The organism is Actinomadura livida (assembly GCF_014648675.1).
Lineage (GTDB): Bacteria > Actinomycetota > Actinomycetes > Streptosporangiales > Streptosporangiaceae > Spirillospora > Spirillospora livida.
Genome location: NZ_BMRO01000002.1, coordinates 157,053 through 214,079, shown reverse-complemented (window position 1 = coordinate 214,079; position 57,027 = coordinate 157,053). Strand labels below are relative to the sequence as shown.

General features: G+C 75.4%; 47 protein-coding genes and 1 pseudogene (1 of these 48 cut by a window edge). 14 read left to right on the top strand and 34 right to left on the bottom strand.

Going from position 1 to position 57,027, the window contains the following annotated elements; translation table 11 throughout:
* Nucleotides 1–11: the 5' portion of an SRPBCC family protein gene (locus IEZ03_RS04245; protein WP_184884250.1), read on the bottom strand. It extends 475 nt beyond the left edge of the window; 11 of the gene's 486 nt are visible here — the first part of the coding sequence; its start codon is at nt 9–11; the stop codon falls past the left edge of the window.
* A 214-nt stretch (nt 12–225) separates the two neighbouring features.
* On the opposite strand from IEZ03_RS04245, the gene IEZ03_RS04240 reads away from it, so the two are divergent.
* Entirely contained in the window at nt 226–1,014 is a 789-nt protein-coding gene (locus tag IEZ03_RS04240) for a SigB/SigF/SigG family RNA polymerase sigma factor (protein ID WP_184884248.1), read from the top strand.
* 59 nt (nt 1,015–1,073) lie between these two features.
* Here IEZ03_RS04240 and IEZ03_RS04235 read toward each other — a convergent pair whose 3' ends face one another.
* The 5 genes from IEZ03_RS04235 to IEZ03_RS04215 form a co-directional block, all read right to left on the bottom strand.
* Nucleotides 1,074–1,925: a S1 family peptidase gene (locus IEZ03_RS04235; RefSeq protein ID WP_184884246.1), complete on the bottom strand. Its 852-nt coding sequence runs from the start codon at nt 1,923–1,925 to the stop codon at nt 1,074–1,076.
* 144 nt (nt 1,926–2,069) lie between these two features.
* On the bottom strand, nt 2,070–3,587 hold the full coding sequence (gene glpK / locus IEZ03_RS04230) for a glycerol kinase GlpK (RefSeq protein WP_184884244.1): 1,518 nt from the start codon (nt 3,585–3,587) through the stop codon (nt 2,070–2,072).
* 55 nt (nt 3,588–3,642) lie between these two features.
* Nucleotides 3,643–4,488 carry an MIP/aquaporin family protein gene (locus IEZ03_RS04225; protein WP_184884242.1) on the bottom strand — a complete coding sequence of 282 codons (846 nt, stop codon included), beginning with the start codon at nt 4,486–4,488 and terminating at the stop codon, nt 3,643–3,645.
* A gap of 201 nt (nt 4,489–4,689) precedes the next feature.
* A complete protein-coding gene (locus IEZ03_RS04220; RefSeq protein WP_184884240.1) occupies nt 4,690–6,372 on the bottom strand; it encodes a thiamine pyrophosphate-binding protein in 1,683 nt (560 codons plus the stop codon).
* Complete coding sequence (locus IEZ03_RS04215; RefSeq protein ID WP_184884238.1) at nt 6,369–7,142, bottom strand: cyclase family protein; 774 nt, start codon at nt 7,140–7,142, stop codon at nt 6,369–6,371. The genes IEZ03_RS04220 and IEZ03_RS04215 overlap by 4 nt, the downstream gene beginning before the upstream one ends.
* A 241-nt stretch (nt 7,143–7,383) precedes the next feature.
* Between IEZ03_RS04215 and IEZ03_RS04210 the strand changes: the two genes are divergently transcribed.
* Entirely contained in the window at nt 7,384–8,517 is a 1,134-nt protein-coding gene (locus tag IEZ03_RS04210; protein WP_184884236.1) for a serine hydrolase domain-containing protein, read from the top strand.
* Between the two features lie 73 nt (nt 8,518–8,590).
* Nucleotides 8,591–9,436 (top strand): siderophore-interacting protein, encoded by an 846-nt coding sequence (locus IEZ03_RS04205; RefSeq protein ID WP_184884235.1) that lies wholly within the window; start codon nt 8,591–8,593, stop codon nt 9,434–9,436.
* Nucleotides 9,437–9,480: 44 nt separating this feature from the next.
* On the opposite strand, the gene IEZ03_RS04200 is transcribed toward IEZ03_RS04205, so the two are convergent.
* Together IEZ03_RS04200 and IEZ03_RS04195 are read right to left on the bottom strand one after the other, a co-directional pair.
* A complete protein-coding gene (locus IEZ03_RS04200; RefSeq protein ID WP_184884233.1) occupies nt 9,481–10,836 on the bottom strand; it encodes an ABC1 kinase family protein in 1,356 nt (451 codons plus the stop codon).
* Between the two features lie 96 nt (nt 10,837–10,932).
* Entirely contained in the window at nt 10,933–11,595 is a 663-nt protein-coding gene (locus tag IEZ03_RS04195) for a TetR/AcrR family transcriptional regulator (RefSeq protein ID WP_184884231.1), read from the bottom strand.
* Nucleotides 11,596–11,716: 121 nt separating this feature from the next.
* On the opposite strand from IEZ03_RS04195, the gene IEZ03_RS04190 reads away from it, so the two are divergent.
* Together IEZ03_RS04190 and cphA are read left to right on the top strand one after the other, a co-directional pair.
* Complete coding sequence (locus IEZ03_RS04190; protein WP_184884229.1) at nt 11,717–12,553, top strand: cyanophycinase; 837 nt, start codon at nt 11,717–11,719, stop codon at nt 12,551–12,553.
* 2 nt (nt 12,554–12,555) lie between these two features.
* Nucleotides 12,556–15,273, top strand: a complete 2,718-nt coding sequence (gene cphA, locus IEZ03_RS04185) for a cyanophycin synthetase (RefSeq protein ID WP_184884227.1) — start codon at nt 12,556–12,558, stop codon at nt 15,271–15,273.
* Here cphA and IEZ03_RS04180 read toward each other — a convergent pair.
* From IEZ03_RS04180 to IEZ03_RS04145, 9 genes are all read right to left on the bottom strand, one after another.
* A complete protein-coding gene (locus tag IEZ03_RS04180) occupies nt 15,234–16,406 on the bottom strand; it encodes a 4-hydroxybenzoate 3-monooxygenase (RefSeq protein WP_184884225.1) in 1,173 nt (390 codons plus the stop codon). The genes cphA and IEZ03_RS04180 overlap by 40 nt on opposite strands.
* Nucleotides 16,407–16,458: 52 nt before the next feature.
* Nucleotides 16,459–17,322, bottom strand: coding sequence for an IclR family transcriptional regulator (locus tag IEZ03_RS04175; protein ID WP_229808002.1), 864 nt, complete (start codon nt 17,320–17,322; stop codon nt 16,459–16,461).
* 26 nt (nt 17,323–17,348) lie between these two features.
* The gene (gene pcaC, locus IEZ03_RS38690; protein ID WP_308427948.1) at nt 17,349–17,744 is read right to left on the bottom strand and encodes a 4-carboxymuconolactone decarboxylase; all 396 of its coding nucleotides are present in this window, start codon (nt 17,742–17,744) and stop codon (nt 17,349–17,351) included.
* Nucleotides 17,741–18,535, bottom strand: a complete 795-nt coding sequence (gene pcaD / locus IEZ03_RS04170; protein WP_308427947.1) for a 3-oxoadipate enol-lactonase — start codon at nt 18,533–18,535, stop codon at nt 17,741–17,743. Before pcaD ends, pcaC begins: the two co-directional genes overlap by 4 nt.
* Nucleotides 18,532–19,734 (bottom strand): 3-carboxy-cis,cis-muconate cycloisomerase, encoded by a 1,203-nt coding sequence (gene pcaB / locus IEZ03_RS04165; RefSeq protein WP_184884223.1) that lies wholly within the window; start codon nt 19,732–19,734, stop codon nt 18,532–18,534. The genes pcaD and pcaB overlap by 4 nt, the downstream gene beginning before the upstream one ends.
* Nucleotides 19,724–20,290 carry a protocatechuate 3,4-dioxygenase subunit alpha gene (gene pcaG, locus IEZ03_RS04160; protein ID WP_184884221.1) on the bottom strand — a complete coding sequence of 189 codons (567 nt, stop codon included), beginning with the start codon at nt 20,288–20,290 and terminating at the stop codon, nt 19,724–19,726. Before pcaG ends, pcaB begins: the two co-directional genes overlap by 11 nt.
* Nucleotides 20,290–20,955: a protocatechuate 3,4-dioxygenase subunit beta gene (pcaH, locus tag IEZ03_RS04155; protein WP_184884219.1), complete on the bottom strand. Its 666-nt coding sequence runs from the start codon at nt 20,953–20,955 to the stop codon at nt 20,290–20,292. The genes pcaG and pcaH overlap by 1 nt, the downstream gene beginning before the upstream one ends.
* A gap of 169 nt (nt 20,956–21,124) precedes the next feature.
* Complete coding sequence (locus IEZ03_RS04150; RefSeq protein ID WP_184884217.1) at nt 21,125–22,096, bottom strand: sigma-70 family RNA polymerase sigma factor; 972 nt, start codon at nt 22,094–22,096, stop codon at nt 21,125–21,127.
* Nucleotides 22,097–22,274: 178 nt separating this feature from the next.
* Nucleotides 22,275–26,759: a tetratricopeptide repeat protein gene (locus tag IEZ03_RS04145; protein ID WP_184884214.1), complete on the bottom strand. Its 4,485-nt coding sequence runs from the start codon at nt 26,757–26,759 to the stop codon at nt 22,275–22,277.
* 271 nt (nt 26,760–27,030) lie between these two features.
* On the opposite strand from IEZ03_RS04145, the gene IEZ03_RS04140 reads away from it, so the two are divergent.
* Complete coding sequence (locus tag IEZ03_RS04140) at nt 27,031–30,783, top strand: nSTAND1 domain-containing NTPase (protein ID WP_184884211.1); 3,753 nt, start codon at nt 27,031–27,033, stop codon at nt 30,781–30,783.
* On the opposite strand, the gene IEZ03_RS04135 is transcribed toward IEZ03_RS04140, so the two are convergent.
* Together IEZ03_RS04135 and IEZ03_RS04130 are read right to left on the bottom strand one after the other, a co-directional pair.
* A complete protein-coding gene (locus IEZ03_RS04135) occupies nt 30,744–31,811 on the bottom strand; it encodes an alcohol dehydrogenase catalytic domain-containing protein (RefSeq protein ID WP_184884210.1) in 1,068 nt (355 codons plus the stop codon). The genes IEZ03_RS04140 and IEZ03_RS04135 overlap by 40 nt on opposite strands.
* Before the next feature lie 14 nt (nt 31,812–31,825).
* On the bottom strand, nt 31,826–32,323 hold the full coding sequence (locus IEZ03_RS04130) for an XdhC family protein (RefSeq protein WP_184884208.1): 498 nt from the start codon (nt 32,321–32,323) through the stop codon (nt 31,826–31,828).
* Between the two features lie 145 nt (nt 32,324–32,468).
* On the opposite strand from IEZ03_RS04130, the gene IEZ03_RS37545 reads away from it, so the two are divergent.
* Together IEZ03_RS37545 and IEZ03_RS04125 are read left to right on the top strand one after the other, a co-directional pair.
* A complete protein-coding gene (locus IEZ03_RS37545) occupies nt 32,469–33,023 on the top strand; it encodes a universal stress protein (RefSeq protein WP_221480715.1) in 555 nt (184 codons plus the stop codon).
* Nucleotides 33,020–33,859, top strand: a complete 840-nt coding sequence (locus IEZ03_RS04125; RefSeq protein ID WP_229808001.1) for a 1-aminocyclopropane-1-carboxylate deaminase/D-cysteine desulfhydrase — start codon at nt 33,020–33,022, stop codon at nt 33,857–33,859. Before IEZ03_RS37545 ends, IEZ03_RS04125 begins: the two co-directional genes overlap by 4 nt.
* 72 nt (nt 33,860–33,931) lie before the next feature.
* Here IEZ03_RS04125 and IEZ03_RS04120 read toward each other — a convergent pair whose 3' ends face one another.
* From IEZ03_RS04120 to IEZ03_RS04105, 4 genes are all read right to left on the bottom strand, one after another.
* The gene (locus IEZ03_RS04120) at nt 33,932–35,053 is read right to left on the bottom strand and encodes an acyl-CoA dehydrogenase family protein (protein ID WP_184884206.1); all 1,122 of its coding nucleotides are present in this window, start codon (nt 35,051–35,053) and stop codon (nt 33,932–33,934) included.
* On the bottom strand, nt 35,050–36,243 hold the full coding sequence (locus tag IEZ03_RS04115) for an acyl-CoA dehydrogenase family protein (protein ID WP_184884204.1): 1,194 nt from the start codon (nt 36,241–36,243) through the stop codon (nt 35,050–35,052). Before IEZ03_RS04115 ends, IEZ03_RS04120 begins: the two co-directional genes overlap by 4 nt.
* A 104-nt stretch (nt 36,244–36,347) precedes the next feature.
* Nucleotides 36,348–36,758, bottom strand: a complete 411-nt coding sequence (locus IEZ03_RS04110) for a nuclear transport factor 2 family protein (RefSeq protein WP_132046319.1) — start codon at nt 36,756–36,758, stop codon at nt 36,348–36,350.
* Between the two features lie 94 nt (nt 36,759–36,852).
* Complete coding sequence (locus IEZ03_RS04105) at nt 36,853–38,871, bottom strand: HelD family protein (protein ID WP_184884202.1); 2,019 nt, start codon at nt 38,869–38,871, stop codon at nt 36,853–36,855.
* Between the two features lie 250 nt (nt 38,872–39,121).
* Between IEZ03_RS04105 and IEZ03_RS04100 the strand changes: the two genes are divergently transcribed.
* Nucleotides 39,122–39,916: an SDR family NAD(P)-dependent oxidoreductase gene (locus IEZ03_RS04100; RefSeq protein WP_184884200.1), complete on the top strand. Its 795-nt coding sequence runs from the start codon at nt 39,122–39,124 to the stop codon at nt 39,914–39,916.
* A gap of 27 nt (nt 39,917–39,943) precedes the next feature.
* Here the strand turns inward: IEZ03_RS04100 and IEZ03_RS04095 are convergent, their stop codons facing one another.
* The gene (locus tag IEZ03_RS04095; RefSeq protein WP_184884198.1) at nt 39,944–43,159 is read right to left on the bottom strand and encodes an acetyl-CoA carboxylase family protein; all 3,216 of its coding nucleotides are present in this window, start codon (nt 43,157–43,159) and stop codon (nt 39,944–39,946) included.
* A 168-nt stretch (nt 43,160–43,327) separates the two neighbouring features.
* Between IEZ03_RS04095 and IEZ03_RS04090 the strand changes: the two genes are divergently transcribed.
* The gene (locus IEZ03_RS04090) at nt 43,328–43,897 is read left to right on the top strand and encodes a TetR/AcrR family transcriptional regulator (RefSeq protein ID WP_132046315.1); all 570 of its coding nucleotides are present in this window, start codon (nt 43,328–43,330) and stop codon (nt 43,895–43,897) included.
* A gap of 6 nt (nt 43,898–43,903) precedes the next feature.
* Here IEZ03_RS04090 and IEZ03_RS04085 read toward each other — a convergent pair whose 3' ends face one another.
* Nucleotides 43,904–45,337 (bottom strand): aldehyde dehydrogenase family protein, encoded by a 1,434-nt coding sequence (locus tag IEZ03_RS04085; RefSeq protein ID WP_221480714.1) that lies wholly within the window; start codon nt 45,335–45,337, stop codon nt 43,904–43,906.
* A gap of 186 nt (nt 45,338–45,523) precedes the next feature.
* Between IEZ03_RS04085 and IEZ03_RS04080 the strand changes: the two genes are divergently transcribed.
* Nucleotides 45,524–46,705: an acyl-CoA dehydrogenase family protein gene (locus tag IEZ03_RS04080; RefSeq protein ID WP_184884196.1), complete on the top strand. Its 1,182-nt coding sequence runs from the start codon at nt 45,524–45,526 to the stop codon at nt 46,703–46,705.
* Between the two features lie 48 nt (nt 46,706–46,753).
* Here IEZ03_RS04080 and IEZ03_RS04075 read toward each other — a convergent pair whose 3' ends face one another.
* The 3 genes from IEZ03_RS04075 to IEZ03_RS04065 form a co-directional block, all read right to left on the bottom strand.
* Nucleotides 46,754–47,551 carry an enoyl-CoA hydratase/isomerase family protein gene (locus IEZ03_RS04075; RefSeq protein WP_184884194.1) on the bottom strand — a complete coding sequence of 266 codons (798 nt, stop codon included), beginning with the start codon at nt 47,549–47,551 and terminating at the stop codon, nt 46,754–46,756.
* Nucleotides 47,532–48,512 (bottom strand): alpha/beta hydrolase, encoded by a 981-nt coding sequence (locus IEZ03_RS04070; RefSeq protein ID WP_184884192.1) that lies wholly within the window; start codon nt 48,510–48,512, stop codon nt 47,532–47,534. Before IEZ03_RS04070 ends, IEZ03_RS04075 begins: the two co-directional genes overlap by 20 nt.
* A gap of 91 nt (nt 48,513–48,603) precedes the next feature.
* Nucleotides 48,604–49,356: a gamma-glutamyl-gamma-aminobutyrate hydrolase family protein gene (locus IEZ03_RS04065; RefSeq protein WP_184884190.1), complete on the bottom strand. Its 753-nt coding sequence runs from the start codon at nt 49,354–49,356 to the stop codon at nt 48,604–48,606.
* Nucleotides 49,357–49,904: 548 nt separating this feature from the next.
* On the opposite strand from IEZ03_RS04065, the gene IEZ03_RS04060 reads away from it, so the two are divergent.
* Nucleotides 49,905–51,032 carry a globin domain-containing protein gene (locus IEZ03_RS04060; protein ID WP_184884188.1) on the top strand — a complete coding sequence of 376 codons (1,128 nt, stop codon included), beginning with the start codon at nt 49,905–49,907 and terminating at the stop codon, nt 51,030–51,032.
* 4 nt (nt 51,033–51,036) lie between these two features.
* Here IEZ03_RS04060 and IEZ03_RS04055 read toward each other — a convergent pair whose 3' ends face one another.
* Entirely contained in the window at nt 51,037–51,837 is an 801-nt protein-coding gene (locus IEZ03_RS04055) for a helix-turn-helix domain-containing protein (protein ID WP_184884186.1), read from the bottom strand.
* A gap of 108 nt (nt 51,838–51,945) precedes the next feature.
* On the opposite strand from IEZ03_RS04055, the gene IEZ03_RS04050 reads away from it, so the two are divergent.
* The gene (locus IEZ03_RS04050; RefSeq protein WP_221480713.1) at nt 51,946–52,350 is read left to right on the top strand and encodes a PaaI family thioesterase; all 405 of its coding nucleotides are present in this window, start codon (nt 51,946–51,948) and stop codon (nt 52,348–52,350) included.
* A gap of 25 nt (nt 52,351–52,375) precedes the next feature.
* Here the strand turns inward: IEZ03_RS04050 and IEZ03_RS04045 are convergent, their stop codons facing one another.
* The 3 genes from IEZ03_RS04045 to add all read right to left on the bottom strand — a co-directional run bounded on the left by IEZ03_RS04045 (nt 52,376) and on the right by add (nt 55,124).
* A complete protein-coding gene (locus IEZ03_RS04045) occupies nt 52,376–53,074 on the bottom strand; it encodes a dienelactone hydrolase family protein (protein WP_229808000.1) in 699 nt (232 codons plus the stop codon).
* 115 nt (nt 53,075–53,189) lie between these two features.
* Nucleotides 53,190–53,987 carry an FAD-dependent thymidylate synthase gene (gene thyX / locus IEZ03_RS04040; RefSeq protein WP_184884182.1) on the bottom strand — a complete coding sequence of 266 codons (798 nt, stop codon included), beginning with the start codon at nt 53,985–53,987 and terminating at the stop codon, nt 53,190–53,192.
* Nucleotides 53,988–54,098: 111 nt separating this feature from the next.
* Nucleotides 54,099–55,124, bottom strand: coding sequence for an adenosine deaminase (gene add / locus IEZ03_RS04035; protein WP_229807999.1), 1,026 nt, complete (start codon nt 55,122–55,124; stop codon nt 54,099–54,101).
* Between the two features lie 111 nt (nt 55,125–55,235).
* Here add and IEZ03_RS04030 point away from each other — a divergent pair, with 111 nt between their 5' ends.
* A complete protein-coding gene (locus tag IEZ03_RS04030; RefSeq protein WP_184884181.1) occupies nt 55,236–56,216 on the top strand; it encodes a helix-turn-helix transcriptional regulator in 981 nt (326 codons plus the stop codon).
* A 42-nt stretch (nt 56,217–56,258) separates the two neighbouring features.
* Here the strand turns inward: IEZ03_RS04030 and IEZ03_RS04025 are convergent, their stop codons facing one another.
* Entirely contained in the window at nt 56,259–56,663 is a 405-nt protein-coding gene (locus IEZ03_RS04025; protein WP_184884179.1) for a ChaB family protein, read from the bottom strand.
* Between the two features lie 133 nt (nt 56,664–56,796).
* Nucleotides 56,797–57,027 (bottom strand): annotated as a pseudogene (locus IEZ03_RS37540) (short-chain dehydrogenase); the annotation flags it as partial.

The following is a 57,027-nucleotide window of genomic DNA, read 5'->3' as shown; positions in this document are numbered from 1 at the left end:
ATCGTGCTCACGGCTCCACCTCCGGCGTTCACCGGGGCGGTACCCGGAGGGGCGCCCCGTATCCCGCCCGGCGGCCGGAGACCGCCCGCTCGGACCCGGCCGGCCGGGCCGAAACCCCACGCGGGAGGCGGTTTCCGTGTGATCCATCGATTGCCGGGTAATGGGACCAGACCGAGCGATCGCCCCTGCCCTCGCCGGCTCCTCCTCGGAAAGGAGAACATCCGCATGACGTCGGCGCAGCCCACCACGAGGTTCAACGACGGACAAGCCGAGAACCTCCTGGCGGAGATGAACCGGCTCGCGGAAGGAGATCCCCGGCGAGAACGGCTCCGGTCCCGCATCGTCGACATGCACGCGCCGCTCGTCCGCGGCGTCGCGCGCCGCTACGCCAACCGCGGGGAACCCATCGACGATCTCCAGCAGGTGGCCTATCTGGGCCTGGTCAAGGCCATCAACCGGTTCGACCCGGGGATCGGCGACCGGTTCGTCACCTACGCCTACCCGGTGGTGACCGGGGAGGTGAAGCGGCACTTCCGCGACAAGACGTGGGGCATCCGCGTGTCCCGCCGCATCCAGGAGCTGCGCCCGATCCTGCAGCGCACCATCCAGGAGTACACCCGCGAGCACGGCGGCTCGCCCACGACCGCGGAGATCGCCTCGCTGATGGGCATCACCGAGGAGGAGACCGTCGAGGTCATCGTCGCCTGCGACGCCTACCGGCCGCTGTCGCTGGAGGCCCCGGCGGACGGGTCGCCGGACGGCGACAGCGGCACGGTCGGCGAGTACCTCGGGTCGGAGGACCCGGCCCTGGACGCCTTCATCGACGGGCACGCCCTCGGCCCGCTCATCGACGAGTTGCCCGAGCGGGAGCGGACGATCCTGCTGCTGCGGTTCTTCGGCAACAAGACCCAGACGCAGATCGCCGAGCAGATCGGGCTGTCCCAGATGCACGTCTCGCGGCTGCTCCGCGCCACCCTGGAGCAGCTCCGCGCGGGGCTCCTCACGGAACGCTGACCGGCCGGCGCGCAGCCGGCGCGGCCGGTGACCGGGCCCCGGTCACCGGCCGCGGTGCGTCACGGCCTGGGCAGCGCGCACTTCCGGTCCAGCACGACGTCGTTGCCCTTGCCGAGGCAGCGGGCGAGCTGGTACGTCTGCTGGCCGTAGTTGATCCCCTGCCGGACGGTCACGTTCCCGTTCCGGTCGACCTCGCACGGGTTGTTGAGCGTGCAGCGCTCGCCGTTCTCGTTGCCGGTGTTGTTGACGCCGACGACGTGGCGGGTCCGCGCGTCGACGATCGGCGAGCCGGACGTGCCGCCGATCGTCTGGCACTCGGGCGTGTAGCGGATGGAGTTCTGCCACGTCCAGTCCGCCTCGCGCAGCCGGTGGACGGTGTCGTCGATCTTGCAGCCGTAGATCGTCCGCCAGTAGCCCGACACGACCCGGATCTCGGTGCCGTCGTGCGGCCTGGCCGCCGACAGGCGCAGCGCGGGAACGCCGTGCCGCTTCCGGATGGCGGCGTAGGTGGTGTCGAGCCGGTAGACGGCCACGTCGGTGTCGGTCATCGTGGCGTACTCGATCCGCGTGGCCCGCAGGCTGCCGAGCTCCTTCGTCCCGGTCCGGTCGAGCAGCGTGAACGTCCGGGACGAGTTCTGGTCCACGATGACCTCGCCGGCGCCGGGCATGCCCGTCTCCAGGCAGTGGCCGTTGGTCATGACCAGCGCCCGGTCGGTGTCGCGGGTGCGGGGCCCGCGCACGATGGAGCCGGAGCAGTTGCTGAGCGCGACGATTCCGGTGAAGTCGACCTCGGCCCTGGGAGCGGGCGCGGCGGGCGCGGCGGGCGCGGCCTGCGCGGCGCCGGCGAAGGCGAGCGTCCCGGCGCCCAGTACGGCGGCGAGGGCGGCGGAGGCGAGGCGGCGTCGGGTCATGGGGATCCTCTCGGAGAAGGCCGGCGGCGGCGCACCGGCCGGTGACGACGCTGTCCGGGCGGATGCTAGATCAGGTTCGCCCGCCCGAGAAGGGCCCCGGGCGTCAAAGACATCTGGCGGCGGACCGGAGCGGTCTGGTTCCAATCAGTCCACGTCCACCCAGCCGTAGGTGCGCTCGACGGCCTTCTTCCAGCCGGCGTAGCCCTCCCGGCGCCGCTCCTCGTCCCAGGTGGGCTCCCAGCGGCGGTCCTCGTTCCAGTTCCGGCGGAGCTCGTCGGTGGTGTCCCAGAAGCCGACGGCCAGCCCGGCCGCGTAGGCGGCGCCCAGGGCGGTGGTCTCGGCGACGACGGGCCGCGAGACCGGGACGCCCAGGATGTCGGCCTGCATCTGCATGCACAGCTCGTTGGCGGTGACCCCGCCGTCGACCTTGAGCACGTCCAGGGAGACGCCGGAGTCCTCGCGCATCGCCTCGACGACGTCGCGGGACTGGTAGCAGATCGATTCCAGCGTGGCCCGCGCCAGGTGGGCGTTGGTGTTGTAGCGGGACAGGCCGACGATGGCGCCGCGGGCGTCGGAGCGCCAGTACGGCGCGAACAGGCCGGAGAAGGCGGGGACGAAGTAGACCCCGCCGTTGTCCTCGACCTGCCGGGCCAGGGACTCGCTCTGCGCGGCCCCGGAGATGATGCCGAGCTGGTCGCGCAGCCACTGCACCGCCGATCCCGTCACCGCGATCGAGCCCTCCAGCGCGTACACGGGCCGGGCGTCGCCGAACTTGTAGCAGACGGTGGTCAGCATCCCCGCCTTGGACCTGACGAGCTCCTCACCGGTGTTGAGGAGGAGGAAGTTGCCGGTGCCGTAGGTGTTCTTGGCCTCGCCGGGGGCGAAGCACACCTGCCCGACCGTCGCGGCCTGCTGGTCGCCGAGTATGCCGGTGAGCGGGATCTCCCCGCCGAAGGGGCCGTCCGCGCGGGTCACGCCGTACGGGTCGGGCGCCGAGGACGGCCTGATCTCCGGGAGCATCCCCCGCGGGATGCCGAAGAACGACAGGAGCTGGTCGTCCCAGTCGAGGGTCTCCAGGTCCATCAGCATGGTGCGGCTGGCGTTGGTCGGGTCGGTGACGTGCACGCCGCCGTCGGGCCCGCCGGTCAGGTTCCACAGCACCCACGTGTCGATGTTGCCGAAGATCGCGTCGCCGTTCTCGGCGGCCTCGCGGACGCCGTCGACGTTCTCCAGGATCCACTGGACCTTGCCGCCGGAGAAGTACGTGGCGGGCGGCAGCCCGGCACGGTGCCGGATCGTCTCCCCCTTGCCCTCCCGCTCGAGGGCGGAGGCGATGCGGTCGGTGCGCGTGTCCTGCCAGACGATCGCGTTGTAGTACGCGCGGCCCGTCCGCCGGTTCCACACCACGGCGGTCTCGCGCTGGTTGGTGATCCCGACCGCCGCGAGGTCGGCATGGCCGAGGTTCGCCCGGTTCATGGCGGACTGGATGACCGACCGGGTCCGCTCCCAGATCTCGGTGGGGTCGTGCTCGACCCACCCGGCGCGCGGCAGGATCTGCTCGTGCTCCAGCTGGTGGCGGGCGACCTCGTTGCCGCCGTGGTCGAAGATCATGAAACGGGTGCTCGTGGTGCCCTGGTCCAGCGCTCCGACGAAGTCGGCCATGGACTCTCCCTTTCCGCCCCCCGGGGGCGACCCCGCCGGGAAACCGTCAGAACCGTCAGGAAACGTCGTACTCCGGCGTCGGCTCGGTGGCCGCCTCGCCCTCCTCGTCACCGGGGATGTTGCGTCCGATGAGCAGGATGTAGAGGCCGGCCCCGAGCACGCCGCCGATGAGCGGTCCCGCGATCGGGACCCAGAAATACAGATTCCCGTACTGGTCCGTCCACGGACTGTCGTATCCCGTCAGCCACTGGACGAGCCGCGGGCCGAGGTCGCGGGCCGGGTTGATCGCGTACCCGGCGGCGGAGCCGAACGCCATCCCGATCGCCACCACGATGAGGCCGATGATGAGCGGCGCCAGGTTCGCCAGCGGCGGCGCGTTGCGCAGGTCGGTGAGGGCCAGCACGAGGAACAGCAGGATCGCGGTGCCGATCACCTGGTCGCGGAAGGCCCCCCAGGTCCCGATCGGCAGCGTCCCGTTGCCCGGCATGGTGGAGAACACGATGTGCGACTTCTCCGTCAGGCCGGGGTCGAACTTCTGCAGGATCTCGCTGTAGTTCCACCGGACGATCAGCGCGGCGACGAACGCCCCGAGGAGCTGCGCGGAGCAGTACGGGAGCACCTTGCGCCAGGGGAACCCCTTGAAGACCGCGAGGGCGACCGTGACGGCCGGGTTGATGTGCCCGCCGCTGATGTGAGCCGATACGTACACGCCGAGCGTGACCCCGATGCCCCACGCCCAGGCGATGCTGTCGTGGTCTCCGAGGCTCTGCGGATCGCCGAGCCCGCTGCCGGCGATGACCTGCGCCACGACGCCGACACCGAACAGGATCAGGATCATCGTCCCGGCGAACTCCGCGGCCATCTCCCGGGCCAGCGGGGGGAGCTCCGGCCCTCGCGTCATCTCTCCTCCTCGGGGGTGTGTGACGTAAGGCACAGCCGCCGCGACGGTAAGGTCGCCCGACAAGATCGGTCAACGGCCCCGTGTCGACAATGTCGGCACCCGCCCATCAGCACCCCCCGGAGTGGACCACGAACGTGATCATGCCCGGGTGAAGCACCCCTACACCGCCGCCCGGCGGCCGTCCCCCGCCCCCGCCGGAGGTCAGTGGCCGCGGAAGGCCTCTTCGAGCCACCAGGCGGGGCGGTCCCGGGTGACCTTGGCGTCCACGAGCATCGGGCGGTCGCGCGGCCCCTCCAGCCAGCCGGCCACCGCGGCCAGGTCCTCCGGCCGGCGGACGGTCGCCGCCGCGCAGCCGAACCCGCGGCCGATCGCGGCGAGGTCGGCGGGCGGGAACGTGACCGTGTCCAGCGGGTGCCCGCCGGGGCCGAAGTGGTGCACCTCCGCGCCGTACGCCTCGTCGTCGTAGACGACGATGAGCAGGTCCAGCCCCAGCCGGACGGCCGTCTCCAGCTCCGCGGCGGACATCAGCGCGCCGCCGTCGCCGAGCGCGGCGACGGTGAGCCGGTCGGGCCGGGCCACGGCGGCGCCGATGGCGGTGGCGAGGCCGAGCCCGACCGACTGGAACGCCTGGGTGAACACGAGCGCGTCGGCGTCGGGGACGTCCAGGAACATCGCGGGGTACCCCATGAAGTTGCCCGAGTCGACGGCGACGGTGCGCTCGCGGGGCAGCATGCCGTCCAGGGCGATCGACAGCGTCCGCGGGTCGATGCGGGGCCCGCCCGCGTCGTCGTCACCGGCGGGGTGCTCCTCGTACGGGACGTCCTGCCAGCGTCCCTCCCGGGCGAGCCGCCCGGCCACGTCCGGGGTGCGGTAGCCGGTCGCGGAGTGCCCGCGCGCCTCCAGCTCCGCGGCGACGGCCCGCGCGGTCTCGGCGGCGTCGCCGATGAGGCCGAGGTCGACGGGGTGGTGCGCGCCGAGCGCCCGCGCGTCCACGTCGACCTGCACGACCTCCGCGTCCCGCGCGACGAGCGCGCCGTGCCGGGTCGTCCACATGTTCAGCGAGCAGCCCCAGCCGACGACGAGGTCGGCGCCGCGGATCAGCTCCGCCGCGGCGGGGGTGGCGAAGCCGCCGCTGACGTCCAGCGCGAACGGGTCGCCGGCGAACAGCCCCCGTGCGACGGCGGAGGTGGCGGGGAGCGCGCCGCAGCGCCCGGCCAGCTCGGCGAGGGGCTCGCGGGCGCCGGACAGCCGCGCGCCGCGGCCCGCGACGAACACCGGCCGCGCGGCGTCCTGCAGCATGCCGGCGAGGCGGGCGACCGCGGCGGGCGGCGGCACCGGCAGCGGCGGCACGGCCGGCCGCCGGCGCGCGGGCCGCCGCTCCGCCGGGTCGCCGGGGTACTCGGCCTCCTGGATGTCCAGCGGGAGGCACAGCAGGACCGTGCGGCGCTCGGCGACCGCCGTCCGGCAGGCGCGGGCCACGTCGGCGAGGGCGGTCCGCGGGGAGTGGACCCGCTCGGGGACCGCCCCGACCGCCGCCGCGATGGCGGCCTGGTCGACGCGGAAGTTGGAGCGGACCGCGGCGGCGGCCACCTCGCCCGCGACCACCAGCAGCGGCGTGCGGCTCTTGGCGGCCTCGGCGATGCCGGTGACCGCGTTGGTGAGGCCCGGCCCCTGGTGCAGCGACACCACGCCGAGTTCGCCGCTCACCCGCGCGTACGCGTCGGCCATCGTCGCGGCGCCGGCCTCGTGCCGGGCGGCGACGAACCGCGCGCCGCCCGCGACGAGCGCGTTGGTGACGTGGAAGTTCCCGCTGCCGACGACTCCGAAGACGGTGGTGGCGCCGAGCCGCGCCAGGGCCTCGCCCACGGCCTCCGCGACGTTCATCGCTCGATCAGCGCGAGCACGCGGGCGGGGCTGCCCGAGCCGCCGACGATCGGCAGCGGCGAGGCGATCAGCACGGCGCCGCGTGCGGGGAGCCGTTCGAGGTTCTGCAGCTGGGTGAGCCCGTACTTGCCGGCGCCGAGGAAGTAGGAGTGGCAGGGGAACGGCGGGTCGAAGGCGTGCGCGCCGCCCGCGTCGGTGCCGACGGTCTCCACGCCGAGGCCGATGACGGGGGTCTCCTCGGCGAGCCACCGCGCGCACTCGGCCGAGATGCCGGGCGTGTGGGAGCCGGTCTCGTCGGCGTTGAGGAAGGCGTCCCCGTCGCCGGAGCGCGCGTCCCAGCCCGTGCGGAAAAGGAGCCAGCCGCCGCCGGGGAGCGGCCCGTTCGCCTTCTCCCAGTCCCGCACGTGGTCGATCTCCAGCAGGAAGTCGGGGTCGGCGGCGGCGTGCGCGGAGGCGTCCAGCACCACCGCCGGGGCGACGAGCCTGCCGGGCGGCACCTGCGAGACGTCCTCGCCGTCGCGCCCGGTGGCCCAGTGCACGGGCGCGTCGAAGTGGGTGCCGACGTGCTCGCCGGTGACGACGTTGTTCCAGTACCAGGCGGGGCCGCGGTCGTCGTACCGGCTGATCTCCTCCAGCCGGAACGGGACCGTGTTGGCGAAGGGCTCCGGCAGCTGGAGGATCGGGGTCCGCTCCGACAGCGGCGCGGTCAGGTCGACGATCTCCACCCGCCCGTCGGAGACGGCGGTGAGCAGCTGGTCGAGAAGGGACATCGGGCCTCCGGCGGCGCGGGGACGGGCAGGTGGTCGCGGTGCGCCACGAACGTACCGCAGCCGGCCCGCCCGGAGCGGGTGACCGGCCCGGACGCCCGGCCACCGCTATTGGACGTTCTGTCTAGGTTGGTCCATGTCCATGTCCGGGCCCGGTTTTCGTTAGTTGACCACATGGACGGGGCGCCGCGGCGCGCTCACCATCAGGGCGGAACCCCGGCCGATCCCGCCCCACGGAGGTCTCATGCGCCGCAGGCCCTGGTCGCTCGCGCTCGCCCTCGCAGCCCTGCCCCTGGCCCTTGCCGCTCCCCCGGCCCACGCCGCTCCCCCGCCCCCGCCCGCTCCGCCGCCCGCCGCCGTCACCGAGCACCGGGCGGGCTTCGACCCGCTGCTCCCCTCGTCCGACCCGCTCGAACTGCGGGAGGCGCACCGCCCGCTCGCGGTCGGCTACACCTACAGCGGGCAGCGGCGCACGCTCGACGACTACCTCGTCCGCACCGGAACCCAGGGCTTCGTCGTCCTGGACGGCGCCGACGTCGTCTTCGAGCGCTACGTCGCGGCCGGCCGCGACAGCCTCTTCCAGTCGTGGTCGATGGCCAAGTCGTTCACCTCCGCCGCGGTCGGCATCGCGCTCGGCGAGGGGCACATCGACTCGATCGACGACCCGGTCACCCGGTACGTCCCCGAACTGGCGGGGTCCGGCTACGACGGCGTCTCGCTCCGGGACCTGCTGCGGATGTCGTCGGGCATCGAGTGGGACGAGACCGCGGACGTCCCCCCGGTGCACGTCGCCGCGAGCCTCGGGTATCCGCTCACCGCCATGGCGAAGCGGCAGAAGCGGGGATGGGAGCCGGGGACGAGGTTCGAGTACACGAGCATGAACTCGTTCGTCCTCGCCTGGGCCGTCGCCGAGGCGACGGGCGTGCCGTACCACGACTACGTCCAGCGGAAGATCTGGGGACCGGCCGGGATGGCGTCCAAGGCGTACCTGGGCAACGACTCCAACGGCAACAGCATGGGGTACTGCTGCTACTACGCGACCGGGCGCGACTTCGCGCGGTTCGGCCTGCTGTACCTGAACGGCGGGAAGGCCGGCGACCGGCAGGTCGTGCCCGCCTCGTGGGTGGCGCAGTCCACGAGCCCCTCCGCGCCGTTCAAGCCGGGGTACGGCTTCCAGTGGTGGCTCGGCGAGGACGGCGACTTCTCCGCCAGCGGCCTCGGCGGGCAGCTGATCTGGGTCTCGCCTCGGTACGGCGTCGTCATCGTCAAGTCGACGCTGTTCACCCTCGTCGGCGGAGAGGAGACCGACGCCGCGTTCGAGGCCGTCGCCGCCGAGGTCGCGCGAACCCGCACGCTGCGCACGGCACGCGCGGGCTAGCCGGGGAACAAGCAGGGCGGCCTCGACGGTTAGGGTTACCTAAGTAGTGTGATCCGGATCATCAGGAGGCCGCATGGCGACGGGACCGGCGCGCAAGGGGCGCACGCTCAACCGGGGGAGGGTGCTGCGCACCGAACGCCTCACTCCGCACATGATCCGCGTGGTCATCGGCGGTGCGGAGCTGGCCGGGTTCGGCGTCGGCGAGTTCACCGACCACTACGTCAAGCTGCTGTTCCGGCTGCCGGGCGTGGAGTACCCGGAGCCGTTCGACATGGAGCGGATCCGCGCCGAGCTGCCGCGCGAGCAGTGGCCGGTCACCCGGACCTACACCGTCCGGGCGTGGGATCCGGACGCGGTGGAGCTGACCCTCGACTTCGTCCACCACGGCGACAAGGGCCTCGCGGGCCCGTGGGCGGCGAGCGCCCGGCCGGGCGACGAGGTGCTGTTCCTCGGCCCCGGCGGCGCCTACGCGCCCCGCGCCGACGCCGGCTGGCACCTGCTGGCCGGTGACGAGAGCGCGCTCCCGGCGATCGGCGCCTCGCTGGAGCGGATCCCGGAGGGCGCCCCCGTCCGCGTGTTCGTCGAGGTCGCCGGCCCCGAGGAGGAGCAGGAGCTGCCCACGCCCGGGGACGCGGAGATCGTGTGGCTGCACCGGGGCGGCGGCCCCGTCGGCGACCTGCTGGTCGAGGCCGTCCAGAAGCTGGAGTTCCCCGAGGGCGGGGTGCACGCGTTCGTCCACGGCGAGGCGGGCTTCGTCAGGGCGCTGCGGCGCCATCTCCGGATCGACCGCGGGGTCCCGCTGGAGCGGCTGTCGATCTCCGGCTACTGGCGCCGCGGCCGCGACGATGAAGGCTGGCGGTCGATCAAGCGCGACTGGAACCGCCAGGTAGAGGAGGAAGAGGCCCAGGCCCTCGCCTGACCCGCCCCGGATCTGGACCGGCCCACTGCCTGAACCCGACGGGTTCAGGCAGTGGCTTCTCCGGGCTCTCCGGTCTCGTCGGCGTCGGTGCTGAAGCCGGGGAGCCAGCGTTCCACCTCGGCGCGGAAGTCGCCCTCGGTCTCCAGCTGGCAGAGGACGCCGCCGCCTCCGGTCAGGGCGCGGCTGACGGCCAGGTACTGGGGCGGGAGCCGGAACTGGCGGGCGAGGGCGCCGGGGCGCATGTCGGAGGCGACGCCGATCCCGTGGGCGGTCTGCTCCCGCATCCACTCGCGGGAGTAGCGGAAGCGCTCCACCGCGAACGGGGCGGCGTGCGGCCCGATGAGGTCGGCGACCTCCTGGGGGTCCACGTCGGCGTCGGGGACGAGAAAGCCCTCCTCGCGGAGGGCCTCGACGATCTCGCCGGGGTCGCCGAGCGTCCCGATGCGGGTGAGCCGGCCGATCGACCACTGCAGCTCGGCCGGGACGTGGGCGGCTCCGCCGAAGTCCATGACGCCGAGGCGGCCGTCGTCCAGCAGCCGGAAGTTGCCCGGGTGCGGGTCGATGTGGATCATCTCGCAGCGGGCCGGGCCGGACAGCAGGAAGCGGAACAGCAGCATGCCGGCGCGGTCGCGCTGCTCCCGGTCGCCCTCGGCGATGACCTTGGCGAGCGGCGTCCCGTCCAGCCATTCGGTGACGAGGACGTTGCCGGACTGGGCGACGACCGCGGGGACGAGGAAGTCGGGATCGCCGTCGTAGGCGTCGTGGAAGGCGGTCTGGGCGCGGGCCTCGTCGACGTAGTCGAGCTCCTTCTCCAGCCGCCGCTTGAGGTCGGCGATGACCGGCTTGACCTCGACGCCGGGGAACAGCGGGGTGAAGAGCCTGCTGACGCGGGAGATCTGGTTGAAGTCGCTCATCAGCGCCCTGGCGGCACCGGGGTACTGGACCTTCACCGCGACGGTCCGCCCGTCGTGCCAGACGGCCTTGTGGACCTGGCCGATGGACGCCGCGGCGGCCGGCCGGTCGTCGAACTCCAGGAACTGCTCGCGCCAACCCTCCCCCAGGCCCTCCGCGAGGACGCGGTGGGTCGTGGCGGCGGGCATCGGGGGCGCGGCCTCCTGGAGCCGGGTGAGGCTGGCGCGGAACGGCCCGGCGATGTCCTCGGGGAGCCCGGCCTCGAAGATCGACAGCAGCTGCCCGACCTTCATGGCGCCGCCCTTGAGCTCGCCGAGCACCGCGAACAGCTGCTCGGCGGTGCGGCGCTGCACCTCCAGCGCGACGGCCTCGGCGGGGCGCCCGATCGTCCGCTTGCCGAACCCGAGCGCGGTGCGCCCGGCGAAGCCGATCGGCAGGGACGCCAGCTTGGCGGTCCGCGTCACCGCGCGGCGGGGAATGTCACTCACGGCCCGTCCCTCGTTCGACGATGCGTCCAATGACTGTCAGGGTCTCACGCGGGGAAATGTCACGAAACGTTCATCCCCCGTCAAAATATGAAGCGTTCAGGCGGGCCCGGAGATTCCCCGGCCGTTCCGCCGGGCGGCCGCCGCACCGTCCCCGCACGGCCGCAGCAGCAGCTCGACGACCTCCAGGGCCTGGTCGATCTGCGGCCGGTTCCCGCCCAGGTAGTGCGCGTACATGAACGAGTCGGCGACCCTGACGATCGCCTGCGCGAGGGTCCGGGTGGGCAGCGGCACCCGCATGGCCCCGCGGTCGATCTCGGCCTGCATCTCCCGGGTCAGCAGCTCGGTCGAGCGGTCCTCGATGGTGCCCGGCATGGTGGCCAGCCGGATGAACAGCCGCGGCTCGCGCTCGGTGAACGCCTTGAGCGGTTCGGCCTCCACCACCGCGTGCATGAACCTGTCGAGGAGCATCAGGATGCGGTCCGTGCCGGAGCCGCCCACCCCGCGCGTCGCCACGCGGTAGGTGCGCTCTGTCATCTCCGCCAGGACGGCGCCGAGCAGCTGCTCGCGGCTGCCCACCCAGCGGTACAGGGTCGCGCGGCCCACGCCGAGCTCGGCGGCCAGCGCCGACATGTCGATCGGCTCGCCGCGCAGGTAGTGCTCGGACGCGGCCGCGAGCGCGGCGGCGGGACCGGCCGTCCGGCCGGAGGGCCCGGACGCGGAGCGGGCGGGGCCGTCCGGGGGAACGGGGCTGCCGTTCATCCGCTCAGCATGACACAGCCCCGCCCGTGCTCCCGCCGCGCTCCCGGTGGCCGGGATCCGCCGATACATGGCTTTATGTCATCAGGAGACTACCCGGAGTGATCAGGGGTAGTCGACAGTTGTGACAGAGAGACGAGCGGACGCCGGACGCAAGGGCCGGCTGCTGATCATCGGCGGGGCGGAGAACCGCACCTGCGGTTCCGGGCCCCTGGAGACCTTCGTCGGGCTGGCGGGCGGCGAGGACGCGCGGGTCGTGGTGGTGACGACCGCGACCGAGGTGCCCGAGGAGGTCGCCGAGGAGTACACCGCGGTGTTCGGCCGCCTCGGCGTGTCGGCCGTCCGGGAACTGCGGCTGCTCGGCCGGGCCGCGGCCGACAGCGCGGCGACGCTGCGCGCGCTGGACGCGGCGACCGGGGTGCTGTTCAGCGGCGGCGACCAGTCGCGGATCCGGACGCTGGTGGGCTCGAAGACCAACGAGCTGCTCAAGCGGCGCCTCGACCAGGAGGGCCTCGTCATCGCCGGGACGAGCGCCGGCGCGACCGCCATGGGGCACTGGATGATCCTCGGCGGCCACGGCCACGAGGTGGCGGCGTCCAGCGTGAAGGTCGGGCCGGGCCTCGCCCTGCTCGACAACGTGCTGATCGACATGCACTTCAACGAGCGCGGGCGGCTGCCCCGGCTGATGAGCGGGATAGCGCTGGACACCCGGCTGCTCGGCGTCGGGATAGACGAGGACACGGCGATCGTGGTGGGCGACGGCCGGTTCGACGTCGTCGGCACGGGCGTGGTCACGGTCGTCGACGCGGGGCAGTCCACCGTCGCCTACGCGGCCTCGGACGACGAGCCGATGGCGATGTTCGACGTGTCGCTGCACCTGCTGCCGGCCGGCTGCGCGTTCCAGATGCACGACCGGCTCCCGGAGATCGGCAACATGCGCGGCCCTGCGGAGGGGGAGTAGCGGTGCGCCTCGACCATGTGCGCCGCCTGAGCGGCCCGAACGTCTACCTGTCGCGTCCCGTCGCGATCGCCCGGCTCGACCTCCAGGGCCTGGCCGGCCACGAGACCACCGACCACCCGGGCTTCGCCGCGCGCCTGGTGGACGCCCTGCCGGGGCTGGCGACGCACCACTGCGCGGCGGGCCGGCCCGGCGGGCTGCTGGACGCGATGGCGCGCGGCACCTACTTCGGCCACGTCACCGAGCACGTCACGCTGGAGCTGTCCGGGGCGATCGGCCGCGAGGTGTTCTTCGGCCGCACCGTCCGCGCGGGCGGGCCCGCCGACTACGACGTGGTCCTGGAGTGCCCGCGCGACGAGCCCGCCGGCAGCACGGTGGTGGAGCAGCTGGTCGCGCTCGCGCTGCGGACCGTCCAGGGCGCCCTCGCCGGGCGGGTGCCCGACCCGTCCGCGGACCTGGCCCGCGTCGCCGCCGTCCACGAGGGCGAGCGGCTCGGCGTCAGCACCGCCGCGCTGGCCCGGGCGGCGCGCCGCCGGGGCGTGCCGGTCCGCCGCGTCGGCGGCCTCAACCTGCTGCGCCTCGGGTACGGGCGGTACCGGCGGATGATCTGGGCCGCGATGACCGACGCCACCTCGGCGATCGGCATGGAGGTGGCGGGCGACAAGCGGCTCGCGCACCGGGTCCTCGCCGACGCCGGGCTGCCCGTCCCCGAGGGGCGGGTCGCGGCATCGCCGGCCGAGGCGCTGGAGGCGCTGCGCGGCATCGGCGGCCCGGTGGTGGTCAAGCCGCTCGCGGGCCACCAGGGCGAGGGCGTCCACATCGGGCTGACGACGGCGCCGGAGGTCGTGGCCGCGTTCGCGTCCGCCGCCGGGGCCGCGGGCGGGGGCGGAGCCGCGGGCGAGGGCGGCGGCGAGGTCATCGTCGAGTCCTACATCCCCGGCAAGGACTACCGGGTCCTGGTGGTGGGCGGCCGGGTCTCGGCGGCGGCGGAGCTGACCGCCGCGTGCGTGGCCGGCGACGGCGCCGCGACGGTCGCCGCGCTGGTGGACCGGGTCAACGCCGACCCCGCCCGCGGCGCGGGCCACGACCGGCCGCTGACCCGGCTGGCGCTCGGCCCGGCGGAGCTGGCGCTGCTGGCGCGGCAGGGGCACGGCCCGGGGACGGTGCCGGCCGCCGGGGAGCGGGTGTGGCTGCGCCGCAACGCGAACCTGTCCACCGGCGGCACCAGCCGCGACGTGACCGGCGAGGTGCACGCGGACGTCGCGGACCTGTGCGTGCGCGCCGCCGCGGCCGTCGGGATGGACGTGTGCGGCATCGACCTGCGGCTGCCCGACATCGGCTCCCCGCCGCCCGCCGAGCCCGGCGCCGCCGGGATCCTGGAGGTCAACGCCGCCCCCGGCCTGCGGATGCACCTCGCCCCGCACGAGGGCGCCGCCCGCGACGTCGCCGGCGACGTCATCGACCTGATGTACCCGGCCGGGACGCCGTCGCGGGTGCCGGTCGTGTCGGTGACCGGCACCAACGGCAAGACCACCACGGTCCGGATGATCGCGCGCATGCTGGAGCTGGACGGCCGGCGGACCGGCATGACGAGCACGGAGGGCGTGCACATCGGGGGCCGGCTCGTCCACCGGTCGGACGCGTCCGGGCCGCGCTCGGCGGAGATGGTGCTGGGCGACCGCTCGGTGGAGGCGGCCGTCCTGGAGACCGCGCGGGGCGGGATCGTGCGGCGCGGGCTCGGCTACGAGCGCGCCGACGTCGCGGTCGTCACCAACATCACCCGCGACCACCTCGGCGTCGACGCCACCGAGGACCTGGACGACCTGACCGGAATCAAGGCCCTGGTCGCCGAGGAGATCCGGCGCGGCGGGCACGTCGTCCTCAACGCCGCCGACCCGCCGGCGGCGGGCCTGGCGCTGCGGCGGGCGGTCCGGGACCGCCGCCCCGTGCTGCGCTACTTCGCGCCGTCCCCCGGCGAACCCGTCCTCGCGGCGCACCTGCGGGAGGGCGGCGTCGGCTACTGCGTCGCGGACGGCTGGCTGACCGAGGCGCGCGGCGACCGCCGGACCCGGATCCTGCCCGCCGCCGACGTGGCGGGCTCGTTCGGCGGGCACGCCGGCCACGTCGTGGCCAACGCGCTCGCCGCGGCCGCCGCCGCCCGCGCCCTCGACGTCCCGGTGGAGACCGTCGCCCGCGCGCTGCGCACGTTCGACCCCCACACCCACAACCCGGGCCGGGGCTGCGTGTACCTGGTCAGCGGCAACCCCGTGCTGGTCGACTACGCGCACAACCCGGCGGCGGTCGCCGCGATGGGCGCGCTCGTCGAGCGGCGCTGGGGCACCGGCGGGGTCGCCGCGGTCACCCTGCCGGGCGACCGGTCCGACGAGCTGGTGGGCGAGACCGCGCGGGCCCTGGCCCGGACGTTCGGCCGCGTCGTCGTCTACGAGGACGAGGACCTGCGCGGCCGCCGCTCGGGCGAGATGACCCGGCTGATCGCCGAGGGGCTGCGGGAGGCCCGCCCGGACGTCCGGCACCACCCCGCGGGCGACCTGAAGGGCGCGCTGACCTCGGCGCTGGACATGGCCGGGCCCGGCGAGCCCGTCCTGCTGCTGTACGAGAAGCTGCAGCCGGTCGCCGAGCTGCTCGACACGCTCGGCGCCCGGCCGGACGAGGCGGCCGGCGGTCAGTCCCCGGAGGGCCAGGTGACGGGCAGCCCGACGTAGTTCTCGGCCAGCGACGCCGACGCCGCCTCGGACGAGACCACGTAGTCCAGGTGGGCGCGCTGCATCCGCCGCTCGAAGTCGCTCGCGGCGGGGTCGGTGTGCAGCAGGTGCGTCATCCAGTACGAGAAGTGCTCGGCCCGCCACACCCGCCGCAGGACCGCGTCGGAGTAGCCGTCCAGCAGCGCCTCCGACCCGGAGGCGTACCGCTCGGCCAGCGCCCGCGCCAGCACGATCACGTCCGACACCGCGAGGTTCAGGCCCTTCGCGCCCGTCGGCGGGACGATGTGCCCCGCGTCCCCGGCGAGGAACAGCCGGTCGTGGCGCATCGGCTCGGTCACGAAGCTGCGCATCGGCGTGATCGACCGGTCGGTGATCGGGCCCTCGTGCAGCTTCCAGCCGTCGTCGGTCGCGAAGCGGGTCGCCAGCTCGTCCCAGATGCGGGCGTCGGACCATGCCGCGAGGTCCTCGTCCGGCGGCACCTGGAGGTACAGGCGGCTGACCTTGGGCGAGCGCAGGCTGTGCAGCGCGAAGCCGCGGTCGTGCTGGGCGTAGATCAGCTCGTCGGTGGACGGGGCGACGTCGGCGAGGATGCCGAGCCACGCGAACGGGTACTCGCGGGAGAACGTCCGCCCCCCGGGCACCGCCGGGCGGCAGACGCCGTGGAACCCGTCGCAGCCCGCGATGTAGTCGCAGTCGAGCGTGCGGGTCTCGCCGCCGCTGCGGTACGTCACGCTCGGCGCGGACGGGTCCACGGCCAGCACCTCGGTGCCGAACCGCACGTCGCCGCCGTCCGCGAGCCGCTTGGCGACCAGGTCCTTCACGATCTCGGTCTGCGCGTACACGGTGACCGTGCGGCCGGTGAGGTCGGTCAGCGGGATGCGGTGCCCGGCGCCGCCGAACCGCAGCTCCACGCCGTGGTGGACGAGGCCCACCCGGTCGAGCCGCTCACCGGCGCCGCTCTCGCGCAGCACGTCGGTCGTGCCCTGCTCCAGCAGCCCGGCGCGCTGCCGGTGCTCCACGTAGTCGCGGTCCCGGCTCTCCAGCACGACCGACTCGATGCCCTGCAGGTGCAGCAGATGGGACAGCAGCAGCCCCGCGGGGCCGGCGCCGATGACGGCGACCTGGGTACGCATCAAGCCTCCTCCTCGTCGGGCGGCCCGGCTCTCACCGCGCGCCGCCGCGGGTTCACGCGCCGGTGTTCCGTCCGGCGGAGAACATATCGGAATGTCCGTGCCAGTGCGCGGCGACGTCCCGGGACAGGGCCCGCGCCGCCGTCGTCAGCGGCGGGAGCAGCCGCCGCAGGTCGGCGCCGCGCGTCCCGGACACCAGCGACAGCGCCGCGACCACCTCCCCCGCCCCGTCCCGCACCGGCACGCCGGCGGACGACGCGCCGAGCGTCATCTCGTCGCGGGTCAGCGCGTAGCCGTCGCGGCGGACCCGCTCGACGCAGCGGCGCAGCTCGTCCGGGTCGGTGATGGTGCGGACCGCGTGCCGGGGCAGCTCGCCGGCGAGGACCCGCTCGCGGACCTCGGGCGGCGCGTACGCCAGCAGCACCTGCCCGACACCGGTGGTGTGCAGCGGCAGCATTCCGCCGACCTGCGTCACGACCGGCACCGACCGCCGCCCCCGCAGCCGCTCGACGATCAGCGCGTGGCCGTCGCGCAGCACGCCGAGCTGCACGTTGTCGTGCGTCGCCTCGTACAGGTCCTCCATGTGCGGCAGCGCCAGCTCCCGCAGGCCCATGACGGCGGGGGCCTGGCTGCCGATGCGCCACAGCCGCGTCCCGATGCGGTAGGTGCCGTCGGGGACCCGTTCCAGGAACCCGCCCTCGGCCAGCTCCCCCACGAGGCGGTGGCCGGTCGCGAGCGGCAGGCCGGAGCGTCGGCAGATCTCGCTCAGGCTGAGGCGGACGCCGCCCTGCGCGAATGCGTTCAGGATGGCCATCACCTTGCCCGCCACGCTGACCGGCCGCGCGGGGCCCGCCCCGCCGCCCGCGGTACCGCCCCCGGTGCCGCTCGCAGGGCCGCCGCCCGCCGTCTCCCGTCCCACGTGGTTCCTCCGCCGGCTCCGCGCCGTCACTCCTGCTGCTCGGTGAGCACCCGCTGGGCGACGGCGAACGCCGAGTTCGCGGCCGGCACTCCACAATAGATCGCCGTCTGCAGGAGCACCTCCTTGATCTCGTCGTGGGTCAGCCCGTTGCGGAGCGCGGCCCGCACGTGCATCGCCAGCTCCTCCAGGTGGCCGCCGGCGACCATGGCGGTCAGCGTGATGCAGCTGCGCGTCCTGCGGTCCAGTCCGGGGCGGCTCCAGATCTCCCCCCACGCGTAGCGGGTGATCATGTCCTGGAAGTCGGCGGTGAAGCCGTCCTTGCGGGCCTCGGCGCGGTCGACGTGCGCGTCCCCGAGGACCTCGCGGCGCGCCTTCATGCCGCGCGCGTGCCGCTCCCTGCCGGTGAGGGCCTCCTCGCTCATCGGCCCGCTCCCTTCCATGTGGCGTCGAGATGGGCGGTGATCGCCTCGGTGACCGGGCCCGGCCGCTCCGCGCCGGCGAGGTGCGCGGCTCCGTCGACGACGGTGAGGCGGGCGCCCGGGATGCCGCCGGCCAGCCGGTCGGCGTGGCCCGCGGGCGGCGTCGGCCCGTCCTGCGCCCCGGCGATCACCAGGGTCGGCGCGGTGATCTCCCCGAGCCGGCCGGTGGCGTCGAACCGCGCGAGCGCCTCGCAGCAGCCCGCGTACCCCTCCGGGGAGGTCGCGCGGAGCATCGCGACGTACGGTTCCGCGCCGGTGAACCCGGGGGTGAACCAGCGTCCGGCCGCCGTGTCCGCCACCGGCCCGACGCCCTCCCGGCGGACGAGCGCGGCCCGCTCGTGCCAGGGGCCCGGCTCGCCGAAGCGCGGGGACGTGCAGCACAGCACGAGGCTCGCGACCCGCTCCGGCGCGCGGAGCGCGAGGGCGGTGCCGACGGCGCCGCCGAGCGACACCCCGGCGTAGGCGGCCCGGTCGGCGCCGAGGTCGTCCAGCAGGCGGACGAGGCCGTCCGCGAGGTCCTCGACGGTGAACGGGCCGGCGGGCGGCGGCGCGCCGCCGTGGCCGGGCAGGTCGTAGCGCAGCGTCCGCCAGCCGCGGTGCAGCGCGGGCAATTGCGGGAGCCACAGGTCCATGGACGTGCCGAGGGACGGGCCGAGGACGACGAGGGGCGCGTCCGCCGGGCCGTCGAGGCGGTACTGCGGCGGGGCTCCCGCCGGTGCGGGCGGGCCGGTCACGCGCGGCTCCTCCGGTAGGCGTCGAGGGCCCGGTCGACGAGGGCGGCGGCCGCGCCGGTCCCCGGGTCGTCGCCGAGCACGTCCAGCAGGTCGTCGAGGTCGGCGCGCATCAGCGCGGGCGACACCTCCAGGCCGCCGAGCAGCTCGGCGGCCGTCTCCGCGGCGCCGCCGGTGAGCCGCAGGCTCTCGCGCAGCGGCTGCCACTCGGCGTGCCACTCCCCCGCCGGCCGCTCGTGCGGCGCGGCCTGCGCGGCCAGCACGACCTGCGCCTGCGCGGGGACCTGCAGGGCGGCCGAGCGGATCAGGGCGGACATGGCCGGGTTGCGCTTGTGCGGCATGGACGACGAGCCGCCCCTGCCCTCCCCGGCGGGCTCGGCGACCTCGCCGACCTCGCTCTGCGACAGCAGCCACACGTCGGTCGCGATCTTGCCGAGGGCCCCGGCGGTCAGCGCCAGCGCCGACGCGAGCTCCGCGACCGGCGTGCGGCGGGTGTGCCACGGCAGGACGGGGCGGTCCAGCCCCGTCTCCTCCGCGAAGGCCGCGACGAGGTCGAACGCCCGGTCGCCGAACGCGTCGAGCGTCCCGGCCGGGCCGCCGAGCTGCACCGGCAGCGGCAGCGCGGCGAGGCGGCCGCGGGCCTCCAGGCAGCCCAGCAGCCAGTTCGCCGCCTTCGCGCCGAACGTCGTCGGCAGCGCCTGCCGCCCCAGCGTGCGGGCCGGCATCGGGGTGTCGCGGTACCGCGCCGCGAGCCCGGCCAGCGCGTCCAGTGCCCGGTCGAGGTGGGCGAGGACGACGCGCCTGGTCCGGGCCGCGACGAGCATGGCGCCGGTGTCGGCGATGTCCTGGCTGGTGGCGCCGCGGTGGACGTGCCGCCCGGCCGGGCCGGCGAGCGCCCGCAGGTCCGCGACCAGCGGGACGACCGGGTTGCCGGAGCCGCGCGCCCGGCGGGCGAGGTCGGCCGCGTCGAAGCGGCCCGCGTCGGCGGCGGCGGCGCCGATCGCGGCGGCCGCGTCCGCCGGGATGATGCCGAGGCGGGCCTGGGCCCTGGCGAGGGCGGCCTCGGCGTCCAGCATCGCGGCCAGGTAGGCCGCGTCGCCCGTCGCGGCCTCGGCCTCGGTCCCCGCGCGGACGGGCGACAGCAGGCCCGCGTCGAGCGGCGCGGCGTCCGGCCGCGCGGGGCCGCGTTCCTCAGAAGCCAAGGAAGACCGTCTCCCGATCCCCCTGCAGGCGGATGTCGAAGCGGTACCTCCGCTCCCCCTCGCGCGCGGCGATCAGGGTCGCGCGCCGCTCGGCGGGCACGGCGCCGAGCAGCGGGTCGGCGGCGTGGGCGGTCTCGTCCTCGGGGAAGTACAGCCGGGTGAAGACGGGCTTGAGCAGGCCCCGGGCGAAGACCAGGACGGCGATGCAGGGGGCGCCGTCGCCGACCGCGCCGGGCTTGACGGTGGTGAACCAGAAGGCGCCGTCCGCGTCGGTGCCGCACCGGCCGAACCCGGAGAAGTCGTGCCCGTCCCGGACGATGCCGCCCGGCCGCCGCGGGATCCGCCCGCTCTCGTCGGCCTGCCAGATCTCCAGCAGCGCGTCGGGGACGGGCTCCCCGGCGCCGTCCAGGACCCGGCCGCGCACGTCGATCGCGTCCGGGCGCCAGCCCGGCACGACGCGCGGGCCGGTCTCGTACGGCAGCGCGTAGCCGAAGAACGGGCCGACGGTCTGCGACGGCGTGGGTCCGGGGGCGCCGTCGTGCGAAGCGGTGGTCATCAGGCCTCCATCGGGGTGTCGCCGAGCACGATGTCCCACTGGTAGCCGAGCGCCCACTCCGGCTCGGTGGTGTCCATGTCGAAGCGGCAGATCAGCTTCTCGCGGGCCCGCTCGTCCGGGATCGACTGGAAGATCGGGTCGTAGGCGAACAGCGGGTCGCCGGGGAAGTACATCTGGGTGATCAGCCGCTGCGTGAACGCCGTGCCGAACACCGAGAAGTGGATGTGCGCGGGGCGCCACGCGTTGTGGTGGTTGCGCCACGGGTAGGCGCCCGGCTTGATCGTCACGAACCGGTAGCGGCCGTCGTCGTCGGTGAGGCACCGCCCGGCGCCGGTGAAGTTCGGGTCGAGCGGCGCGGGGTGGATGTCGCCGAGGTGCGCGTAGCGGCCGGCCGCGTTCGCCTGCCAGACCTCGACCAGCGTCCCGCGCACCGGCCGGCCCTGCCCGTCGAGCACCCGGCCGGTCACGACGATCCGCTCGCCGAGCGGCTCGCCGGGGTGCTGGACGGTGAGGTCCTCGTCCAGCCGGCCGAGCTCCTGGTGCCCGAAGACCGGCGAGGCCAGCTCGACGCTGTCCGGGCCGAGCTTCGGCATGACCAGTTCCTGCGCGGGCGCCCGGAGCACGGTGCTCTTGTAGCCCGGGGACAGGTATGGAGGATGCGTCATGCGCTGTTCCCTTCCGCCGCGACGTGCTCGATCGGCTCTGTGGTGTCGTGCCCGGCCGGCCGCGGGCGGGAACGCCGCGCAGCTCCGCCCGGTGCCGCCGCCCACCATGGCAGGAGAGGCCGCCGATGGCACATCCGGGTTTCCGCTGAGCGGAAGGGCAGCCGCCTGATCAGAGCCGTTCGGCCAGGCCGAACAGCGGGAACAGGCTCGGGTCGAAGAACGCCGAGACGTGCGCGACGCCGTCCTCGGTGACGTCGAGCACCTGGAGCTGGTAGGCGCGGTGGACCCCCTCCTCGTCGCGCGAGTAGAGCCCGAACGCGGGTTGCGCGTTCGCCGTGGTCGGGAGCATCCGGATGTCCCCCGGGGCGGGGCCGCACTGCGCGAGGATGAGCCGCACGACGGTGTCGGCGCCGACGAACCACTCGGGGTACGGCGGCATTTCCCAGACGACGTCCTTCTTGAACAGCTCGAGGAGGCCGGTGATGTCGGCGTCCTCGAACGCCTTGGCGTACCGTTCGAGCAGGTCGCGCTGCGCCGGGTCGGTCGGCTCGACCAGCGCGTCCCGCTCCGGCGCGTGCTCCTCCAGCTGCGCCCGCGCCCGCTGCAGCGCGCTGTTCACCGCGGCGGTGGAGGTGTCGAGCAGCTCGGCGACCTCCGCCGCGCGCCACTTCAGGACGTCCCGCAGGATCAGCACGACCCGCTGCTTGGCGGGCAGGTGCTGCAGCGCGGCGATGAACGCGAGCCGGGTGCTCTCCCTGGCGGCGACGATGGTCGCGGGGTCGGCGGCGTCCGCGCCGGTCACGGTGTCGGGGGCGGGTTCCAGCCAGGGCACCTCGGGCGAGGCGACGACGGGCCGCTCGGGCTCGTCGCTCGGGGCGCCCAGCCCGGACGGCATCGGCCGCCTGCCGCGCTGGTCGATCGCCGTCAGGCACACGTTCGTGGCGATGCGGTACAGCCACGTCCGGAGCGAGGAGCGCCCCTCGAAGTCCCCGTAGGAGCGCCAGGCCCGCAGGTAGGTCTCCTGCACCAGGTCCTCGGCGTCGTGGATGGAGCCGAGCATCCGGTAGCAGTGCGCCAGCAGCTCCCGCCGGTACGGATCGGCGAGTTCCTGGAAGTCCCGCTCTAGAGTGCTGTTCGCCATCGTGGTCGTCACCTTCGCTGGGCATCGTCGCTGGGACGGGTGCCACCGGCGGGCCCCGTCGCTCCCGACGGTAGGCGGACCCACCGACAGAACACGTTCGCCGCCCCATTCTACGCCGCCGACCTGCGGGATCACCGGGAGCCGCCCGCCCCGGGCACCGCCCCCGCGGGCCGGGGCGTCAGGCCGGCAGGGCGTCCAGGAGCCGCCGCGCCTCCGCGGCGGCCTGCCCGTTGCCGGTCTTCCCGCACACGATGGCCGCCTGGGCCAGGTACTCCCGCGCCTCGTCCGGCCGGGAGAGGCCGAGGTGGATCCGGCCGAGCAGCAGCAGGCTCAGGCCGCGCCCCCACCGGTCGCCGATCTCCGCCTGGATCTCCAGGGCGGTCCGGGCGTGCCGGCGCGCCTCCCGGTGGTCGCCGCCGTCGGCGTGCGCGCGGGCGATGAGGTCGAGGGTGTCGGCCGTCCCGCGCCGGTCGCCGATCTCGCGGCGGACGACGAGGGCCTGCCGGCCGTAGTCCAGCGCCTTGCCGGCGTCGCCGCGCCGCCGCAGGAGGCGGGCCAGCGTGGTCAGGCTGTCGGCCTCGCCGTGCCGGTCGCCGATCTCGCGGCGGAGCGCGAGCGCCTGGGTGACCAGCCCGAGCGCCTCGGAGCAGCGCCCGGCGCGGCGGTGGATGCGGGCGAGCAGGTCGAGGATCTCGGCCTCCCCGTACGGGTCGGCGGCCTCCCGGCGGATCCGCAGCGCCGCCCGGCCGGCGTCGAGGGCCGCGTCCTCGTCGCCGAGGCGCCAGCGGGCGTGGGCGAGCGTGGCGAGGCTGTCGGCCTCGCCGCGGCGGTCGCCGATCTCCCGGTGCAGCGCCAGGGCCCGCTCGGCGAGTTCGGAGGCGAGTTCGTTGCGGCCCAGCCGGCGGTGGTTGAGCGAGAGGATGTCGAGGCTCTCGGCCTGGCCCTGGCGGTCGTCGGTGTCCGTGCGTATGCGCAGCGCGATCCCGGCGTGCCGCAGGCCCTTGCGGTACTGGGACAGGGAGTGGTGGATGCGCGCGAGCGCGGTGTGGGCGGCGCCCTCCGCGTCGAGGTCGCCGATCTCCCGCAGGATCGCGATGGCCTTGCGGGCGTGCTTGACGGCGGCCTTCAGCGCGCCGCGGCGGCGGCACACGTCGGCGAGCATGGTGCGGGTCCGGCCGGCCGCGGCGCGGTCCCCGATGGCCCGGTCGATGCGCAGCGCCTCCTTGAGCGCGCGCTGGGCGGCGGAGTACTGGGCGAGCCGGCAGCGGACGCGGCCGATGGTCTCCAGCGTCTCCGCCTCGCCGTAGCGGTCGCCCGTCGCGCGCTGGATCGCGAGCGCCTCCGCGAGGTGCCGGAGGGCGCCGTCGTGGCCGCCCAGCCGGTTCTCGAGGCGGCCGATGAGGGTGAGGGCCTCCGCCTCGCCGGTCCGGTCGTCCATGGCCCGCTTGGCCTTCAGGACGGTGCGCGCGGTGCGCAGCGCGCGGGCGTACTCGGCCTGCCTGCGGTCGATGTGCGCGAGGGTGAGGAGGTCGTCGGTCGCGCCGGGGCGGTCCCCGGTCCGCCGGCAGAGCTCCAGGGATTCCTGGGCGCACGCGCGGGCCTCGGCGTAGCGGGCGGTGCGCGCGTGGACCCGGGCGAGGATGTAGAGGGAGTTCCCCGCCCCCGCGAGGTCGCCGATCTCCCGCTGGACGGCGAGCGCCTCCTCGGCGTGGGCGAGGGCCTCGTCGTAGCGGCTCTGGTGCCACCGGACGAGCGCGATCTTGGCGATGCTCTCGGCGCTGCCGCGGCGGTCGCCGATCTCCCGCCGGATCCGCAGCGACGCGGCGGCGTGCTCGGCGGCCTCGCCGTAGCGGCCGGTGCGGATGGCGACGCGGGCGAAGACGTCCAGCGTCACGCCCTGGCCCGGCCGGTCGCCGGTCTCGCGCTGGAGCCGCAGCGCCTCGGCCGCGTGGGCGAGGGCCTCCTCGTGGTCGCCCATCCTGCACTGGATCCGGGCGATGGTGGCGAGGCTCTCGCCCTGCCCGATCCGCTCGCCGCCGCCGCCTCCCGCCCGCACGCCGATGGCGAGGGCGGCGCGGGCGTGGGCGAGGGCGTCGCGGTACCGGCCGGCGCCGCGCTCGATCTCGGCGAGGTTGTTCAGCGTCTTGCCGAGGCCGTGGCCGTCCTTCAGCGCGCGCTGCAGGGCCATGGCCCGCTCGGCGTCCCGGCGGGCCTCGGCGTGCCGGCCGAGCCGCCGCTCCACCATGGCGATGAGGTTGAGGACCGAGGCGACCCCGTGCTCGTCCCCGAGCCTCCTCCGGATGGCGAGGGCGTGCCGCGCGTGCCGGATCGCCTCCTCGTAGCGTCCCGCGTCGTGGTGGAAGGCGGCGATGGCGGACAGCGCCTCGTCCTCCCGGTACAGGTCGCCGATGTCGCGGCTGATCCGCAGGGCACGGTTCGCGCCGTCCAGCGCGCCGCGCCGGTCGCCGAGCGTCTGCAGGACCCGCGACAGGCTGATCAGGCTCATCGCCATCCCGGCGAGGTCGCCGATGTCCTCGCGGATGCGCACCGAGTCCCGGGCGCAGCGGAGGGCCTCCCGCAGCCGGCCGCTGCGGCGCAGGGTGCGGGACATGCTGTCGAGGACCTCGCCCTGGCCGCGCCGGTCGCCGAGGCGCTCGCGGACGGCGAGGGCCCGCCGCGCGTAGTGCAGGGCGCGGTCGGTCCGGCCCAGGCGGCGCAGGACCCTGGAGATCATCTCCAGCGCGGCGGCCTCGCCGTCTCCGCCGTGCAGCTCGCGGTGGACGCGCAGCGACTCCCGGGCGTGCGCCAGCGCGATCCGGTAGTGCGCGAGCCTCCAGTGCACCTGCGCGATCTGCTCCAGTCCCTGGCCCACGCCGTGCCGGTCGCCTTCGTGGGTCAGGATTCGCAGCGCGTGCTCGCCGTACAGCAGCGCGTCCCGGTAGCGGCACCGCTGCCGCTCGGCGCGGGAGCGGGTGTTCAGCGCCCAGCCGGCCAGCCGGTGGTCGCCGAGGCCGGTGAAGATCTCGTAGGCGGCCCTGGCGTCCTCGGCGGCCTCGTCGTGGTTGCCGCGGTCGCAGTGCACGACGGCCAGCTGGTCGAGCATCCGCGCCTCCCAGTGCCGGTCGCCGGCGGCGCGCGCCGCCGCCAGGCCGAGCCGGTGGACCTCCAGGTTGTCGGCGCCGTGCTTGTCGCGCCGGAGGAGCTGGAACAGCGCGTCGGCGAACTCGTAGGCCAGGGCGGGCTCGCCCCGCTCCGCCGCGCGCCGGGCCATGGCGACCACCGCGGCCCGTTCCTCCTCGAACCACGCCAGGGACGAGGCGGCCCTGCGCGGGGACACCTCCGCCGCGCCGGACCCCGGGCCGACGGCCGACGGCGCGATCGCCGCCGCGGCCTCGCGGACGCGGGCCAGGTACCGGTCCAGCAGGCGCCGCGCCGCCGCGTCGGCCGCCGCGCCGTCCTCGCGGGCGAGGCGTTCGGCGGCGTACTCGCTCAGCAGCTCGTGGAGGCGGTACCGCCCGACCGTCCCGGGCTCGACCAGGTGCTTGCGGACCAGGCGGCCCAGCAGGCTGCGGGCCTCCTCGACGGGCACGGCGAGCAGGGCGGCGAGGCTCTCGGCGCCGAAGTCGTAGCCGTGCAGGAGGCCGAGCATCCGGAAGACGCCCTGCTCGCGCGGCTGCAGGCTGTCGTAGGACAGGTCGAACGCGGTGCGGATGGCGACCCCGGCGCCGTCGAGGGCGAGGACGTCGAGCCTGCCGCCGCCGGTCAGCTCCTCGACCAGGGACGTGACGGACTCGAAGCGCCCGGCGGCCAGGCCGACCGTCGCGATCCGGATGGCCAGCGGCAGCCGCGCGCACGATTCGGCGAGGGCGGCGACCGCCTGCGGCTCGCGCTCGCCGCGCCCGCCGCCGAGCAGCCGCGCCGCGAGCTTCCAGGAGTCGGCGATGGTGAGCGGCTCGACGGGGACGGAGAACGCGCCGAACTCGACGGCGAGGTTCTCCAGGAGGGAGCGCCCGGTCACCACGACGAGGCAGCCCCGCCCGCCGGGGATCAGCGGGCGGATCTGCTCGGTGCCGGCGGCGTTGTCGAGGACCACCAGGATGCGGCGGCCGGCGACCAGGGAGCGGAAGAGCGCGGCGCGGCGCCCCTCGTCCCCCGGGATCTCGGAGGCGGCCAGGCCGAGGTCGCCGAGGAGCCGGAACAGCGCCCGCGCGGGGGACGCCGCGTCCGGGGACAGCCCGTGCAGGTCGAGGAAGATCTGGTCGTCGAAGTAGCGGGCGTTCTGGTGGGCCCAGTGCAGGACCAGCGACGTCTTGCCGACGCCGGCCATGCCGTGGATCTGCACGACGGCCGCCGAGCCGCGCTCCCCGGCCGCGGCGCGGGCGGCGTCCATCGCCGCGAGCTCCTCCTCGCGCCCGACGAAGTCGCGGGGCGCCGCGGGGAGCTGGCGGACCGGCGGCACGAACCGCGGCGGGGGAAGGTGGACGGTCTTCTCCTGGACGATGTCGCCGTCGACGTGGACGGCGCCGTGGAAGTGGTTCGCGGGCGGCCCTTTCCCCGCCGTCGCAGGGGTCCCCGCCGTCGGCTCCGGTGCCGCCGCCTCTGGTGTCGTGTCCGGGTCTGGTCTCCTGGCCGGTTCCGGTGTCGCGGCCGCGTCTCGTGTCATGGCCGGGCCCCGCCTCCCTGTCATGATCGGGTCCCTTCCAGCCGACCCCCCTGGCCTGGGCGCGCACAACGGCTCGTCCAATACCCGTACAAGGCCGTACAGCGCGGCGTTCCCGCAGCGGATCCGCGGCGCCACGCACCGTGAGGCACTCCGGGGAAACCCGGATTCCGGTGGGAGCGGCCGCACGTATGTCATGTGCCACATACGGCTCCGCCGTCCTGTGTGTGAATCGGGGTGCCGTACGGCACCGGTTCGCCGTGCGATTCAGGCCGTGGGGGTTCACATGGTGCTGCGCAACCCGTCCAGGAGCGGAGCCGAGGCGCCGGACCCGCGGCGCGTCGTCACGCGGCAGGACTTCGCGCGGGAGCTGACGCTGCTGCGCGACCACGCGGGCCTGACGGTCAGGGACGTCGCGCGGGCGGCGGGCATCCCGCACGCGAGCGCGGGCGACTACTTCGCCGGGCGGCACCTCCCGCCGCTGAAGCCGGCGCGGCTCCCCGCGCTGCTGCGCGCGTGCGGCGTGACCGGCGACGCGGAAGTGGAGGCGTGGCTGGAGGCGCTGCGCAGGGTCCGCCGGACCCCGGGACGGCGCCCGGCGGTCGTCCCCTACCGGGGCCTGGCCCGGTACGAGGCCGAGGACGCCGCGTGGTACTTCGGCCGGGAGGCGCTGACCTCGGTGCTGGCCGAACGCGTGCGGGCGCTCGAGGGCGGCGGCGCGATCGTCGTCGTCGGGCCCTCCGGCGCCGGGAAGTCGTCGCTGCTGCGCGCCGGGCTGGTCCCCGCGCTGCGCGAGGACACCGGGATCGTCCTCCGCACGGCCGACGAGATCGACGCGGACGACGTGGCCGGGCTGTGCGGCGCCGGGACGGCCGTGGTCGTCGTCGACCAGTTCGAGGACGTCTTCGCGGGCCGTTCCGACGCGGCGGCGGACGACCTGGTCACCGCCCTGCTGGAGCTGCCCGCCACCGTGGTCATGGCACTGCGGGCCGACTTCTACGGCCGGGCGCTGCGGCACCCGGGGCTGGCCCGCGTGCTGCAGGCGGGCCAGGTCGTGGTCACGCCCATGAACGAGGACGAGCTGCGCCGCGCGATCGTGGCGCCGGCGCAGCGGGCCGGGCTGGAGCTCGAACCCGGGCTGGCCGACCTGCTGCTGCGCGAGGTGAGCCCGGCGCCGGACGCCCGCCCCGGCGCCGCCCACGAGACGGGCACGCTGCCGCTGCTGTCGCACGCGCTGCTGTCGACCTGGGAGCGGCGCCGGCACGGGACGCTGACGATCGCCGACTACCGGGACAGCGGCGGGATCGCGGACGCGGTCGCCGCCACCGCGGAGGAGGCCCACCGCGGCCTGGACGAGGACGAGCGCGACATCGCCCGCCTCCTGTTCCTGCGGCTGGTCCACATCACCGGCGACACCGGCGTGACGCGCCGCCGGGTCGCCGAGCGGGAGCTCGGGGACGAGGTGCGCGGCGTCCTGGACCGGTTCGTCCGGCAGCGCCTCGTCACCGCCCGCGCCGACGGCGTCGAGATCGCGCACGAGGCGCTGCTGTCCGCCTGGCCGCGGCTGCGCGGGTGGCTGGACGCCGACCGGGCCGGGCTGCGCACCCACCGCCGCGTCACCGAGGGCGCCCAGGCGTGGGAGGAGTCGGGCCGCGACCCCGGCGCGCTGCTGCGCGGCGCGTGGCTGGCCGAGGGCGAGGAGCTGGCCGCCGACCCGCGGCGCGGCGGCGGCCTGAACGAGCTGGAGCGCCGGTTCCTGCGGGCGTCGGCCGAGCAGCGGGACGCGGAGGCGCGGGCTGCGCGCCGGCTGGTCCGGCGCGGCCGGCGGCTGATCGCGGTGCTGTCGGCGGTGTCGCTGGTGACGCTCGGGCTCGCCGGGGTCACGCTGCGCCAGCGGCACGCGGCCGACCTGCAGGCCGCGGCGGCGGACGCGCAGCGCGACCTGGCGGTGTCCCGGCAGGTCGCGATCGAGTCGGCCAAGCTGCGCGGCGAGGACGTGGCGCTGGCGGGGATGACCGCGCTCGCGGCGTACCGCGTGGCGCGCACGCCGGAGGCGCGGTCCAGCCTGCTGGAGGCCTACTCCGGCCCGGCCGCGACCCGGATCACCGGGGCGCGCGGGGTCCTGCAGGCGGTGGCGGTCACCGCGGACGGCCGGACGCTGGCGGCGGCGGGCGCCGACCGCGCCGTCCGGCTCTGGAACATCGCGGACAGGGGGCGCCCCGTCCCGGCCGGGCCGCCGGTGACCGGGCATCCAGACACGGTGTACGGCGTGGCGCTCGCCCCGGACGGCGAGACGCTCGCCAGCGGGGGCGGCGGGGGCACCGTCCTGCTCCGGCGGCCCGGCGCCGCCCCGGTCGCGCTCACCGGGCCGCGGAACACCGTGTACGCGGTGGCGTTCAGCCCGGACGGCCGGACCCTCGTCGCGGCGAGCGCGGACGAGACCGTCCGCGCCTGGGACGTCGCCGACCCCGAGCCGGGCGGCCGCGTGGTGGCCGAGGCGTCCGCCGCCGCGCACAGCGTGGCGTTCAGCCCCGGCGGGGAGACGCTCGCCGTGGGCTTCGCCGACGGCAGGGTACGGCTCGTCGACATGGACCGGCGTGCGCCCGCCGGCCGCACTCTCGCGGCGGGCGGGCGGACCGTGTACGGGGTGGCCTTCAGCCCGGACGGCCGGACCCTCGCGGCGGGCAGCGCCGACGGGACGGTCCGGCTGTGGCGGGTGGACGGCTCGTCGGCCGTGCCGTCGGGACGGCCGCTGAAGGGGCCGGACCAGTGGGTCAACGGGGTGGCCTTCGCCCCGGACGGCCGCTCCCTGGCGGTGGCGAGCTCCGACGGCCGGGTCCGGGTGTGGGACGTCGGCGCGCGGACCGTGACCACGACGCTGCCGCATCCGGGGCCGGTGACGGCGGTGGCGTTCCTGCGGTCGGGGTCGCTCGCCACCGCCGCGTCCGACGGCACGGCCCGGATCTGGGACGTTCCCGGCCCGGTGGTCGAGGGCCCGGAGGGCGGGATCTTCGCCGTCTCGCTGAGCCGCGACGGCAGGGTGCTGGCGCTGGCGGGGGCGGGCGGCACGGCGCGGCTGTGGTCGGTGGCCGACCCGCGCCGCCCGGTCCCGCTCGGGCCGGTGATCGAGCGGGCGGCCGGGAGCGGCACGGCGTCCGGCGCCGCCGCGCTGAGCCCGGACGCCGCGACGCTCGCGATCGGCACGCGCGGCGGCGAGACGCGGCTGTGGGACGTCCGCTCCCCCTCGCGCCCCACCGCCGTCCCCGGGATGCTCACCGGGCCGGGCGACCTCGTCCAGGGGCTGGCCTTCAGCCCCGACGGCCGCCTCCTCGCCGTGTCGAGCAACGACAAGAGCGTCTACCTGTGGAATATGGGCGACCCGCGCGAGCCGGTGCGCGCGGCCGAGCTCACCGGCGCGGCCAACTACGCCTACCAGGCCGCCTTCAGCCCGGACGGCCGCACGCTGGCGTACGGCACCGCCGACAGCAAGGTCCACCTCTGGGACGTCACCGACGCCCGGAACCCCGTCCGGCTGGGGCCGCCGCTGGGCGGCCACGAGAGCTACGTCTTCGCCGTGGTCTTCAGCCCGGACGGCGCGACCATGGCCACGGCGGGCGCCGACAACACGGTGGTCCTGTGGGACGTCCGCGACCGGGCGCGCCCGCGCCCGCTGCCCCGGCGCCTGCACGGCCCCGCGAACTACGTCTACTCGCTGGCCTACGGCCCGGACGACACGCTCGCCGCGGCCGCCGGGGACGGGACCGTGTGGCTGTGGGACACCTCCGACCCGTCCGATCCGCGCGCCCTCGCGACGCTCACCGGGTCGGCCGAGAGCCTCTACATCGACGCCGCCGTCCCGGACCGGCCGCTCCTCGTCACCGCCGGCGTGGGCCGCGACGTGCGGCTCTGGTCGATGGACCCGGACGAGGTCGCCGCGCGGATCTGCGCCACCGCCGGGACGCCGATCACCGAGGCGGAGTGGCGGCGCTACCTGCCCTCGGCGTCCTTCGACCCGCCCTGCCGGTGAGGCTCGATCATCGTGATGCCGGGGGCGGGCATGTCCATCAGGGCGGCCGGGGCCTCGTCCAGCGCGAGGACGCGGCCGATCAGCAGGTCGGGGCGCAGCGTCCCCGCCCGGACCAGCTCCACCATCGGGCCGTAGGCGTGGGCGGCCATCCCGTGGCTGCCGACGATCTCCAGCTCCATGGCGACGACCCGCTCCATCGGGAGGTCCGCGCGGCCCGCGCCGGGCGGGAGCAGCCCGACCTGGACGTGCCGGCCCCGCCGGCGCAGGGACTCGACCGAGGCGCGGGCCGTCTCCGGGCTGCCCAGCGCGTCCAGCGAGACGTGCGCGCCGCCCCGGCACGCCTCCCGCACGGCGCCCGCCACGTCGGCGTGGCCCGCGGCGTTGACGACGGCGGACGCCCCGCTGCGCCGCGCCAGCTCCAGCGCCCCGGGCGCGACGTCGACGGCCACCACGCGGGCGCCCGCCGCGGCGGCGATCATCACGGCGGACAGGCCGAGGCCGCCGCAGCCGTGCACGGCCACCCACCTGCCCGCGGAGGCGCCGCCCTGCGCGAGGACGGCCCGGAACGCGGTGGCGAACCGGCAGCCGAGGGCGGCGGCCGCCGTGTACGACATCTCGTCCGGCAGCCGGATCAGGTTGACGTCGGCGTTCTCGACCGCGACGTAGTGGGCGAAGGAGCCCCAGTGGGTGAAGCCGGGCTGGGTCTGCGCCTCGCAGACCTGCTGGTCCCCCGCCGCGCAGGCCGCGCAGCGGCCGCAGGCGCACACGAACGGGACCGTGACGCGGTCGCCCGGGCGGGCGGTGGCGACGCCCGCGCCGACCTCCTCGACCGTGCCCGCCAGCTCATGGCCGGGCACGTGCGGGAGGGACCGGATCCCGGGATCGTGCCCCTGCCAGCCGTGCCAGTCGCTGCGGCACACCCCGGTCGCCTCGACGCGGATGACCGCGCCGCCGGCGGGCGGCCGCGGATCGGGGACCTCGCGGACCTCCGGCGGCGCCCCGAACCCGGCGTAGACGACCGCCCGCATCGAAGGCCCCGCCCCTAGAACTCGAAGCCGCCGGGGCGGCCGTTGCGGTCGGCGATGAGGCCGGCCAGGGTCGCGATCGCGATCTCCGCCGGGGTCCGCGACCCGATGTTGAGGCCGATGGGCCGGTGGACCCGCGCGATGTCCCCGGCGGGGACGCCGAGCTCGGTGAGCGCCGGGATGTGCGGGGCGGGATGGCGCGGGTTGCCCATGACGCCGACCCAGCGGACCGGCTGGGTCAGGACGTCCCGCAGGACCGGCCCCAGCTCGGGGCGGTGGTGGTCGGTGACCACGACGTCGGCCGTCGCGTCGAGGTGCGGCAGGTCGGCGGCGCCGTCCCGGTCCTTGTCGGGGTCGACGAGGAAGGTGCGGTAGCCGAGGTCGGCGCCGTAGCGCAGCAGGTGCTCGGCGACGGGACCGGCGAACACCGCGACCAGCGTCCGCTCCGCCGCGGGCGCCGGGGCGTCGCCGTGCGCGACGGCGCAGGCGGGGTCGGTCTCGTGCGGTGTTCCCATACCCGCAGTCTGCCCCGCGCGGGCGCGGCCGGTCCAGCGGGCCGCGCCTTTTGCGGAAAGCCGCGTTTCCCCAACGCGAGACCCTTCCTTGGGAACGGGTATGCCTGCACCCTAGAGTGCACACCAGGCGGGCTCGGGAGGAACCGTGATCACGAGACCGGAGGGCGGACCCCGCGTCGTGGTCGGGGTGGACGACTCGGCGGGCGCCCGCGGCGCCCTGTCCTGGGCGATCGGTGCGGCCCGGCTGCGCGGGCTGCCGCTGCTGGTCGTCCATGCCGCTCCGCTGCCGCCGCACGTGTCGGCGGCGGGGCAGCTCGGCTGCGGCGTCACCGAGGCGCTGCGCGCGTCCGGCGCGGAGCTCATCGCCCGGGTCCTCGGCGACGTGTGCGGCGGCCCGCCCGAGGGCGTGGACATGACGGCGCTGGCGCTGGTGGGCGAGCCGGGCGCGGTGCTGGTGCGGCTGGCGGGCGACGGCGACATCCTCGTCGTCGGGCACGGGGCGCGCGGCCCGTTCTCGCGGCTGCTGCGGCCCTCGGTCCGGCTGCACTGCGCCCGCCGGGCGCGGGCGACCCTCGTCTGCGTGCAGACGCCCTCGTTCGACACGCTCCTGGAGCGCCTGGCCGTGCAGGACGAGTCCCCCGGCCACGTGCCCGGCTCCCGGTTCCGGCGGCTGGGCCGGCGGCTGCGCCACCCGCTGTGACCTCCCCCGTCGTGGAGCTGGCCGACGACCGGGCCGCCCGGCGGGGCGTGCGGCTGTTCCTGAAGCGGGACGACCTGGTCCACCCGGAGCTGCCCGGCAACAAGTGGCGCAAGCTCAAGCACAACCTCGGGCCGGCCCGGGAGCACGGGACGGTCCTCACCTTCGGCGGCGCCTACTCCAACCACATCCGGGCCACGGCCGCGGCCGGGAGGATCTTCGGGTTCGCGACCATCGGCGTGATCCGCGGCGAGGAGCACCTGCCGCTGAACGACACCCTCGCCTACGCCGAGCGGATGGGCATGCGGCTGACCTACCTGGACCGCGCCGCCTACCGCCGCAAGCACGAGCCCGACGTCGTCGCCGCCCTGCGCGAGCGGTGGGGCCCCTTCTACCTCCTCCCCGAGGGCGGCAGCAACGCGGCGGCGGTGAGGGGATGCGCGGAGCTCGGCGCGGAGGTGCCGGGCTACGACGTCGTCTGCTGCCCGTGCGGCACCGGCGGGACACTGGCCGGGCTGGCCGCCGGGCTCGCCCCGGACCAGCGTGCTCTGGGGTTCTCCGTCCTGAAGGGCGGCTTCCTGCACGCGGAGGTGGAACGGCTCCAGTGCGAGACGTACGGAGGGCGGCGCGGGGCCTGGCGTGTCGAGGACGGCTTCCACTTCGGCGGCTACGCCAGGCGGACGCGCGAGCTGGACGCCTTCATCGCCGACTTCGCCGAGCGGCACGGCGTCGTCCTCGACCGCGTCTACACGGCGAAGATGATGTCCGGCGTCCTCGCGCTGGCCGAGCGCGGCGCGTTCCCCGTGGGCGCGCGGGTCCTGGCCGTCATCACGGGGTGACCGGGAGGGCCGGCGGAGGTGGCCGGGCGGGCCCCGCATGCCGCGCACGGGGCCGCCCGGTCACCGGTCCGGTCAGGCGGGAGGCAGGTCGGCCAGGCCGGCCAGGGCGGCGCGGTGGCGGCCGGGGGTGCCGAGCGCGATGGAGTCGGCCTTGGCGCGCTTCAGGAACAGGTGCGCCGGGTGCTCCCACGTGAAGCCGATACCGCCGTGCATCTGCACGCACTCCTCGGCGGCCTTGACGGCGACGGCCGAGCAGTGGGCCTGCGCGACCGCCACGGCGACCGCCGTGTCGTCATGGCCGTGTCCCGCCTGGGGGGGCGACCCCCCAGACCCCCCGGCAAGTGCGCCGGAGGCCACACACGACGCGGCGTACCGCGCCACCGCGCGGGCCTGCGTGATGGACGTCCACAGGTCGGCGAGGCGGTGCTTGAGGCCCTGGTAGGAGCCGACCGGCCGGCCGAACTGGTAGCGGGTCTTCACGTAGGCGACGGTGTCGTCCAGGCACCGCTCGGCGAGCCCGAGCTGCTCGGACGCCAGCATCGCGGCACCGGTGAGCAGCGCGGCCCGGACGGCGTCCGGCCCCTCGGCGACGAGCCGCGCGGGCGCCCCGGAGAACGCGACGTCGGCCAGGCGTCGCGTCATGTCCAGGGAGGTCACGGCGGTGCGGCGGGCGTCCGCGGCGTCCACCGCGTAGAGGCCCCCGTCCGCCGGGACGAGGAACACCTCGGCCGCCATCCCGTCGGCGACGCTGGTGACCTCGCCGGTCACCGCGCCGTCCGCGGCCCGGACCTCCGGCGTCCCGTCACCGGGCGCCGTGCTGAACGGCACGGCCAGGACGGCGATCGTGCCGCCCGACGCGAGCCGCCCGAGCAGGTCGCGCTCCCCCGCGGCGAGCAGCGCGGCCGTGGCGGTGACGGCGCTGCCGAGGAACGGGACGGGCGCGGTGGAGCGGCCCAGCTCCTCCATGACGACGGCGGTCTCCCGCCAGGTGGCCCCGGCGCCGCCGAGGTCCTCGGGGACGGGCAGCCCGGCGCAGCCGAGCTGGCCCGCGACGGCCCGCCACAGGGCCGCGTCGTACGGCTCGGCCTTCTCGGTCCCGGCGAGGACGGCCGTCCAGGGCGCCTTGTCGTCGAGCACCTCGCGGACGCTCGCGCGCAGGTCGTTCTCGATCTCGCTGTACAGCAGGTCGCTCACTTGGGCAGGTCCTTCCACGGCACGTCCTTGTCGACCCGGATCTCGCCGGGCAGGCCCAGCACCCGCTCGGCGATGATGTTGCGGAGGATCTCCGACGTGCCGCCCTCGATGGAGTTGCCCTTGGCGCGCAGGTAGCGGTAGCCGGGCGAGCGGCGGGTGAAGTCGACCTCGGCGGGCCGGCGCATGGTCCAGTCGTCGTAGCGCAGGCCGTCCTCGCCCAGCAGCTCCAGCTCCAGGCCGGACACCTCCTGGTTGATCTTGGCGAACGCCAGCTTGGCCCCCGAGCCCTCCGGGCCGGGCTGCCCGGCGGTGAGCTGCTGCCGCAGCCGCTCGCCGGTGAGCCGCGCGGCCTCGGTCTCGACCCAGGCCCGCAGCAGGGCGTCGTGCAGGTCCGGGGTGCGCAGCTCGGGGCGGTCGCGCCACAGCGCGGCGACCACGCCGATCATGCCGCCCTCGCGGGGCGACCGGGCGCCGCCGATGGCGACCCGCTCGTTCATGAGCGTCGTCGTGGACACCTGCCAGCCCTGCCCGACCTCGCCGAGCCGGTGCTCGTCGGGGATCCGCACGTCGGTGAGGAAGACCTCGTTGAACTCCGCCTCGCCGGTGATCTGCCGCAGCGGGCGCACCTCGACGCCCGGCGCGGTCATGTCGCAGACGAAGTAGGTCATGCCGCGGTGCTTGGGGACGTCCGGGTCGGTGCGGGTGACGAGGATCGCCCAGCGCGCCTCGTGGGCCATGGACGTCCAGACCTTCTGGCCGTTGACCGTCCAGGCGTCGCCGTCGCGGACGGCGCGGGTGCCGAGCGCGGCGAGGTCGGAGCCGGCGCCGGGCTCGCTGAACAGCTGGCACCACACCTCCTCGCCGGTCCACAGCGGACGCAGGAAGCGGCGCTTCTGCTCGTCGGTGCCGAACGCGAGGATCGTCGGCGCGGCCATCCCGAGCCCGATGCCGTTGCGCTCGGGGTGGTTGGTCGGCGCACCGGCCTCGGCGAACGCGCGGTCGACCGCGGGCTGCAGGGACCGCGGGGCGCCGAGGCCGCCGAGGCCCTCGGGGTAGTGGACCCAGGCGAGGCCGGCGTCGAACCGGGCCCGCAGGAACTCCAGGGGCTCGCCGGCGGAGGGGTCGTGCGCGGCGAGGAACTCGCCGACCCGCCTCTCCAGCTCCTCGGCGTCGGGCGGTGCTGTGCTCACGGGGCGGACCTCCGCAGGGCGAGGGGGCGGCGGCCGGGCCGCCCCACGGACATACCAACCGGTCGGTATGGTCCGCCCAGCCTAGGAAGCGCCGGGTCGGCGAGTCAACCGCCGTCCGCCCCCATGGCGCGGGCGAGCCCGGAATGGTCGTGGTAGTCGCGCGACTCCACGATGCGCCCGGCGCGCACCCGCAGCACGAAGACGTTCGGCACGACGAACTCGCGTCCGGTCTCGGTGTTGCGGCCCGCGTACTCGAACTCCGCGATGATCACCTCGGGGTCGGCGGTGTGGTGGACGACGACGTTGCGCGCGGTCATCTCCAGCGGCAGCGTCTCCAGGCGCGCGAAGTGCTCGCGCACCGCGTCGCGCCCCTCCAGGCGGGTGGTCGGATGGGCGAACGGGTGCACGACCACCGCGTCCTCGGCGTACAGCCGCGGCAGCGCCTCGGGCCGCCGCGCGGTCACCCCGTCGATGAGCCGCTGGAAGACGGCCCGGGGGCTGGCGAACTCGGACATGACCCTCCACTACAAGTCAGAGCTTCACTTGTCAACGGCTTCACTTGCCGGCGGCGTGTGCGCGGTGTCCGTCCGGCGGTGGGCGGCGGGAGCCTCAGCCGTTCAGTTCGGCGGGGAGCTCGTCCCGGTGCAGCACCGTCAGCGAGGTCACGGCGCGGGTGAGGACGACGTACAGGCGGGCGAGGCCGCGGGCCTCGGCGGCGGCGATGGCGGCGGGCTCGGCGACGACCACCTGATCGTACTCCAGGCCCTTGGCCAGCGTCGCGGGGACGACGAGCAGCCGGGTCCCGCCGCCCGGGCCGGGCCCGAGGACGGCGTGCTCCAGCCCGGCCGCCTCCAGTGCCGCCGCGTGGGCGGCGACCGCCGCGTCCGGCACGATCAGGCCGACCGAGCCGGGGCGGGCGAGGGCCTCGCGGGCGGCCGCCACCACGGCGGCGCCGAGGTCGGGGACGCGCCGCACCTCGAGGGCGCCCGCTCCTGGACGCAGCGAGCGCGGCCGCTCCAGCGCGGGCGCGATGTGCGGGAGCAGGCGGGCGGCGAAGTCCAGGACGGTCCCGGGGACGCGGAAGCCGAGGGTCAGCTCGGTCACGTCCCCGTCCTGCCCGAGGTGGGCGAGGACCTCCCTCCAGGACCGCGCCGACCACGCGGTCGTGCCCTGGGCGAGGTCGCCGAGCACGGTCGCCGACCCGGTGCCGCACCGGCGGCCCAGGGCGCGCAGCTGCATCGCCGACAGGTCCTGCGCCTCGTCCACGACCAGGTGGCCGAGCGAGGCGGTGCGCTCGACCAGGTCGCGCAGCTCGTCGAGGAGGGCGCGGTCGGCGGCGGTCCACCGGGCCGAGCGGTGCGACCGGGCGGGCTTGGGCCACAGGATCGCGGCCTGCTCCGCCTCGTCCAGGAGGCCCTTGGCGGCCCTGCCGAGGAAGGCGGGGTCCGCCAGGAGCCGGTACAGGACCTGCTCGGGGGTGACCTTCGGCCACACGGTGTCGAGGACGTGCTTGACCGGCTTGCTGCGCGCCACCTGCTCCTGGACGCGGTCGTCCGGCGCCTCGCCGCGCTTCTCCATCTGGACGAGGATCCGGTGCGCGAGGCGCTGGGCGAACGCCGCGCGGCCGCTGCCGTACCGGGTCGTGCCGCGCAGCGCTGCGGCGATCTCGCGCACCTCGTGGTCGGCCAGCCGGTAGCGGGCGGACCCGCGGGTGACGACGAGGCCCTCGGCGGGCTTGGTGACGTGCAGCCACAGCGCCTTGCGGAGCACGTCCGCCATGCGCGCCTCGCCCTTGACCGCGGACGCCTCCGCCGGCTCCTCCGCCGTGGGCGCGCCGAGCAGGTCGTCGATCGTGGCCTGCTCGACGCCGACCTCGCCGAGCGCGGGCAGGACCGCCGAGATGTAGCCGAGGAACGCCCGGTTCGGCCCGACGATGAGGACCCCGGACCGCGCCAGCCGCTCCCGGTGGGTGAACAGCAGGTAGGCGGCGCGGTGCAGCCCGACGGCCGTCTTGCCGGTGCCGGGGGCGCCCTGCACGCACACGGTGCGGGGCAGGTCCGCGCGGACGATCTCGTCCTGGTCCGGCTGGATCGTGGCGACGATGTCGCGCATCGGACCGGTCCGGGGGCGCTCGATCTCCTCGGTCAGGATCCGGGACGGGCCGGCCGCGCCGCCGCGCAGCGGCTCGTCCTCGAACGCGGTCAGCTCACCGCCGCTGAACCCGAACCGCCGCCGCAGCCGCCAGCCCATGGGGTCCGCGGGCCCGGCCTGGTAGAAGGCGCGCGAGACGGGGGCGCGCCAGTCCAGGACGAGCGGGCGGCCCTCGTCGCCGTCGTGGACGTGCCGCCGCCCCACGTACATGACCGCGGGCAGGTCGCCGGCGCCGCTGTCACCGCCGCCGACGGCGTCGTCGCGGTCCATGCGCCCGAAGAACAGCGGCGCGCCGGGGTGGTCGGCGAGCGCCGCGACGCGCTGTTCGAGCAGCGACTCCAGGAACTGCGCGGACACCCAGTCGCCCGCCACGTCGGCGGACAGGCTCTCGGCGTGCTCGCGCATCCGGCGCAGCGCGGCGCGGGACTCGGCCAGGTGGGCGCGCTCGGCGGCTAGGACGGCGGACTCGGCGGGCATGCGGGCACACCTCCGGCGGCGAGGAAGCGGACGGCGAGGGAGCGGACTACAGGCGGCGCGCGGCGAGGAAGCGCAGCCGGGAAGCAGGCGGCGAGGAGAGCGGCTGGACAAAGACGCGAGCCTACCGGGACGCCCCGGTTCCCGCCCACCGGTTTTCCGGCCGGGTGCGGCTGCGCGCGGCGCTCCTCCTTGCCGGGCGGGGGCCGGTGTGTGACGTTGGGCGCCATGGGGAGAGCGGAATGGTGATGGCATGGTGACGCTGAGCGGCCGGACCGCGGTGGTCACGGGCGCCTCGTCCGGCATCGGCGCGGTCGTGGCGGAGGCGCTCGCCGGGGCCGGCGCCCGGGTCGGGCTGGTGGCGCGGCGCAAGGACAGGCTGGAGCGGGTGCTCGCCCGGTGCCGCGAGCACTCCCCGGACTCGGCGATGTGGGTCGCCGACCTCGCGGACCTGGACGGCGTCGCCGGGCTCGCGGCGGACGTCGAGCGCGCGTTCGGCGCCGTGGACGTGCTGGTGAACAACGCCGGCATGCCGAAGCGCCGCCGCGTCCAGGACCTGGCGCCCGCCGAGGCCGAGGACGTGATGCGGCTGAACTACCTGTCCCCGGTGCGGCTGACGCTGGCGCTGCTGCCGGGGATGCTCGCGCGCGGGCACGGCCACCTGGTGGCGGTGGGCTCGGTCGCGGCGCGGCTCGGGCCGCCGCACGAGGCCGCCTACGCGGCGTCCAAGGCGGCGCTGACCGCGTTCTGGGAGAGCATGGCGGTCGACCTGGACGGCACCGGGGTGGAGGTGCACGTCGTCCAGCCCGCGCTCATCGCGGGAACCGAGCTGTTCACGCTGCCCGGCAACGAGAAGCCGCTGAGCGACGTGGCCGAGGGCCTGCCGCCGCAGGAGGTGGCCGCGGCCGTCCTGGAGGTCCTCGGCGAGGGCCGGTTCGAGCAGTACGTGCCGGGGTGGTTCCACGAGATGGCCTCGGGCAAGGCCGCCGACGTCGACGCGTTCGTCGCCGGGGTCAAGGAGTGGACCCGGGAGCAGCTGGAGAGCTGACGCCCCCCGGCGCGGACGACGCGGCCGTCACCAGGTGTCGATCCAGCGGCGGCCGTCCCCGGGCGGCGGGGCCGAGGCGAACGCGGTGGTGATCCAGCGGCGGGTGTCGGCGGGGTCGATGACGTCGTCCAGCTCGAACACCGTGGCGGCGTGCAGGGCCTTGCCGTTCTCGTAGGCGGCGGCGACCATCGTCCGGAACAGCTCCTCGGGGTCCTCCGCCTCGGCGAGCTCCTTGCGGTAGCCGAGCCGGACGGCGCCCTCCAGCCCCATGCCGCCGATCTCGCCGGTGGGCCACGCGACGGTCGCGAGCGGCGCCTTGAACCCGCCGCCCGCCATGGCCTGCGCGCCGAGGCCGTACCCCTTGCGCAGCACGATCGTGACGATCGGGACGCGCAGGTTCGCGCCGATCACGAACATGCGGCTGAAGTGCCGGACGGTGGCGGTCCGCTCGGCGTCCGGGCCGACCATGAAGCCGGGCGTGTCGCACAGCGACACCACGGGCAGCCCGTGGGCGTCGCACAGCTGCAGGAACCGGGCGGCCTTGTCGGCGGCGTCGCGGTCGATGGCGCCGCCGAGGTGGGCGGGGTTGCTGGCGATGAGGCCCAGCGGGCGCCCCTCGATCCGCACCAGCGCGGTGATGATCCCGACCCCGAAGGCGCGGCGCAGCTCCAGCACCGACCCGGTGTCGGCGAGGCGGGTGATCGCGCGGCGGACGTCGTAGGCGCGCAGCCGGTTCTCCGGGACGACGTTCCGCAGGGTCCGCTGGTCGCCGCACGTCCAGTCGCCGCGCGGGCCCTGGAAGTAGGACAGGTAGCGGCGGGCGGCGTCGACGGCGGCGGCCTCGTCGTCCACGGCGATGTCCACGACGCCGTTGGGCTCCTGGTCGCCGATCGGGCCGATCTCCTCGGGCGCGAACACGCCGAGCCCGCCGCCCTCGATCATCGCGGGGCCGCCCATCCCGATGTTGGCGTCGCGGGTGGCGATGATGACGTCGCAGCAGCCGAGCAGCGCGGCGTTCCCGGCGAAGCAGCGCCCGGCGGCGATCCCGACGGACGGGACGCGGCCGCTGAGCCGCCCCATCGCGTGGAAGGTCGTGACGTCCAGGCCGGACACGGTCGAGGTGTCGGTGTCGCCGGGTCGGCCGCCGCCGCCCTCGGCGAACAGGACCACGGGCAGGCGGCGGCGGTGGGCGATGTCGAGCATCCGGTCGGTCTTGCGGTGGTTCTGGTAGCCCTGCGTCCCGGCCAGCACCGTGTAGTCGTAGGACATGACGACGGCCTGCGCGCCGGCGACGTCCCCGACGCCGCAGACCATGCCGTCGGCGGGGGTGCGCTCGATCAGGTCCTCCAGGGACCGGCGCCGCCGCTGCGCGGCGATGGCCAGCGCGCCGTACTCGACGAACGTGCCGTCGTCGCAGAGGTCCTCGATGTTCTCCCTGGCGGTGCGGCGGCCGCGCGCGTGCCGCTTGGCGACCGCCTCGGGACGGGACGCGTCCAGGCCGGTCTCGTGCCTGCGCAGCGTCTCGGCGAGGTCGGCGCGGATCTCGCCGGGGTCGGGCTCGGCGTCCTCGGCGGCGTGGCCGGCTCCGGCCTCGGCGGGTTCCACGAACAGCAGCGGGGCGCCCTCCGCGACGGTGTCGCCGGGCGCGGCGGCGACGCTCCGCACGATGCCCGCCTCGCCCGCGTGGATGACGTGCTCCATCTTCATGGCTTCGAGGACGAGAGCCGGCGCTCCGGCCCGCACGAGGTCGCCCTCGGCCACGTCCACGCTCACCACCGTGCCCTGCATGGGCGCGGGGACGGCGACCGTGCCGGGCGGCGCGTCCGGCACCGCGGCGGCGGGGGCGGCGGCCTCGTCCCGGACGGTCTCGACGTAGTAGCGGCGGTGCTCGCTCTCCAGCAGTTCGGGCAGGTGGTCGGCGATGAAGGACGTGTCGAACCCGCCGGAGGTGAAGCCGGGGTGGCGCAGCACGCCCTGCAGCAGCGGGATGCTGGTGGCGACCCCGGCGATCTCGAACTCGCCGAGCGCGCCGTGCGCGCGGGCGGCGGCGGACGGCAGGTCCTCCGCGCGGGCGACGACCTTGGCGAGCAGCGGGTCGTAGCGGGGGCTCGCGCGGTAGCCGGCGTACCCGCAGGTGTCGACGCGGACGCCCGGCCCGGACGGCGGCGCGAACGCGGTCAGCGTCCCGGCCCGCGGGTGCGGCGTGCCGTCCGCGTCGAGGGTCTCGGTGTTGACCCGGACCTGCACGGCGCAGCCCGCGGCGCGGGGCGGCCCGCCGCCGAGGCCGACGGCGGCGAGGTCCTCCCCCAGCGCGAGCCGGATCTGCGTCTTGACCAGGTCGACCCCGGTGATCTCCTCGGTCACGGTGTGCTCGACCTGGAGCCTCGGGTTGGCCTCCAGGAACCAGAACTCCCCGCCCGCGACGAGGAATTCGAAGGTGCCGATGCCGTCGTAGCGGACCCGGGCGGCCATGCGCAGCGCCGCGTCCAGCAGCGCGTCCCTGACGTCCCCGGGCAGCGCGGGCGCGGGCGCGACCTCGATCAGCTTCTGGTGCCGCCGCTGGACGCTGCAGTCGCGCTCCCACAGGTGGACGGCCGCGCCGGTGCCGTCCCCGGCGATCTGCACCTCGATGTGGCGGGCGCGCGGCACGTACCGCTCGGCGTACAGGTCGCCGGAGCCGAAGGAGGCGAGCGCCTCGGACCGGCACCGCTCGTACGCGGCGGCCATCCCGGCCGGATCGGTGACGGCGCGCATCCCGCGCCCGCCGCCGCCGGCCACGGCCTTGAGCATCACGGGCCCGTGCTCGCGGGCGAACTCCTCCGCGCCGGCGAGGCCCACCGGGCCGTCCGTGCCGGGCGGCACGGGCACGCCCGCCTCCCGGGCGAGCGCCCGGGAGCGGGTCTTGTCGCCGAACAGCTCCAGCAGTTCGGGGCGCGGGCCGGTGAAGGTCAGGCCGGCGGCGGCGCAGCGCGCGGCGAACGCCGCGTTCTCGCTCAGGAAGCCGTAGCCGGGGTGGACGGCGGTGACGCCCGCGTCCTCCGCGGCGGCGAGCAGGGCGCCGGCGTCCAGGTAGCCCGCCGGCCCCTCGCCGGGCAGCACCCGCACCTCGTCCGCGCGGCGGGCGTGCGGCGCGGGGGCCTCGTCGCGGGTGCGGACGGCGACCGTCCGCAGGCCCAGCTCCGCCGCGGCCCGGACGATCCGCAGCGCGATCTCGCCCCGGTTGGCCACCAGGATCCCGCCCACCCGTCCTCCTCGCCTCGCTCCGCGCCCTCGCCTCGGCTGGGGCTCACTCTAGAGAGGCGGCCGGGTCCCGGTGACCGGCGGGCGGCCGGTGACCGGCCGGGGGGCCCGGGTGATAATGGTCCGGGAGGGCCGCCTCCCCGCGCTCACCTCCGGAGGATCGACGAACTCATGGGCACCGCCGGCCGTTCCGTCCGCGAATCCCTCCTGGACGCCGCCGCCTCCCTGCTCGTGGAGCGCGGCTACCGCGGCGTCCGGATGCGGGACGTCGCGGCGGCCGCCGGGGTGAGCCGGCAGACCGTCTACAACGAGTTCGGCGACAAGTGGGGCCTGGCGCAGGCGGTCGTGATCCGCGACAACGAGCGGTACCTCGACGGCATCGACGCGGCGCTGTCCGCGCACGACGACCTGTACTCGGCGGTGACCGCGGCGGTCATGTACACGCTGGAGACCTCCGCGGACGACCAGCTCAAGAAGGCCGTGCTGACCGGCGCGGGCGGCGACGAGCTGCTCCCGCTGCTCACCACGCAGGCCGAGCCGGTGCTGTTCACCGCCAGCGCCCGGATCGCCGAGCACGCGCTGCGGCACTGGCCGGACCTGGACCGCGACGCCCTCACCGAGATCGCCGACGCCGCGGTGCGGCTGACGATGAGCCACCTCATGCTGCCCTCCGGCCCCCCGGAGCGCTTCGCCCACTTCGTCGCCCGCATGGTGACCCGCTACGTCGCCGCCTCTTCATGACGGCCGTCACGGAATGACGGTCTTCAGGTGGACGACCTTGACGGCCGTCATCTCGTCGAGGAGCTCGGGGCCGTAGCCGAAGCCCCGCCCGCTGGCGCCGCGCGGGGTCGCGGCCCCGCCGGGGGCGCCGCCGAACACCGCGTTGATCTTCACGGTGCCGGTCTTCAGGGTGCGCCAGGCCGCCTGGGCGTGCGCGGGGTCGCGGGTGAGGACGGTCGCGGCGAGGCCGTAGCGGGTGCGGTGCGCCGCCTCCAGGCCCTCCTCGAAGGACGCGACGGTGCGGACGGGCGCGACGGGCCCGAAGGTCTCCTCGGCCATCACGGCCATGGCGTCGGTGCAGCCGGTGAGGACGGTGGCCGGGTAGAAGCAGCCGGGACCCCCGGGGATGCGCCCGCCGGTGCGGAGCCGCGCGCCGTCCGCGACGGCCTTCTCGACCTGCTCGTGGACCCGGGCGCGGTGCCGCTCGTCCACCAGCGGGGCGAGTTCGGTGGCCGGGTCCGCGCCCGGGCCCATCCGCAGGGCGCGGGCCCGGGCGGTGAGCGCGTCCAGGAACTCGGCGGCCACTGCCGCGTGCACGTAGACGCGCTCGACGGCGGTGCAGATCTGGCCGCAGTTGGCGAAGCAGCCGGTGGCCGCCTGCCCGGCGGCCCACGCCGGGTCGACGCCCGCGTCGACGATCAGCGGGTCGCTGCCGCCGTTCTCCAGCAGGAGCTTGGCCCCGGTCCGGGCGGTCAGCTCGGCGATGCGGCGGCCCGTGCTGGTCGAGCCGACGTGCGCCACGACGTCCACGCCGCCGTGGCCGGCGAGGGCCTCGCCCACCTCGGCGTCGCCCGTGACCAGGTTGAGGACGCCGCCGGGCAGCCGCTCGGCGATCAGCTCGGCGAGCATGGCGCCGGTGTGCGGGGTCCGCTCGGACGGCTTGTGCACGACGGTGTTGCCGGTGACCACGGCGGCGCCGATCAGCCCGCAGGCGATCGCGACGGGGTCGTTCCACGGCGTGAGCACCGCGACGGTCCCGAGGGGCTCGCGGACCATGAAGTCCGCCGCGTCCCAGCCGCCCTGCAGGCTGCGCCCGCCGTGCAGCGGGCCCAGCTCGGCGTACTGGCGCAGCGTCCCGATCCCGGCCTCGACGCCGCCGAGCGCGTCGCCGGACGGCTTGCCCATCTCGGCGGTCACCAGCGCGGCGAGCTCGGCGGCGCCCGCCTCGACGGCCCGCGCGGCGGCGTGCAGGGCGGCGCCGCGCTCGGCCGCCGGGACCGCCGCCCAGCCGGGCGCGGCGGCCCGGGCCGCCGCCACCGCCGCGTCCACGTCGCCGCCGGCGCAGAGGGGCACCACCCCGAGCGGATCGCCGTCCGCCGGATCGGTGACCGTGAACATCCGCTCCCCGGTACCCTGGCTCCAGCGCCCCCCGGCGAGCATCCACCTGTCACGCGGTCGCATGATCGCTCCCTCGTCTCCTCCCGGGCAGAGCCGCGCCCGGGACCCGCGGTCGCCCAGCCGACGTGTTCGGTCCTCCATGCGTCGCCTACCCGGGACGGCGGCGTTCATTGGCCGACCCCGAATGTCAGTGACTACTTACTCGATGGGCTACCGTGGGGCCCGACAGCCGAGTGCGAGGGAGGCGCGGTGGACTTCGACCTGCCGGAGAGCGCGGCCGCGGTGCGCGAGGGCGTACTGGCGATCGCGGGGAAGTACGACCAGGAGTACTGGAGCCGCTGCGACGCGGACAAGCGCTGGCCCGAGGAGGTCTGGCGGGAGCTGGTCGCCGGCGGCTGGCACGCGCTGGCCGTCCCCGAGGAGTTCGGGGGCGGGGGGCAGGGCCTGCTGGAGCTCGCGGTCGCCCTCGAGGCCCTCGCCGAGGGCGGCGCGGGAGGCGCCGCGTCGTTCATGTACCTGCTGACGCCCGCGTTCGGCGGGCTGACGATAGCCCGCCACGGCACTCGGGAGCAGCAGGAGGAGTTCCTGCCGAAGATCGCGTCCGGGGAGCTGGAGACCTGCTTCGCGATCACCGAGCCGGACGCGGGCAGCAATGCGATCAACATCTCCACGCACGCCCGCCGCGACGGCGACTCGTTCGTGGTCAACGGCCAGAAGATCTGGATCTCCGGGGTCGAGCGCGCGGACCACATGATCCTCGTCACCCGGACGGTCCCGGCCGCCGAGGCGCGCCCCCGGACGGCGGGCTTCACCGTCCTGCTGGTGGACCTCAAGGAGGCCGTCGCCGAGGGCACGCTGACCTACCAGCCGATCCCCAAGCTCGGCACCAACACCGTCGCGTCCAGCACGGTCTTCCTGGACGACGTCCGCGTCCCGGCCGAGCGGGTCCTCGGCGAGGTCGACATGGGGTTCGCCGTCCTGTGGGACATCCTCAACCCCGAGCGGATCCTGGCCGCGGCGGGCGGCGTCGGGTCCGGCGAGCTGGTGCTGAGCCTCGCCTGCGAGTACGCCACCGAACGGGCGCCGTTCGGCAAGCCGATCGGGACGAACCAGGGCATCGCGTTCCCGCTCGCCAGGGTCAAGGCGCAGGTGGAGCTGGCCCGGCTGATGACCTACAAGGCCGCCTGGCTGTGGGACCGGGGCCGCCCCTGCGGCTCGGAGGCCAACATCGCCAAGCTCACCGCGGCCGACGCGGCCTGGCAGGCCGCCGACCGCGCGTTCCAGACCTACGGCGGCATGGCGTACTCGCTGGAGTACCCGATCTCCCGGATGTTCCGCGACGCCCGCATCGCCAAGAACATCCCGGTCGCCGAGGAACTCGTCCTCGCCCACATCGCCCAGCACGAGCTGGGACTGCCCAAGTCGTACTGAGCGCGCGCGTACCGTACCGACCGCCGCGGACGCGCGGGAGGGACGGGCTCAGCCGAACCTGGGCGGGCGCTTCTCCCGGATGGCCGAGACGCCCTCCCGCACGTCCGGGCCGCTGAACCCGAAGAACTCCATCGCCAGCGACGCGTCGAACGACGGGCCCGCGAGGCGCAGCCAGTTGTTCAGCGCGTGCTTGGTGAACGACAGCGCCTCCGCGGGCCCGGCGGCGAGCCGGCCGGCGATCTCCAGGGCGCGCTCGTGCACCTCCCCGTCGTCCACGCACAGCGAGACCAGGCCGATCCGCTCGGCCTCCTCCCCCGTCAGGACGTCGTTGAGCAGCAGGTAGTACTTCGCCTTCGCCATTCCGCACAGCAGCGGCCACACGATCGCCGCGTGGTCACCGGCCGCCACGCCCAGCCGCGTGTGCCCGTCGATGATCTTCGCGGTGCGGCCGGCGACGGAGATGTCGGCCAGCAGCGCCACCGCCAGCCCCGCGCCCACCACCGGGCCCTGCATCGCGCTGACCACCGGCTTCGAGCAGTTCACCACGTTCATGACGATGTCGCGCGCCTCGCGCATGATGCGGCGGCGGGCGCCGTGGTCGACCATCATCTCCTCGATCATGGCGAGGTCGCCGCCCGCGGAGAACGCCGTGCCCTCGCCGCGCACGACGACGGCGCGCACCTCGTCGTCGGCGTCGGCGTCGCGCCAGATCTCCGCCAGCTCCCCGTGCCCGGTCGTGTCGACCGCGTTGAGCTTGCCGGGCGTGCTGATCACGACCCGCAGCACGCCGTCCGCCGCCCAGTCGATCTTCAGCCGCCCGTAGCCGTCATACCGCCCGCTGCCCATGGCCGCTCGCCTCCCGCGTCCGCGCGTCGAATGCCGCGCGCAATCGTCGCACAGCGAATTCCCGCGCCCGGACACCGGCATCGAAGATCTCCGGGAGCAGGAAGAACGAGTGCACGACGCCGTCGTAGCGGCGCAGCTCGACCGGCACCCCGGCGGCGGCGAGCCGGCGCGCGTACGCCTCGCCCTCGTCCCGCAGGATGTCGTACTCCGCGGTGATCACGGTCGCGGGGGCGGCGCCGGCGAGGTCCGGGGCGCGCAGCGGGGCCAGCCGGAAGTCCGCGCGGTCCGCGCCGCCCCGGTAGAGCCCCATGAACCGGGCGAGCGTCGCGGCGTCCAGCGCGTATCCGGACGCGAACTCCCGCCAGCTCGGGGTGTCCGTGGCCGTGTCGGTCACCGGGTAGACGAGCAGCTGGTGGGCGAGCGGCACGCCGCGGTCGCGGGCGAGCAGCGCCGCCGCCGCGGCGAGGTTGCCGCCCGCGCTGTCGCCGGCCACCGCGACGGCCCCGGGCAGGGCGCCGTACCGGTGCGGCTCGCGCGCCACGGACGCCACGACGGCCCAGGCGTCGTCGACGGCGGCGGGGAACGGGTGCTCGGGTGCCAGCCGGTAGCCGACGTTCAGGACGACGCATCCGGCGGCGTCCGCGATGTCGCGGCACACGGCGTCCACGTCGTCGACGCCCCCGAGGACCCACGCGCCCCCGTGCAGGTACACGACCGCGGGCAGCGGCCGGCCCCCCGGCGGCACCGGGCGGTACAGCCGCACCGGGACGGGCCCGCCCGGGCCGCGCACGGTGAGGTCGCGCACCTCCGGCAGCTCGCGTCCCTCGGGGGACGGCACCGCGGCGACCCGCCGCCGCATCTCCTCGATGGTCGGTTCCGCCGGGTCCCCCGCGCCGGGCGGCAGAGCCGTCCAGGCGGCCACGAACTCCAGGAAGCTCACGGTCTGCGGGTGCAGCGGCATGCGGCGGCCTCCGGGGGTCAGCGGCGGGATCCACCAGATCGACTTCCCCGGAACGGCCGGGTCAACCCCCGCCGGCCCGGGGTCGCCGGGCTCAGCGGCCGGCGGCCTCGGCGACCAGGGCGTCGAACAGCCGCCCGTCGCCGGCCTCCTCCGGGTGCCACTGGACGGCGAGGCCGAAGCGGTGCCCCTGCAGCTCGACGGCCTCGACCACCTGGTCCTCGGCCCAGGCCACCGCGGCCAGGCCCCTGCCGAGCCGGCCCACCGCCTGGTGGTGGTAGGTGGGGACGTCGGCGGAGTCGCCCATGATCTTGCCGACCAGGCTGGTCGCGCTGATCTGCACCGGATGCGAGCCGACCAGGCCGCTCTCCGGCGCGTGCCCGTCATGGCCCACCGCCTCCGGCAGGTGCTGGACGAGGGCCCCGCCGCGGGCCACGTTCAGGACCTGCATGCCCCGGCAGATCGCCAGGAAGGGGAGGTCGGCGTCCACGGCCGCGCGGGCGAGCGCGAGCTCGAACCGGTCGCGCTGCGGCTGCGGCGGGCCCGTCATGGCGTGCCGGGCGGCCCCGTACAGCTCGGGGTCCACGTCGCCGCCGCCCGCCAAAACGATGCCGTCGAGCCGCCCGACCAGCGCGTCGACCCCGCGCAGCTTCGCGGTCGGGGGCAGCATCACCGGGATCCCGCCGGCCCGCTCGACGGCGCGGACGTACGGCACCGGCAGGAGCGCGGCCTCGCGCACCCAGATCCCCCAGCGGGCCGGCTCCTGATACGTGGTGATGCCGATGAGCGGCGGCGCGCCGGCACCGGCGGCGTTCGGGGACGGCCCCCCGCGGATGGCCTCTGACATGCCCGGTTCCCCTCTGTCGTGCGTTGGCCGCGGGACGACCTCCGATATGGGCCGTGTGCCGCGTTCGGCTGCCCCTCATGCCGCCACCCGCCCCCGGGCCGTCCCGTCCCCCGGCCTCCTACCGGCCAGCTTGCCGCACGGGGCGGATCTCCGCAGTCGGAAGCGGCGAGACCGGCCCGGCGGCGGCCCCCCGGCGGCACCCCCGGCGAGGGCCGCCGGAGGGCCTCCCGGGCGGCGGAGGCCAGCAGAATTCCGAAATCTTCCACCCGGTAGTGGTTTTCTACCCCGTTCGCGTCCTCCGTCCCCGGGCCGGCGCCGCCGCCGATGAGTACCGATCAGTATGCGTGCCCTTTTCCGCCGTGACCCGATCACAGAGAATTCACTCGCGACTACACACGGAGACATCTTCCGCTCCGCGCGGCCGCCATGTTTGATGACCTGCGCGGACGAATGCGAGAATCTCAGCAAGCCGGGCATCGGACGCGCCTCGACGACCGCGCGATCCCCGTACATTCCGCGCCAGGAGCCCAGAGGGGGCGAGCTGGAGAATGTCACCGGAAACGCGAACGCTCAAGGAGTGCTTCGCCCGACTGGACGCCGATCCCGCGGGCGCGACCGGCTATTTCTACGGCCGCCTCTTCGCGCGGGAACCGCGGCTGCGCGCCCTGTTCCCGCCCGCGATGGGCCCCCAGCACGACCGGTTCTTCCAGGCGCTCACGCGGATCGTGTGGAGCCAGGACAACCCGGCCGAGCTCGCCAGCCACCTCGGCCGGCTGGGGCGCGACCACCGCAGGTACGGCGTCCTGCGCGAGCACTACCCCGCCGTCGAGACCGCGCTGCTGGCGACGCTGCGGACCTTCGCCGCCGACGTGTGGACCCCGGAGGCGGAGGCCGCCTGGACCGCCGCCTACCGGTCCGCCGCCGCGACCATGATCGCCGCCGCCGAGCGGGACGCCGCCGCGCACCCGCCCTGGTGGGTCGCCGGGATCACCGGCCACGACCGCCGCGCCCACGACCTCGCCGTGCTCACGCTGCGGCCCGAGCGGGCGCTGCCCTTCCTGCCCGGCCAGTACGTGAGCGTGCAGACCGCGCGCTGGCCCCGCGTCTGGCGGCCCTACTCGATCGCCAACGCGCCCCGGCCCGACGGGACGCTGCGCCTGCACGTCCGCGCCCGGCCCGCCGGCTGGGTCAGCGGCGCGCTGGTCCGACACTGCGCCCCCGGTGACACCGTGCTGCTCGGCCCGGCCACCGGGACCATGACCCTCGCCCCCGGGTCCACCCGCGGGCTCCTCCTGATCGGCGGCGGCACCGGCCTCGCCCCGATGAAGGCGCTCGCCGAACATGCCGCCGCGTCCGGCCGCGACGTCCGCCTGCTCGTCGGGGCCCGCACCGAGGACGGCCTGTACGACCTGCCCGCGTTGCGGAGGCTGGAGTCGGCCTGCGCGCGGCTGCGGGTGACCCCCGTCCTCTCGGGGGCGCCCGCGCCGCCCGGCGGCCTGCACGGCCGGATACCCGACATCCTGCCCGGCTACTTGGACGGCGTCCCCGACTGGCAGGACCACGACGCCTACGTCGCGGGCCCCGTCCCGCTCGTCCGCCGGACCGTCACCGCGCTGCAGCGGCAGGGGCTGTCCCTCACCCGCATCCACCACGACCTGCTCGCCGCCGAGAACTGAGTGGTCACCACCCGGCGCGCTCGCGCAGGAACGCGGTCGTCGCCCCGTCCGCCGGGTAGAACGACTCGATCGCCAGCTCCGCGACCGTGATGTCGACGGGCGTGCCGAACGTCGCGATCGTGCTGAAGAACGACAGTTCCCGGCCGTCCACCCGCATCCGCAGCGGGACGAACACCTCGTGGCCCTCGGGCGGCGCGATCGCCTCCCCCACGTCCCCCGGGAAGCTCCGCAGCTCCCGGTGCAGCTGGGCGAGCGACGCGTCCGCGGTCAGCGCCACGTGCCGCCGCACCCGGTCGATCATGTGGGCGCGCCACTCGGCCAGGTTCAGGATGTTCCGGGCCATCCCGTCGGGGTGCATGCTGAGCCGCAGCACGTTCAGCGGCGGCTCCAGCAGCTCCGGCGGCGCGCCCTCCATGAAGAACGCGGCCGCGCCGTTCGCGTCGACCAGGTTCCAGAAGCGGTCGACGACCACGGCCGGGTACGGCTCGTGCCCCTCCAGCACCTGCCGCAGCGCCGCCCGCACCGAGTCCATCCTCGGCTCCTCCATCGGCGTCTCGTCGAACACGGGCGCGTACCCCGCCGCCACCAGCAGCAGGTTCCGGTCGCGCAGCGGCACGTCCAGGTGCTCGGCCAGCCGCAGCACCATCTCCCGGCTCGGCGCCGACCGGCCCGTCTCCACGAAGCTCAGGTGCCGGGTCGACACGTCCGCCTCCGACGCCAGCTCCAGCTGGCTGAGCCTCCGCCGCTGCCGCCACGCGCGCAGCTGCTCCCCGATCGGTCTCACATCGCTCAGCGCCGTCGTCATCGCACCGACGCTACCCGGACCGCGTCATGGGGACGATGACGTCCGAGGTAATGGACGCGGCCCCGAGCCGGTCGCCAGAGTGGGCACCGACGACCCGAGGAGGACCCGTTGACCACCGAGCTCACACCCGACCAGCTCGCCGACGCCATGCCCTTCGCCCGCGCGCTGGGCGTGGCGATCGACTCCGCCGGGCCCGAGGAGGTCACCGGCCATCTCGACTGGACCCCGGACCGCTGCACCGCCGGCGGCGTCATGCACGGCGGCGCGCTCATGGCCCTCGCCGACACCCTCGGCGCGGTCTGCGCGTTCCTCAACCTGCCGCCTGACACGTCCACGACGACGCTGGAGTCCAAGACGAACTTCTTCCGCGGCGTGAAGGACGGCCGGGTCCGTGGCGTCTCCCGCCCCCTGCACACCGGCCGGACCTCGATCGTCGTGCAGACCGACCTGTTGGACGCGTCCGACCGCCGCGTGGCGCAGGTGACCCAGACCCAGGCCGTCCTGCTCGCGTGAGGCGGCTCGCCACTGGCCGGCGCCTTTACATTGTAGATTTTTTGAGGTGGCCGTCGAAGAAGGCGAAGATCCGGTTCCAGCCGTCCGGCGCGTTCTCCCGGCCCCGCCCCATCCCGAACGCGATCTTCGCCACCGGGCCGAGCGGCCCCGGCAGCGCGGACTCGGTCATGAAGGAGTGCCCGGTCCCCGGGTACTCCTTCACGTCGTGCGCGGCGCCCGACCCGGCGAGCGCCCGCTCCAGCTTGCCCGCCGCCCCGCGCAGCGAGGGGTCGGCGGCGCCGTAGCTCGCGACGACCGGGCACGCGCCGCGCAGCGCCTCCTCCGGCCGGCGCGGCAGCATGCCGTAGTTGACCGCGGCGGCCTTGAAGTCGTACTTCGCCGCCGCGACCAGCGCGAACCCGCCGCCCATGCAGAATCCGCAGACGCCCACGTCGCCGGTGCAGTCGTCCCGGCCCGCCAGCCAGGACCGCGCCGCCTCGATGTGGTCGTACGCCGCACCGCGGCCGGCCCGCATCTCCCGCATCGCCTTGGTGACGCAGCGCACCCAGGGGGCCCCGTCGTAGAGGTCCGGCAGGACGGCGAGATACCCGTTCGCGGCGAACCGGTCCGCCTGGGCGCGCATGTCCCCGGTGTTCCCCAGCGCCTCGAAGACGATCACTACCCCGGGCCAGGGCCCGGCTCCCCCGGGGACGGCGAGGTACCCGGGCAGCTCCCGCTCACCCACGGGAATCACGATGTCCGACATAGCGTCCAACACTCCCCCACCGGCACGCCTTGCGCCTAGACCCAAACGCCTGCCCGGACCACTGCGGCGTTCGGGCAGGCGCCGCTCGGGGTGGTCAGACCTTGCGCCACTTGGGGATCCAGGCGCCGTCCTCGACGACGTAGTCGCCGAACAGGTCCGGGGCCTCCTTGCGCATCACTTCGCCGATCTTGCCGAAGAGCAGGCGGATCTCCTCCTCGGCACCGGGAGCGGTGCGGTTCTCCAGGGTGTGCCGCAGCGTGCGGACGTTGGCCGTCCAGACCAGGCCCGTGCCGACCCCCTCGGGGGCGAACCGGCGCATGAACGAGGTCTTGTGCTTCTTCTCCTTGAACGGCACGCCCTCGTCGTCCAGGCCGAAGTGCTCCGCCATCCAGCCCTGGAACTCCTCCATCTGCTCCAGCATGGCGGTGGCGCGCTTCATCAGCTCCGGATCCTCGCGGGCCCACTCCGGGAACCAGAACGGGATGTCCTGGAGGCGGACGAAGCGCAGCGACTCCTGCGAGATGGCCACACCGGGACGGTGCCGTACCAGCTCGTGGGTCAGCACCCGGCTCACGTTGTGCAGGACGAAACTGAAGCTGACGTGCTCCAGCACCGAGCCGTGCAGGCTGCGCAGGATGTTCTCCAGGTACTGGCCGGAGTCCGTGCGGACCTTGACCACGTTCGGGTTGAGGCCCGGCTCCCACGAGCGGTAGCAGAGCCGGCCGGCGAACTCGGCCAGGGCCTGCGGGTCGTTCAGCTCCTCGTCCAGGTCGCCCCGGTCGAGCCGCTCCAGCCAGCTCTCCCCGCCCACGTCCCGCAGGTACCGGGCGACCTCGTCGTAGTCCAGCTCGGGCCGTGCGACGAGGTACACCTCGGGCTCAACGCTCTTCACTCTTCCCCCCACGGGTCGTTACGTCGTCCCTAGGAAACCACCAGGATCCGGCGGCCGCGACCTGGGGTGCGGAGGCCGCGGCCGCGCATGCCCGGATCCGAGCGGGGCTCGTCAGGCCAGGGCGTCGATGTCGGCGAGGATGGCACGGCGGCCCTCCTCGTCCAGCGAGGAGGCGTGGACGGCGTTGCGGGCGAGGGACGCCAGGCCCGCGCGGTCCAGGCCGAAGACCTCGGCGGCGACGCGGTACTCGCCGGTGAGGGTGGTGTCGAACATCGGCGGGTCGTCGCTGTTCAGCGTGACGAACAGGCCCTCCTCCAGCATCCGCGGCAGCGGGTGCGAGGCGAGGTCGGCGACCTGCCCGGTGCGGAGGTTGGACGTGGGGCAGACCTCCAGCGGCAGCTGCGTCTCGCGCAGGTGCGCGACGAGGCGCGGGTCCTCCAGGCAGCTGAAGCCGTGGCCGATGCGCTCGGCGCCGAGCCCCTCGATCGCCTCCCAGATGGTCTCCGGGCCGGTCATCTCCCCCGCGTGCGGGACGCTGCGCAGCCCCGCGGCGCGGGCGGCGGCGAACGCGTCGCGGAACGCGTCGCGGTGCGGCGGGCGGCACTGCTCGATGCCGCCGAGCCCGAACCCGACGAGCGCCTCCGGCGGGTGCCCGAGGGCGTGGTCGGCCGTGCCGCGGGCGCCTTCGGCGCCGAACTCGCCGGGGATGTCGAAGATGTAGGCGACGCGGATGCCGTGCCGGTCGCGGGCCTCGCGCGCGGCGTGGTCGAGGGCCTCGGTGATCGCGGGCATCGGCATCCCGGCCCGCCGGTGGGTGTAGGGGGTGACGGTCAGCTCGACGTAGCGGGCGTTCTGCGCGGCGAGGTCGCGGGCGGTCCCGAGGACGAGGGTGCCGACGTCCTCGGGGGTGCGGACGAGGTTGGAGACGGCCTCGTACACCTCGGCGAAGTGGGGGAAGTCGCGGAACTCGTAGAAGGCGCGCAGCTCCCGCTCGTCCACCGGGACGGGTCCGTCGGGGTGGCGGCGGGCGAGTTCGAGGACGGTGGGGACCGAGGCGGAGCCCACGAGGTGGACGTGGAGCTCGACCTTCGGCAGGGCGTCGATGAACGCCTCGATGGGTGTGGTTTCGGTCAGCACGCCGCGAAGCTAACAGCCGCCCGGTCCGCCGCGACAGGCAAATCCGTGAAATCTGCCACAAGATTGTCAGAAACACCCGGGACGGTGTTCCGGTGCGGCAGGATGGGAGTCGTGCGGGCCGCTCGGTTGATCTCCATGGTGCTCCTCCTGCAGTCGCGGGAGACGATGACGGCGGGCGAGCTGGCGCGGGAGCTGGAGGTCTCCGAGCGCACCGTCTACCGGGACATGGAGGCCCTGTCGGCGGCCGGCGTCCCGGTGTACGCCGACCAGGGGCGCGGCGGCGGGTACCGGCTGGTGGGCGGGTACCGGACGCGGCTGACCGGCCTCACCCGCGAGGAGGCGGAGGCGCTGTTCCTGTCCGGCCTCCCGGGCCCGGCCGGGGAGATGGGGCGCGGCGACGCGGTGGCCGCGGCCGAGCTCAAGGTGCTGGCGGCGCTGCCCGCGTCCCTGCGGGACGCCCCGTCGCGCGCGAACCAGCGGTTCCATCTGGACGCCCCCGGCTGGTTCGGCGCGGCCGGCCCGCCGCCGCTGCTGCGGGACCTCGCGCGGGCCGTCTGGGAGGACGAGCGGGTCGAGCTGCGCTACCGGCGCGGGGACGCCGAGGTCGCGCGGGAGGCCGAGCCGTACGGGCTCGTCCTGAAGAGCGGCACCTGGTATTTGGTCGCGCGGGTCGCGGGCGCGCCGCGCACCTACCGGGTGGACCGGGTGACGGACGTCCGGCCGACCGGGGACGTCTTCGACCGCGACGAGGGGTTCGACCTCGCCGCGCACTGGCGGGAGCAGGCGGCGGAGTTCCTGCGGTCGATCCTGCGCGCGGAGGTGACCGTCCGGCTGTCCCCCGCCGGAAGGCGGATCCTGCGGTACGCCGTCGAGCCGTACGCGGCGCGCCGGGCGGTGGAGGACGCCGGGGAGCCCGACGAGGCGGGATGGGTGGTGACCACGCTCCCGGTCGAGTCGCTGGACGTCGCCGCCTCCCAGCTGATGCGGCTCGGCCCGGAGGCCGAGGTCCTGGCCCCGCCGGCGCTCCGGGAGCGGATGGCGGAGGGCGCGGCCAGGCTCGCCCGGCTGTACGCCTCCCGGCCGCGGGACTGAGCGCCCCGGCGTCCGGCCGCCCGGCCTTCGGGGGGAGGGCCGTCAGTCCTGCTTGCGCGCGATCGCCTCGCCCAGCTCCTGCTTGGTCATCTTCGAGCGGCCCCGGACGCCGAGGCCCGCCGCGCGGTCGTAGAGCTCCTGCTTGCTGCTGCCCTCGACGTCCACGCCGCCGGCGCTCCGGCCGCTGCCGCGGCGGGCGTCCGGGTCCTTGGCCCGCTGGTCGGACGGCCCCTTGCGCTTCTTGGGGACCCACCGGTCGCCGCGCTTCTCGAACTTGTGCTTGAGCGCGGAGTAGGCGGTGCGGTGCGCGCGCTGCCCCTCCCCGTAGGTCTCGACCGCGGAGTCGTGGGCCTTGGCGAACGTCTCCTGCGCCTCCTTCGGGGAGCGCTGCAGCGTGCCGGGAAGCTCCTCCTTCCGCGGCTTGCCGCTCTTGGTCGTCTTCGGCATGGCTCCTCCTTCCGTCTGCTCGCCGCCATAACCGACCGGATTCCGTTCAAACCGGCGTAATGGGCGGGGCCGCCGGCGATCCGGGGATCGCCGGCGGCCGTGCGGAGGGCGGGCCTTCCAGAGGCATGTCCTCTTAGCGGTATCCGGTGACGTCAGCGGGACGTCCGGCGTCCACCACCTCGGTGATGTAGCGCCAGGCGTCGGGAGTGCTGCCGTCGGCGTCGGTGAACCCGTAGACCTTCGCGAGCCCGCCGCTGGACAGCGACGCCCCGTTCCAGCGCGCCCGGTCGGGGTCGGCGGCGAGCGCGGCGGCGGCGCGGCCGACGAACACCGGGGACTCGGAGATCGCGAAGTTGGGGACGTC

Bases quoted from the DNA above. Each gene is read 5' to 3' on its own strand.
- IEZ03_RS04240 (WP_184884248.1), top strand. From the start codon at position 226: ATGACGTCGGCGCAGCCCACCACGAGGTTCAACGACGGACAAGCCGAG.
- IEZ03_RS04235 (WP_184884246.1), bottom strand. From the start codon at position 1,925: ATGACCCGACGCCGCCTCGCCTCCGCCGCCCTCGCCGCCGTACTGGGC.
- glpK (WP_184884244.1), bottom strand. From the start codon at position 3,587: ATGGCCGACTTCGTCGGAGCGCTGGACCAGGGCACCACGAGCACCCGT.
- IEZ03_RS04225 (WP_184884242.1), bottom strand. From the start codon at position 4,488: ATGACGCGAGGGCCGGAGCTCCCCCCGCTGGCCCGGGAGATGGCCGCG.
- IEZ03_RS04220 (WP_184884240.1), bottom strand. From the start codon at position 6,372: ATGAACGTCGCGGAGGCCGTGGGCGAGGCCCTGGCGCGGCTCGGCGCC.
- IEZ03_RS04215 (WP_184884238.1), bottom strand. From the start codon at position 7,142: ATGTCCCTTCTCGACCAGCTGCTCACCGCCGTCTCCGACGGGCGGGTG.
- IEZ03_RS04210 (WP_184884236.1), top strand. From the start codon at position 7,384: ATGCGCCGCAGGCCCTGGTCGCTCGCGCTCGCCCTCGCAGCCCTGCCC.
- IEZ03_RS04205 (WP_184884235.1), top strand. From the start codon at position 8,591: ATGGCGACGGGACCGGCGCGCAAGGGGCGCACGCTCAACCGGGGGAGG.
- IEZ03_RS04195 (WP_184884231.1), bottom strand. From the start codon at position 11,595: ATGAACGGCAGCCCCGTTCCCCCGGACGGCCCCGCCCGCTCCGCGTCC.
- IEZ03_RS04180 (WP_184884225.1), bottom strand. From the start codon at position 16,406: ATGCGTACCCAGGTCGCCGTCATCGGCGCCGGCCCCGCGGGGCTGCTG.
- pcaC (WP_308427948.1), bottom strand. From the start codon at position 17,744: ATGAGCGAGGAGGCCCTCACCGGCAGGGAGCGGCACGCGCGCGGCATG.
- pcaG (WP_184884221.1), bottom strand. From the start codon at position 20,290: ATGACCACCGCTTCGCACGACGGCGCCCCCGGACCCACGCCGTCGCAG.
- pcaH (WP_184884219.1), bottom strand. From the start codon at position 20,955: ATGACGCATCCTCCATACCTGTCCCCGGGCTACAAGAGCACCGTGCTC.
- IEZ03_RS04150 (WP_184884217.1), bottom strand. From the start codon at position 22,096: ATGGCGAACAGCACTCTAGAGCGGGACTTCCAGGAACTCGCCGATCCG.
- IEZ03_RS04145 (WP_184884214.1), bottom strand. From the start codon at position 26,759: ATGACACGAGACGCGGCCGCGACACCGGAACCGGCCAGGAGACCAGAC.
- IEZ03_RS04135 (WP_184884210.1), bottom strand. From the start codon at position 31,811: ATGCGGGCGGTCGTCTACGCCGGGTTCGGGGCGCCGCCGGAGGTCCGC.
- IEZ03_RS04130 (WP_184884208.1), bottom strand. From the start codon at position 32,323: ATGGGAACACCGCACGAGACCGACCCCGCCTGCGCCGTCGCGCACGGC.
- IEZ03_RS04110 (WP_132046319.1), bottom strand. From the start codon at position 36,758: ATGTCCGAGTTCGCCAGCCCCCGGGCCGTCTTCCAGCGGCTCATCGAC.
- IEZ03_RS04105 (WP_184884202.1), bottom strand. From the start codon at position 38,871: ATGCCCGCCGAGTCCGCCGTCCTAGCCGCCGAGCGCGCCCACCTGGCC.
- IEZ03_RS04100 (WP_184884200.1), top strand. From the start codon at position 39,122: ATGGTGACGCTGAGCGGCCGGACCGCGGTGGTCACGGGCGCCTCGTCC.
- IEZ03_RS04090 (WP_132046315.1), top strand. From the start codon at position 43,328: ATGGGCACCGCCGGCCGTTCCGTCCGCGAATCCCTCCTGGACGCCGCC.
- IEZ03_RS04085 (WP_221480714.1), bottom strand. From the start codon at position 45,337: ATGCGACCGCGTGACAGGTGGATGCTCGCCGGGGGGCGCTGGAGCCAG.
- IEZ03_RS04075 (WP_184884194.1), bottom strand. From the start codon at position 47,551: ATGGGCAGCGGGCGGTATGACGGCTACGGGCGGCTGAAGATCGACTGG.
- IEZ03_RS04070 (WP_184884192.1), bottom strand. From the start codon at position 48,512: ATGCCGCTGCACCCGCAGACCGTGAGCTTCCTGGAGTTCGTGGCCGCC.
- IEZ03_RS04065 (WP_184884190.1), bottom strand. From the start codon at position 49,356: ATGTCAGAGGCCATCCGCGGGGGGCCGTCCCCGAACGCCGCCGGTGCC.
- IEZ03_RS04060 (WP_184884188.1), top strand. From the start codon at position 49,905: ATGTCACCGGAAACGCGAACGCTCAAGGAGTGCTTCGCCCGACTGGAC.
- IEZ03_RS04055 (WP_184884186.1), bottom strand. From the start codon at position 51,837: ATGACGACGGCGCTGAGCGATGTGAGACCGATCGGGGAGCAGCTGCGC.
- IEZ03_RS04025 (WP_184884179.1), bottom strand. From the start codon at position 56,663: ATGCCGAAGACGACCAAGAGCGGCAAGCCGCGGAAGGAGGAGCTTCCC.